Annotated in this window: 36 protein-coding genes, 1 tRNA gene and 2 pseudogenes; 32 read left to right on the forward strand and 7 right to left on the reverse strand. The window is 36.5% G+C overall.

Translation table 11 applies throughout. The annotated features are described in order from the left end of the window. A pseudogene (locus tag ACGHIN_RS10710) lies at window positions 1-1,305 on the reverse strand (sensor histidine kinase); the annotation flags it as partial. 404 nt (window positions 1,306-1,709) lie between these two features. Here ACGHIN_RS10710 and ACGHIN_RS10715 point away from each other — a divergent pair. The 7 genes from ACGHIN_RS10715 (at window position 1,710) to ACGHIN_RS10745 (ending at window position 10,164) form a co-directional block, all read left to right on the forward strand. After that, window positions 1,710-3,245: a toxin-antitoxin system YwqK family antitoxin gene (locus ACGHIN_RS10715; protein ID WP_390453253.1), complete on the forward strand. Its 1,536-nt coding sequence runs from the start codon at window positions 1,710-1,712 to the stop codon at window positions 3,243-3,245. A 792-nt stretch (window positions 3,246-4,037) separates the two neighbouring features. Next, complete coding sequence (locus tag ACGHIN_RS10720; protein WP_390453255.1) at window positions 4,038-4,958, forward strand: acetoacetate decarboxylase (ADC); 921 nt, start codon at window positions 4,038-4,040, stop codon at window positions 4,956-4,958. A 24-nt stretch (window positions 4,959-4,982) separates the two neighbouring features. Next, window positions 4,983-6,344 (forward strand): aldehyde dehydrogenase family protein, encoded by a 1,362-nt coding sequence (locus tag ACGHIN_RS10725; RefSeq protein WP_390453257.1) that lies wholly within the window; start codon window positions 4,983-4,985, stop codon window positions 6,342-6,344. Between the two features lie 86 nt (window positions 6,345-6,430). Continuing rightward, window positions 6,431-7,378, forward strand: a complete 948-nt coding sequence (locus tag ACGHIN_RS10730) for an NAD-dependent epimerase/dehydratase family protein (RefSeq protein ID WP_390453258.1) — start codon at window positions 6,431-6,433, stop codon at window positions 7,376-7,378. A gap of 31 nt (window positions 7,379-7,409) precedes the next feature. Further along, window positions 7,410-8,321: a helix-turn-helix domain-containing protein gene (locus tag ACGHIN_RS10735; RefSeq protein WP_390453260.1), complete on the forward strand. Its 912-nt coding sequence runs from the start codon at window positions 7,410-7,412 to the stop codon at window positions 8,319-8,321. A 117-nt stretch (window positions 8,322-8,438) separates the two neighbouring features. After that, window positions 8,439-9,125 (forward strand): type 1 glutamine amidotransferase domain-containing protein, encoded by a 687-nt coding sequence (locus ACGHIN_RS10740; RefSeq protein ID WP_390453261.1) that lies wholly within the window; start codon window positions 8,439-8,441, stop codon window positions 9,123-9,125. Window positions 9,126-9,180: 55 nt separating this feature from the next. Next, window positions 9,181-10,164 (forward strand): alpha/beta hydrolase, encoded by a 984-nt coding sequence (locus ACGHIN_RS10745; protein WP_390453263.1) that lies wholly within the window; start codon window positions 9,181-9,183, stop codon window positions 10,162-10,164. Between the two features lie 227 nt (window positions 10,165-10,391). Here the strand turns inward: ACGHIN_RS10745 and ACGHIN_RS10750 are convergent. Further along, window positions 10,392-10,468: transfer RNA gene (locus ACGHIN_RS10750), tRNA-Arg, on the reverse strand. Window positions 10,469-10,513: 45 nt separating this feature from the next. On the opposite strand from ACGHIN_RS10750, the gene ACGHIN_RS10755 reads away from it, so the two are divergent. Genes ACGHIN_RS10755 through ACGHIN_RS10765 form a run of 3 tightly spaced genes read left to right on the forward strand, consistent with a single transcriptional unit; the run spans window position 10,514 to window position 14,294 of the window. After that, window positions 10,514-11,560 carry an ABC transporter substrate-binding protein gene (locus tag ACGHIN_RS10755; RefSeq protein WP_390453264.1) on the forward strand — a complete coding sequence of 349 codons (1,047 nt, stop codon included), beginning with the start codon at window positions 10,514-10,516 and terminating at the stop codon, window positions 11,558-11,560. A gap of 42 nt (window positions 11,561-11,602) precedes the next feature. Then, window positions 11,603-12,247 carry a monofunctional biosynthetic peptidoglycan transglycosylase gene (mtgA, locus tag ACGHIN_RS10760; RefSeq protein WP_390453266.1) on the forward strand — a complete coding sequence of 215 codons (645 nt, stop codon included), beginning with the start codon at window positions 11,603-11,605 and terminating at the stop codon, window positions 12,245-12,247. Window positions 12,248-12,260: 13 nt separating this feature from the next. Next, window positions 12,261-14,294 carry a recombinase gene (locus tag ACGHIN_RS10765; protein WP_390453267.1) on the forward strand — a complete coding sequence of 678 codons (2,034 nt, stop codon included), beginning with the start codon at window positions 12,261-12,263 and terminating at the stop codon, window positions 14,292-14,294. Here ACGHIN_RS10765 and ACGHIN_RS10770 read toward each other — a convergent pair. From ACGHIN_RS10770 to ACGHIN_RS10780, 3 genes are read right to left on the reverse strand one after another with little or no spacing between them, the layout of a single operon-like run. Next, window positions 14,272-14,568, reverse strand: coding sequence for a hypothetical protein (locus ACGHIN_RS10770; protein ID WP_390453269.1), 297 nt, complete (start codon window positions 14,566-14,568; stop codon window positions 14,272-14,274). The genes ACGHIN_RS10765 and ACGHIN_RS10770 overlap by 23 nt on opposite strands. Next, on the reverse strand, window positions 14,565-15,644 hold the full coding sequence (gene recF, locus ACGHIN_RS10775) for a DNA replication/repair protein RecF (RefSeq protein ID WP_390453271.1): 1,080 nt from the start codon (window positions 15,642-15,644) through the stop codon (window positions 14,565-14,567). Before recF ends, ACGHIN_RS10770 begins: the two co-directional genes overlap by 4 nt. A gap of 3 nt (window positions 15,645-15,647) precedes the next feature. Continuing rightward, on the reverse strand, window positions 15,648-16,403 hold the full coding sequence (locus ACGHIN_RS10780; RefSeq protein WP_390453272.1) for a UbiA prenyltransferase family protein: 756 nt from the start codon (window positions 16,401-16,403) through the stop codon (window positions 15,648-15,650). A gap of 18 nt (window positions 16,404-16,421) precedes the next feature. Between ACGHIN_RS10780 and ACGHIN_RS10785 the strand changes: the two genes are divergently transcribed. The 19 genes from ACGHIN_RS10785 to ACGHIN_RS10875 all read left to right on the forward strand — a co-directional run bounded on the left by ACGHIN_RS10785 (window position 16,422) and on the right by ACGHIN_RS10875 (window position 35,229). Next, window positions 16,422-22,271 carry an alpha-2-macroglobulin family protein gene (locus ACGHIN_RS10785; RefSeq protein WP_390453274.1) on the forward strand — a complete coding sequence of 1,950 codons (5,850 nt, stop codon included), beginning with the start codon at window positions 16,422-16,424 and terminating at the stop codon, window positions 22,269-22,271. 188 nt (window positions 22,272-22,459) lie between these two features. Continuing rightward, window positions 22,460-22,945, forward strand: a complete 486-nt coding sequence (locus ACGHIN_RS10790; RefSeq protein ID WP_390453276.1) for an ecotin — start codon at window positions 22,460-22,462, stop codon at window positions 22,943-22,945. 170 nt (window positions 22,946-23,115) lie between these two features. Further along, window positions 23,116-23,571 carry a DUF1569 domain-containing protein gene (locus ACGHIN_RS10795; protein ID WP_390453278.1) on the forward strand — a complete coding sequence of 152 codons (456 nt, stop codon included), beginning with the start codon at window positions 23,116-23,118 and terminating at the stop codon, window positions 23,569-23,571. Window positions 23,572-23,584: 13 nt separating this feature from the next. Continuing rightward, the gene (locus ACGHIN_RS10800; protein WP_390453280.1) at window positions 23,585-24,055 is read left to right on the forward strand and encodes a hypothetical protein; all 471 of its coding nucleotides are present in this window, start codon (window positions 23,585-23,587) and stop codon (window positions 24,053-24,055) included. A 12-nt stretch (window positions 24,056-24,067) separates the two neighbouring features. Next, on the forward strand, window positions 24,068-24,472 hold the full coding sequence (locus tag ACGHIN_RS10805) for a hypothetical protein (RefSeq protein ID WP_390453282.1): 405 nt from the start codon (window positions 24,068-24,070) through the stop codon (window positions 24,470-24,472). After that, window positions 24,469-24,840, forward strand: coding sequence for a VOC family protein (locus ACGHIN_RS10810; RefSeq protein ID WP_390453284.1), 372 nt, complete (start codon window positions 24,469-24,471; stop codon window positions 24,838-24,840). Before ACGHIN_RS10805 ends, ACGHIN_RS10810 begins: the two co-directional genes overlap by 4 nt. Before the next feature lie 19 nt (window positions 24,841-24,859). After that, window positions 24,860-25,402, forward strand: coding sequence for an SRPBCC family protein (locus ACGHIN_RS10815; RefSeq protein ID WP_390453286.1), 543 nt, complete (start codon window positions 24,860-24,862; stop codon window positions 25,400-25,402). A gap of 39 nt (window positions 25,403-25,441) precedes the next feature. Next, window positions 25,442-25,894 carry a VOC family protein gene (locus tag ACGHIN_RS10820; protein ID WP_390453288.1) on the forward strand — a complete coding sequence of 151 codons (453 nt, stop codon included), beginning with the start codon at window positions 25,442-25,444 and terminating at the stop codon, window positions 25,892-25,894. Window positions 25,895-25,998: 104 nt separating this feature from the next. Further along, window positions 25,999-26,394 carry a DUF1398 domain-containing protein gene (locus tag ACGHIN_RS10825; protein WP_390453290.1) on the forward strand — a complete coding sequence of 132 codons (396 nt, stop codon included), beginning with the start codon at window positions 25,999-26,001 and terminating at the stop codon, window positions 26,392-26,394. A 137-nt stretch (window positions 26,395-26,531) separates the two neighbouring features. After that, window positions 26,532-27,209: a DUF2490 domain-containing protein gene (locus ACGHIN_RS10830; RefSeq protein WP_390453292.1), complete on the forward strand. Its 678-nt coding sequence runs from the start codon at window positions 26,532-26,534 to the stop codon at window positions 27,207-27,209. Window positions 27,210-27,295: 86 nt separating this feature from the next. Further along, entirely contained in the window at window positions 27,296-28,300 is a 1,005-nt protein-coding gene (locus ACGHIN_RS10835) for a bestrophin family protein (protein WP_390453294.1), read from the forward strand. A 90-nt stretch (window positions 28,301-28,390) separates the two neighbouring features. Continuing rightward, window positions 28,391-30,004 carry a Na+/H+ antiporter gene (locus ACGHIN_RS10840; RefSeq protein WP_390453295.1) on the forward strand — a complete coding sequence of 538 codons (1,614 nt, stop codon included), beginning with the start codon at window positions 28,391-28,393 and terminating at the stop codon, window positions 30,002-30,004. A gap of 21 nt (window positions 30,005-30,025) precedes the next feature. Continuing rightward, window positions 30,026-30,451: an SRPBCC family protein gene (locus ACGHIN_RS10845; protein ID WP_390453296.1), complete on the forward strand. Its 426-nt coding sequence runs from the start codon at window positions 30,026-30,028 to the stop codon at window positions 30,449-30,451. A 60-nt stretch (window positions 30,452-30,511) separates the two neighbouring features. Beyond that, entirely contained in the window at window positions 30,512-30,895 is a 384-nt protein-coding gene (locus ACGHIN_RS10850) for a VOC family protein (protein ID WP_390453297.1), read from the forward strand. 35 nt (window positions 30,896-30,930) lie between these two features. Beyond that, window positions 30,931-31,956 carry a glutaminyl-peptide cyclotransferase gene (locus ACGHIN_RS10855; protein WP_390453299.1) on the forward strand — a complete coding sequence of 342 codons (1,026 nt, stop codon included), beginning with the start codon at window positions 30,931-30,933 and terminating at the stop codon, window positions 31,954-31,956. Window positions 31,957-32,064: 108 nt separating this feature from the next. Continuing rightward, entirely contained in the window at window positions 32,065-33,087 is a 1,023-nt protein-coding gene (locus tag ACGHIN_RS10860; RefSeq protein WP_390453311.1) for a glutaminyl-peptide cyclotransferase, read from the forward strand. Window positions 33,088-33,171: 84 nt separating this feature from the next. Beyond that, window positions 33,172-34,140, forward strand: a complete 969-nt coding sequence (locus ACGHIN_RS10865) for a hypothetical protein (protein WP_390453301.1) — start codon at window positions 33,172-33,174, stop codon at window positions 34,138-34,140. A 35-nt stretch (window positions 34,141-34,175) separates the two neighbouring features. Further along, a complete protein-coding gene (locus ACGHIN_RS10870) occupies window positions 34,176-34,790 on the forward strand; it encodes a deoxynucleoside kinase (RefSeq protein ID WP_121460718.1) in 615 nt (204 codons plus the stop codon). An 88-nt stretch (window positions 34,791-34,878) separates the two neighbouring features. After that, window positions 34,879-35,229, forward strand: coding sequence for an ArsC/Spx/MgsR family protein (locus tag ACGHIN_RS10875; RefSeq protein WP_390453302.1), 351 nt, complete (start codon window positions 34,879-34,881; stop codon window positions 35,227-35,229). 62 nt (window positions 35,230-35,291) lie between these two features. Here the strand turns inward: ACGHIN_RS10875 and ACGHIN_RS10880 are convergent, their stop codons facing one another. Both ACGHIN_RS10880 and ACGHIN_RS10885 read right to left on the reverse strand, forming a co-directional pair. Further along, a complete protein-coding gene (locus ACGHIN_RS10880; protein ID WP_390453304.1) occupies window positions 35,292-35,597 on the reverse strand; it encodes a DUF493 family protein in 306 nt (101 codons plus the stop codon). Window positions 35,598-35,636: 39 nt separating this feature from the next. Further along, window positions 35,637-36,308 (reverse strand): DUF4197 family protein, encoded by a 672-nt coding sequence (locus ACGHIN_RS10885; protein ID WP_390453305.1) that lies wholly within the window; start codon window positions 36,306-36,308, stop codon window positions 35,637-35,639. A 326-nt stretch (window positions 36,309-36,634) separates the two neighbouring features. On the opposite strand from ACGHIN_RS10885, the gene ACGHIN_RS10890 reads away from it, so the two are divergent. The 3 genes and pseudogenes from ACGHIN_RS10890 to ACGHIN_RS10900 form a co-directional block, all read left to right on the forward strand. Then, on the forward strand, window positions 36,635-39,454 hold the full coding sequence (locus ACGHIN_RS10890) for a SusC/RagA family TonB-linked outer membrane protein (protein ID WP_390453307.1): 2,820 nt from the start codon (window positions 36,635-36,637) through the stop codon (window positions 39,452-39,454). Window positions 39,455-39,465: 11 nt separating this feature from the next. After that, a complete protein-coding gene (locus tag ACGHIN_RS10895) occupies window positions 39,466-40,884 on the forward strand; it encodes a RagB/SusD family nutrient uptake outer membrane protein (RefSeq protein WP_390453309.1) in 1,419 nt (472 codons plus the stop codon). A 67-nt stretch (window positions 40,885-40,951) separates the two neighbouring features. Next, window positions 40,952-41,178: pseudogene (locus tag ACGHIN_RS10900) on the forward strand (glucoamylase family protein); the annotation flags it as partial.

Consider the following 41,178-nt stretch of genomic DNA (forward strand, 5'->3'; position numbering starts at 1 on the left):
CAATTGCTGAGCCTGTTGTAGACTTTGCCAGCTCATTTCCTTAAGCTGCTGTTCCTGCTTTTGAGATGCTAACTGTAAGCGGAGTAATTGCTGCTTTTGCTTTTCCCTTTCATATTGAACCTCCAGTTTTTTACCCAGGGCTGCATTTTTTTGATCATAAATGTCTTTAAAAGTTTCTATATATTTTTTTTGATAAAATATGGCGTCTTTAAAGTTATTTTCATTTTGAAAGAGTTGGGAAAGATTTTCAAAAATTGACAGCTTAATCTGCGGATCGGTAACATCATCATATTCTGATTCCGAAAGTGCTGTTATCAGATGTTTTTTCGCTTCTTCATTATTTCCATTCTGTAAAGCTATTTCAGCCAGGAGGCCGTTTGCGGAGGCTACATGGTTGTGATTTTCTGTAGCAATAGCCTGGTTTTTAGCTAAATTGGCATAATACAGCGCTTTATCTTTGTAGGATTCAGGAAAATAATTTAAATACAAATTAGCCAGATTTATGGCCACAAAAGAAAGATTGGAAGGAATCGGCATACGTGACTTATTAGCCTTATAAGTATCCACCGCTTTGATGTAGTATGATTCTGCATTGCGGATAAAGTTTTTATTATCAGTAGATTCAAAACGTTTTTCATACATATATCCCATGGCCATATAAGCTTCAAATAAATTCATCGGATCGTTTTGCCGCAAAGCAATGTCCAATGATAACTTGCTGTATTTTTCCTGTAGCTCATATTCATTCCAATCCGCATAAATACTGTTGAGCTCACGGTATACGGATGCTTTCCTGTTATTTAAACTTTCAGAATGGGCCGCTTTTTCATAGAACGATAAGGCTTTTAAAAAATAACGAACTGCTTCGGCTTCTTTATTATTACGGGCATAGATCCAGCCCAGTCCATAGGCTACATACCCTTTGGTTTCCTGATCTTTTGTTTTTAATTCGTAGAATTGGGCAAGTCTGGAAGCATTTTCACAGCCTTTAATATTGCCCAACAGTCTGTAATTGATGGCCGCAATAGTATACAAATAAGCAGCATATTTTCCGTCCGTTTCTTTCTTGGCGTAAGCAATGTTTTCATTTAAAATGGCAAAAGCTTTATTCTCATGTTTATTAGAGAAAAGGGCTTGTGCGTACTTTCCGGTTATCAGCATTCGCTGGGTGCTTCCCGGTTTGTATTTTTTGTATTGCTGTTCCAGGCTGTTGGCGAGTTGCTGAGCCGATGCACCAGGACCTGCTAAGACAAGGCATAGAAAGATAATGGTAAAACGAAAAAAAGAAAAAAAATTAATCAACATTTTTTAGGCGATAAAAGCAGGCAAATTTATTACTTTGCGATTTCTCCCGGGTTATATTTCGTATTCAATTTTAAATAATGTGACAATATATACCGCCAAGATGAGCTTCTCCAAAAATCGTTATTCTCATTAGATTTTTCAATCCCTGGTTTCAGCCAAATTGCATTTCTCCTTCAATCAGCAAAATTAGCTGAAATCAGGGATTTTCTAAAAGAGCGGTTTTCCTCAAATTTGCCTCATATATTTCTTTAAAAAACACAAATGACGAAGAAATATATAATACAAGAAATACCAATAATTAAATTGTATGAAGTGCATGAAAAGAATCTAAGCATGAAAGCGCACTAAAACAACACAGATAAGCCTTTCTTAATGGCCTTTTCGTAAACCTAAACTTTAAAAACATGAAAAAATTATTTACATCAGCGATTCTCGCCCTGATCATAAGTATTCACGCGGGTGCACAGGAAAAAATCTATTTTGATGAAAATTGGGAAAAAACAACCCAGAGCAAAATGGAATATTATCGTGAAACAGAGAACAAAGGAAAACTCACATTAATCAGAGACTTTTATAAAAACGGAACGCTTCAAATGGAAGGTCTCGCTTCAGATGCTACGCCGGGCAGTGAGATTTTTGAAGGTAAGGTTACATGGTACAATCCTGAAGGCAAAGTATTGACGATGGGAACATTCTCCGGAGGCAATCAGGTTGGACCGGCTAAGACCTTTGATGAACAGGGAAGAGTTTTAGAGGATCTGGTTTATAAATCGGACGGCACTTTTACAGGAAAAACTTACAACTATAAGGATCCGGAAGAAATGTCTTATAATAACACGGTTACCACCCATGAAACTCCCGATATTTTTAAATCGGTGATTTATGACGAAGATATAAAAGGGATACGCTATGAAATTGTAGTTGACAACACCAAAGGGTCATATGAAACTAAATTTTATGGTGAAAAAGGAAAATATCTTGGAGCAAACAGTTCCGGCAGTTCAGACCATATAACAGTAGAATATTATCAGAATCCGATGAAGGTTGCCAGAATTGAAAAGCAAAATAAAGACGGAATAGTGGCAGAAAGTATAATTTACTCCAAAAAAGGCGGAATTCTGCAGGAAGAAAAGAAAAACAAAAAAGACGGCTACAAAAGAACCTATGACGAAACGGGCAAGCAAATAGGCAACCTTACCTACACTTATGATAAAGACACTGATTTTTACAAGCCGATAGACGGTGAAGATTATCAATTCAATTATGATTTTTCTGGTTTTAGCGCTATTAATACTTATAAAAATGGATATGCAGTTTTGAAGAAGTATTTTGATGAAGATGGGAATTTATCTTCCGAACAGGTATTAAAAGATGAAATGACCCAGGAGATCAGATATTACTATCCGGATGGAAAACCCAAAGGAGCAGTGACTTATAAAGATGATATGCCATATAATGGGACGCTTTACGAGGGGCTTATTGAACAGCATTATAAAGACGGTGTTCTGGCGCATTCCAAATCTTTCAGGGAGGATGAAAAATTAAAGACAGAAACAAAGATCAATGCAGACCAGACTATATATAATTCTACTGTTTATGATGAAAATGGAGCTGTTGCATATACCTATAGCCAACCAGTAGACCAGGCAAGTGGTTTCACGGCACAGATTGTACAGTATGCTAAAGGAAAAGCTGTCAATAAAGCAGTTGTAAAAGAGGGCGTTCTTCAAAGCGGAAAAATTAAATATAAATCTGAACATGGTATAAAGGAACTTGAGCGCAGCGGAAAATGGGTGCTGATAAAACTTTTTAGTCCTGAAGGAAAATTAATTCAGGAATCTAAAGTCCTTGCAGAAGTAGGAGAACAAGACCCTTACGGCACATTAAATACGATTATTACGGAGGATGATCTTCAGTACGAATTTGATGAATCTGAATAAATGAATCACAGATTTTAGCTAGCCGGTGAGCTTTAGTTGACAGAATAAAAAAACACAAAAAATAATCTGTCATACATAGACCAGCCAACCGCAGGAAAGTATTTCACCAAATCAGATTAAATAAAGGACATTATAGTTTTTATCCTAAAACATGGTCCAAATTCAATTTCCTGCGATTTGGGTGGTGTATTTAAACACTTAAATTGGCATTGATTATATTGTACAAAAGAACAATTGAACAGATCGAAGAGCTCTTGTATGAAATAGGTAAATAAATCTATTAATAGCTGTTAGCTGTTATGAAACGAATATAAACAAAAAACTCACAATTATTTGTGAGTTTTTTTGTGAACCTCCTGGTACAAAACTCGAACCTTTTGTTATCAGATTTAAGGAGATTTTCTTCAATTAGGAGAGCATCCAATCATATTTAAAGCCCCATTCTAGATTGGAGTTGATTTATTCCGAATTTCAGCTTAGCATATAAAAAGAAATGTGCTTTTGATTCTTTGTATTTTCTTTTTTCCGAACCTTTCGAGTTGAGTCCATACTTGTTAAAGAAAAACAGAGATTCTGTTACAACTTACCCTAATCTAGTTACTCCTGTTGTGTTCATAGTTCGGAACTTTGTCATAGAAAATAAAAAGTATGAACATTTTTAAAATATTGACAACAGCAGGGCTGGTTGGAATTTATTCACAAGTAATAGCAGGCACCTTTGGGAGCGATGCTGCATACCAAAAATATTTTGATTCAAATACGATAATTGTAAACCAAAAAAATCAAATCATTATGGACACTATCAAACCTGAACAGACAATAATTGATCTTGCAGGCCATCAGGTTCCTGTGCTAAAGGGTGGACTTTATGATCGTTTCCGTTCAAATCCACCATTATCTGTTATTGAAAAAGAAAGACCGGAGATCGATCTCAGCTGGTTTAAAACTATCCAGAAAGAAAAAAAGGACGTTGGATTTACAACTTATTCTCCGAATTTTTATTACAGCAACAGCAGTATCACGGCAATCTATACCGCCGATATGAAAACTTTGAAAAAGCTGATTCCGGAAGAAGTTCGTGATATTGTAAAACCGATTTCAATTACCCCGGGACGAGGACTGATTGCCATAACAGCTTATGCCTATCATTATTGTGATAATGATTCATATAATGAGTTATCGATTTCTATTGTTACGACCAAACCCGATGCGGGAAACTGGGGCGTCTTTTCTTTGCTCCGGGAAGTAAAAAACAAAAGCCTGTGGGGATATGTTTTAAAACTTCCTGTAGATACAGAGCTGGCTAGAGTCCGGGGAGTAGTTGGTTACAACCTACCGAAATGGTTGATCCCAATTGATTATAGTGACAAAGGAGATTCTATGATCTTTACTTTTTATGATGGATCAGGTAAACCGGATTTTTCGATGGAAGGAAAGAAATTAGATATAGAGACCATAGAACCTGAAATCGTTCGTTCCAATTTTATCAACCTGGATAAAAGCAGAAAATTAACCCATGGCTATACTGATGTGCGAGCGCTGAAAAAAGCCAGTAGTAAAAATAAAGAAGACATTGAACTTAAGCTTACCGATGGTCCATTATCTGCATTCATCAAATCATTGGATTTAGGGAAATTAATGCGCTATGATTATCAACCTGAATTTCAGGCCGCATTATACACTCCTGAACCAACTGATAACACAAAGAAATAGGTTTAAAATTAAAAGGCAATTACCATGGATTTTGCAAGAATATTTCAGTCACAAAAAGAGTTTTTTAATTCACACCAAACAAAAAACATTGCATTTCGTAAGGAAAACCTCTTAAAGCTAAAGAATCTTTTGAAAGCAAAGGAAGATCAACTTTATGAAGCGATCTATAAAGATTTTCGTAAGGGAAAATTTGATACCTTTCTTACAGAACTCAATCTGGTGTATAATGAAATAGATTTTTTCCTGAAAAACTTAAACAAGCTGAGTAAACCTAAAAAAGTCAAAACAGCACTCAGTTTACAGCCCGGAAAGAGTTATATCCATTATGACCCCTTAGGCGTTACACTAGTCATTGGGGCATGGAATTATCCTTATCAGCTGACTTTAAGCCCTATGGTGAGTGCCATTGCAGCCGGAAACACGTGCATCATAAAACCCAGCGAACTTCCGGAAAATACAATGCATGTGTTAGCGGATGTTATCAATGAGAATTTCCCTTCAAACTACCTACATGTCATAAAAGGAGGCATTCTGGAAACAACAGAACTTTTGAAGCTTCGGTTTGATAAAATATTTTTCACAGGAAGTCCAAAAGTGGGACAGATTGTTTACGAGGCCGCAGCAAAAAATCTGGTTCCTGTTACGTTAGAGCTTGGTGGAAAATCACCCGCCATAGTAACTAAAAGTGCAGACCTTGAAGTTGCTGCCAAAAGGCTGGTCTGGGGAAAATTCCTAAATGGAGGACAAACCTGTATTGCGCCCGATTATCTATTGGTAGAAGAATCCGTAAAACCCAAATTTCTTAGTTTGATCAAAGAAAAACTCCAGGAAATTAATTATTCTGATGGTGCGGAGCATTATACCAGTATAATCAATAAACGTAATTTTGATCGTATCCTTGGCCTAGTTGATCATTCAAAAGTGGTTTATGGAGGGAAATTTAATGCTGATTCTCTTTACATTGAACCTACCATCATGGATAATGTAACCTGGGAAGATCCGGTAATGCAGGAAGAAATATTTGGTCCTGTTTTACCTGTTATATCCTACAGCCATTATGATGATGTTCTTCATAAAATTATAGAAGGTGAAAAACCATTGGCTGCTTATTTATTTAGTCATAATGGAGAAGAAAAAGATAAGCTTTTAAAACTCGTTTCTTTTGGTGGTGGATGCATCAATGACACACTGATGCACATTACCAGTGATTATCTCCCTTTTGGAGGTATCGGGAATTCCGGAATTGGAAACTACCACGGTGAGTTCGGCTTTCTTACATTCTCCCACCAGAAATCAGTCATTGAAAAAACAACCTGGGGTGAACCGGACTGGAAATACCCTCCTTATACAGATAAAAAAATGCATTGGCTGAAAAAGGTAATGTAACAGAGATTATGTTACAACTTTCGTTAATTCAGATACTCTGCTTTTAGGATGATTACTGAACTTTGTAATTTAAAACAGCAAAAGATATGCAAACGATATTAGGAGCTAACGGCCAGATTGGCGAAGAGCTCGCAAGAGAACTTAAAAGAAATTTTACTTCATCTATACGAATTGTCAGCAGGGATGCGAAAAAAGTAAATGATACGGACGAGGTTTTTTCTGCGGATCTATCCATTCGTGAAAAAGCAATTGAAGCTATAAAAGGCAGTGAAATTGCCTATTTCACATTGGGCCTTCCGATCAGTTCTGATCTCTGGGAGAAACAGTTTCCGCTGATCCTTCGTAATGTAATTGAAGCCTGTAAGATCAACCATACAAAACTCGTGTTTTTTGACAACACTTATATGTATCCTCAAGATGATCGCATATTGACAGAAGAAACTGCATTTTCACCCGTAGGAAGAAAAGGAAGAGTCAGAAGAAAAATGGCTGAAATGGTGTTGAAGGAAATTGAATCCGGTGAACTTGAAGCGGTGATCTGCCGTGCCCCGGAATTTTACGGTCCCGGCAAAACGCAGAGTATTACCAATACCTTGATTTTTAACAATATAAAAGAAGGTAAAAAGCTGAAGGTTCCCTTGAGCGCAAATGAAAAAAGAAGCCTGATCTGGACTCCTGATGCAAGCCGAGCTACTGCTTTGATTGGGAATACCCCTGACGCATTTGGTCAGACATGGCATCTGCCGGTAGATAAGAGCCATCCTACCTATAAAGAGTTTATCCGAATGGCATCGGGAATTTACAGCAGAGACTTAAAATATTCTGTTGTCCCAAAATTGATGTTCAAAATAGGCTCATTTTTCAACAAAAGTGTAAAGGAATTACTGGAGCTTCTTCCCAGGTATGAACATGACAATATATTTGACGATTCAAAATTCAGAAAGAAATTTCCGGATTTTCAGGTCACATCATATAAGCAGGGAATCAGTATCATTAAAGATGAACAGCTTTCAGGAAACAAAATAATTAAGTAAATTAGTCATGTATAAATCTGAAAATCAGCATATGAAAACTCCGGAAAAAGTATCATCAATAAGTACACTTCATCAGTTCTTGGGGTTAAAGAAACCCGCTAATCCGCTGATCAGTGTATTTAATTTTGATGATGTTAAACTGGAACCGGAGACTATACTTAGTGCGATAACTACCGATTTTTATGTTATTGCTTTAAAAAAAGACTGTGCAGGCGGAAAATGCAGATATGGCCAGCAATATTATGATTTTGATGAAGGTGTTATGTACTTTATTGCCCCACATCAGGTTCTACAGTTTGATGATATACTGCTTAATAAAGTAAGAGGGTTTGTCCTGGTGGTACATCCGGATTTCCTCCATGGTTATGGTCTGGCATCCGACATTAAAGAATACGGTTATTTTTCCTATACAGCTAATGAAGCTTTGCATCTTTCTGAAAAAGAAGAGAAAACCATTTTTGATATCATAGCGAATGTTGAACAGGAAATTGATATCAACATGGATTCCTTTACACAAGATCTACTTGTTTCTAACCTTGATCTCCTGTTAAAATATTGTGACCGTTATTACAACCGCCAATTTTTGACCAGAAAGAAAGTGAATAGTGACCTTCTTTCCAAGTTGGAGCTATTATTGGATGATTATTTCAAAAATGATAAGTTAGCCATTAACGGTATCCCCTCAGTTCACTTCATTGCTGATCAATTACACTTAAGTGCAAATTATTTGAGCGATATGTTAAGAGTGCAAACAGGACAGACCACGCAGCAGCATATCCAGAACAGGTTGATCGAAAAAGCAAAAGAGTTTCTCTCTACTACTTCAATGTCAGTCTCTGAAATTGCCTATCAGCTGGGATTTGAACATCCGCAATCATTTCATCGTCTTTTTAAAAGCCGAACATCACTTTCTCCAATGGAATTCAGATCATCATTAAATTAATCATGTCGCTTTTAACATAAAAGTTGAAATACAGAGATTCGGTTACTAATTCCTGTAATTAAGCTACTTCCAAATCATCCAATATTGCGAATTTTATGGTAGTCAAATAAGTGATCCATGAAAAAGCTTTTATTAATAGTTACCAATGTCGATAAATATGCAAGCGGTCTGCCAACTGGATTATGGCTCAGTGAGCTGACCCATATTTACCATAAGGCCAAGGAGAAAAAATGGAATATAACAATAGCGAGTCCAAAGGGCGGTCATGTACCTATTGATCCTGAAAGTCTGAAACCGCTTGTTCTTGATAAAATATCAAAAGAATATTATGAAGATCCATTATTTATGGAAGAACTGAACCATTCAAAAAATCTCAATGAAGTAAGTAATGAATCTTTTGATTGTGTATATCTTGCCGGAGGACATGCTACCATGTATGATTTTCCAGAAGATGAAAATATTAAAGAAATCATCAGCCAACAATACGAACACGGGAAAATGGTCGCTGCAATCTGTCATGGAGTAGGTGGATTGCTAAATGTGAGGCTTAGCAATGGTGAGTATATGATTGAAAATAAATCAATGACCGGATTTGACTGGTTTGAGGAAACTATTGCCAGAAGAAAACGGGAAGTACCGTTCAATCTTGAAGCTGCCATTAAAGAGCGGGGTGCCAATTTAAAAAAAGCTTTTATCCCTATGACCTCCAATGTAGTTGTTGATGGAAATTTGATAACGGGCCAAAATCCGTTCAGCTCAAAAGAAATGGCAAAAGTAGTTGTTGAGCAGCTGGAAAAAATATAAATTTTGATAACCTAATAAGGTTATTACTCATACATTAATCATTAAAATTTCAATTATGGCAAACAACATTAAAGCTGAAAACGATCCACAAATACTTTCAGGGATTAGAGAATTTTTGAAGGGTTTGAATAATAGTGGTGGCAAACCATTGGAAACACTAACTCCACAGGAAGCCAGGCAGGTTTTGGTTGATGCACAAAATTCTGTTGAAGTAGATTATTCAGGAATTATTGAAGAAGAAAGAGAGATTACCCAGGATGGGATCACGGTCAATATTCATATCATAAAACCTGCTAATGCCTCTACTGAAAACCTTCCGGTATTTATGTTTACACATGGTGGTGGATGGGTATTGGGTGATTACCCAACCCATAGACGATTGGTACGTGATTTAGTGGTCCATAGCGGAGCGGCAGCTGTTTTTACCGATTACACCCCCTCGCCGGAAGCGCAGTACCCTGTAGCGATTAATCAAATTTATGCAGCTACTAAATGGGTCTCAGAAAATGGAACTGAAATTGGCGTCGATGGCAAAAATATGGCAGCTGCCGGAAACAGTGTCGGGGGAAATATGACGGCGGTTCTTTGTCTGATGGCTAAAGATAAAGGTGGCCCGGAAATAAAATTTCAGTTATTACTGTGGCCTGTTACTGATGCGGATTTTACGCGTGAATCCTGGCAAAAATATGCGGAAGAACGATTCCTTACAGCTCCGTTAATGAAATGGATGTGGAATAATTATCTTCCTGATACCGAAAAACGTAAGGAATATTATGCTACCCCATTCAATGCACCCTTAGAAAAACTTAAAGGCCTTCCTCCAGCACTGGTTCAGTTGGCTGAAAACGATATCCTATTCGATGAAGGCTTGGCATATGCAAGAAAGTTAGATGAAGCGGGTGTTCCGACTACTATCGAGACCTATAATGGATTTATTCATGATTATAGCTTGTTGAATCCTCTTGATCATATTGAAGCGGTGAAGTTTTCCTCTCAGCAAGGTGCGCTCGCACTTAAAAAAGCTTTGTTTAAAAAATAGTTACTTAAGCTTTCAGTAAGAAAAAATTGGCTTTATTACATCTTAAAGGTGGATGATTTTAGAATATCCATCTTTTTGTTTTATATTATATTAATATTTGAATTTCACATAAATGTATTTGTTTTATGGAATAGAATAAAATAAATAAAATTGCAAAAATACCGGTAAGCCCAGTGTTATAAAGAAAAATGACGCCATTAGGCACTATTTGACCTATAATGGCGTCATGGTGAGCGCAGGAGGAGTCGAACCCCCAACCTTCAGAGCCGTAATCTGACGCTCTATCCAATTGAGCTATGCACCCTGTTTTAGGTTTGCAAATATAGCACTTTTTTACTTTCTTTGAAAGATGAAATCAAGAATTTTACTATTATTTACCTTTTTAGTCTTAATCTCCTGTAAAAGAGAACAAAAAATATCATCATCAGATTGGACTTTAATTTCCACACGACTGCAATACAAAGAAGAAAGGGGGGCTCTGCAACTGAAATCAGGGAATTTCACGTATGATTTTAAATCAGATCAGGTTCCTTTCAAAAAAATTATCCTTCTCAATGCAAGTATGGCGGGCTATATTACCGAATTGGGTGCAGAAAATCTGATTGCCGGAGTTTCAAGTCCGGAATATATCTATTCTGATAAAATTCAGAATTTACTAAAGCAGGGTAAAATTCAGAATGTAGGAAATGAGCAGAAATATGAGGTGGAAAAAATTATCTCCCTGAAACCCGATGCCGTTTTTACCAATTATGTTGCCAGCTTCGACAATACCTACCAGTTATTGAAAAACAATGGGATCAAAGTGATTTTCCTGGACGAATATATGGAGCAGAATCCTCTTGAAAGAACAGCCTATATCCGACTTTTTGGAAAGTTATTGGGAAAAAATAAGGAAGCGGAAACAAAGTATGACGAAGTTGAAAAGAATTATAAAGAGTTGAAGCAGTTGGCTTTAAAGGCCAAAGCCAGACCTGTTGTACTGGCCAATATCATGTATGGAGATATATGGTATCTTCCGGGGGGTAGAACCACTACAGCCCACTATATTTCAGATGCCAATGCCGAATATATTCTGAAAAACAATACTGAAGAAAAAGCCATGACCATGAATTTTGAAGAAGTGTACGCTAAATCTGCAGGAGTACAATATTGGGTAAATGCAGGAAACCATGTTTCCAAAAAAGAAATGTTGAGCATGAATCCGCTTTACAGTAAGCTGGATGTTTTCAATAACGGGAAAATATATGTGATCACCGGAAGGGAAATTCAAAAAGCCAATGATTTCTTTGAAAGCGGAGTAGTGAGATCAGATCTTATTCTTAAAGATTATATTAAGATTTTCCATCCGGAATTACTGCCCGATTACCAGCTGACTTACATGAAAGAATTGCAATAACTCAGAGGATTTGTTTATTTTTGCAGTGCCTATTAAAAAGTTATGTGGAAAAAAATCAAGCAAATTCTGTTGATCGTTCTGATACTGAATGTCGTATTTATCATCTGGGGAAGATTCTTCAATCCGCCCATCACGATTACACAGATCGGAGGCCTTTTCAAATACGGAAAATTACACCGTGATTATATTTCCTATGACGAAATGGGAGATAATGTGAAAAAAGCAGTCATTGCTTCCGAAGATCAGAAATTTTTCATTCACGACGGGTTCGATTATACCGCCATTGAAAAAGCGATGAAGCATAACGAAAAAGGCAAAAAAATCCGTGGCGGAAGTACCATTTCCCAGCAGACCGCCAAAAATGTTTTCCTTTGGCAGGGCAGAAGCTGGTTCCGTAAAGGTCTGGAAGCCGTTTATACCTTCATCATAGAAAAAATCTGGGGGAAAGATATCATCCTTGAAAGATATCTGAATTCCATTGAAATGGGGCAGGGCGTCTTCGGAGTGGAAGCAGCAGCTCAATATTATTTCGGAAAATCTTCCAATAATCTTTCCCGTTCAGAAGCAGCCTGGATTGCCGCTGTATTGCCCAATCCTAAAAAATATGATCCTAAAAACCCATCGGCTTACTTAAACAGAAAACACAACTGGATCATGAGACAAATGAGGAATGTAAGTTTGAAATAGTATCTTTGTACCAATGAAATTTCTAAATTCCGGTACAAAAGACTATCAGGCTGTTCTTAAAAAATACTTTTCTTTTAAGAACGAAACCCTTTCTTTAGAACCGTTTGCCGAATTTTTGGAGGCTGTAAAGAGAACTGATTTTACAGATGTTCTTAATTTCTTCAAAAGCAATCCGGTTTTTCAGGAACATTTTAAGTATTATATCCATAATATTTTTAATGGAAAACCTTTCAATTTGTCTTTAACGGAGGCCAATATCCTTTCAGAAAACGCCTTTATTCCCGAACTTAAAAAAAGAATTCTTAATACGGTTTTACCTCCTGTGGAAAATGAAAACACAGTCTGGTATATGATTGATAATGTCAGTCTTCGGCCTAAAAAAGATCTGAAATTCCTTCATAATCTTCCTGAAAACGAAATCGACGAATTCTTAAGAATGCTCGATGCTGCTGATTTCATCAAAGAAACCAGGGTGAAAAAAGAAATGCTGTTTGCCATGAACATTCTCTCCTGGCGGGTTACAGGAATGGCTATGGAAGTGGAAGTTGTGAGGATGGCTCCGGAATACAGAAACTTTGATAATCCTTTCATAGCCCTGCAAAATGAACTGGAGGCGCTCACAGAGGAGCTGGAAAATGATCCCGATCTTCAGCTACACTCTAAAGATAGCCGATATAAGCAGATTAAGATCTATATCGAGCAATGTCTGGAATTCGTTAATATAGCATTTAAAAATTCATCCCAATATGGGATTTCAGGGAAGATTAATCAATCGCTTCTCAAAATCCAGCAACAGATCCAAAGGATTTATGACATTGTAAATCTTTTGGTGATTGATCGTGAAGAGGATTTGATGATTAATTCCAAGCAGTTGATTTTTAATGTGCTGAGCTATAAATCGCATAAAAATAACATTTCAGAGCTCGTTAATGACAGTACAAGACTGATTTCCCATCTCATCACCAATCATACGGCTGAAACAGGAACGCATTACATCACCTCTACGAGAAAAGAATATCTGAAAATGTTCTATAAAGCAAGTGGTGGAGGAATCATTGTTGGAGCATTATGTGTATTGAAGATGCTTTACGGATATGTTCCGGGGAGTGACTTTTCTCACGCGTTTATGTATTCCATGAACTATGCAATGGGATTTATCATGATTTACCTGATGGGATTCACGCTGGCGACAAAACAGCCCGCCATGACGGCAGCGACAATGACTAAAGTATTGTCCGAAGGTGAAAATAATATAAGAAATAATACAGAATTTGCCCACCTTGTTTCAAAACTTTTCAGAAGCCAGTTTATTGCCTTTGTCGGAAACGTATTGCTTTCTTTTCCGGTCGCATTGGCGATCATTTACGGACTCGATGTTTTTTTCTCACAAAATCTTGCGGTAGACAAAGCGGATAAGCTGCTTAAAGATCTTGATCCTTTCAGATCTAAAGCAATTCTGCATGCCAGTATTGCCGGATTTTATTTATTTATTTCCGGGATTATTTCCGGAAACATAGGAAACAATTCAGTGTTCTATCAAATTCCTGAAAGAATAGCCAAAAACCTTTCCATCAGAAAGTTTTTCGGAATCAGATTTGCCAAAGGTCTCTCAAAATACTATGCTAAGAACTGGCCTGGAATTGTGTCCAACTTCTGGTTTGGGGTTTTTCTGGGTGCTACCGCTCCCGTAGGTCTGTTTTTGGGACTTGACCTGGATATTCGTCATATCACCTTTGCGGCAGGAAACTTTGCATTGGGATTGTATGGGAAAGACTTTACGGTAGATGCTTATACCTTCTGGTTATCTTTTATTACGGTTTTTGTAATCGGTTTTTTCAATTTTTTAGTCAGTTTTACCCTGTCAATGTTCTTGGCATTCAGATCAAGAAAGCTGAACTTTGGACAGGTAAGTGAGATTTATAAAGAAATTTTCAGGTATTTCATTAAACATCCTCTGAAGTTCTTCCTTCCGATTCGTTCAAGATTGGATAAAAAGGCAGATGATTTGATGAATAGTACGTTACCTACAAAATCTGAAGATCAATAAACTTCTCAATGCCGAATTTGTCCTGGAATTTTTTCAGATAAAAGCTTTTGCGCATTTTAAAATCGTTTTTTAGCAAAGGAGAGCCAATGCTAATAAAGATTATCTTATTTTGGATATTAACGCTTTTAATCTCGTTAAAAAGACTTTCATCAAGATACTCTTCCAGAAAATCTTTAATTTCGAAGGCCACAAGCTTATCTTCAAAGCCATAGATTTTGGCAAAAGACTTCACCAATTCTGAGGATTGATATTCGCGTTTTTTCTTCTGTTTCATATCTCAAAAATGATGCTTTCTTCATTGATTTTCTTCACCACACTCTCCGTACGCTCTTTATGTGTGTCTGTAATAAAGATCTGTCCGAAATTTTCCTGATTCACCAGTTCGATCAGTTGGGAAACCCTGTAGTCGTCGAGCTTATCAAAAATATCATCTAATAAAAGAATAGGCGTTTTTCCGGTTAATTCTTTTACCAGGCTCATCTGAGCGAGCTTCAGGGAAATCAGAAATGATTTCTGCTGTCCTTGGGAACCCACTTTCTTGATTAAAATATGATCCATTTCAAAAAGCAGATCATCTTTATGAATTCCTTTGGAAGTGTAAGTCAGCATTCGGTCTCTCTCCAAGCTTTCCATCAATAAATTTCCAAAAGAATTTTCAAGCAAATGCGATTCATAGATCACGGAAACCGTTTCTTTTCCGCCTGAAATAATATGATAAAAGTTTTGTACAATCGGATTAAGCTGAGTGACAAAATCCTTTCTTTTTTCAAAAATTTTAGTCCCAAATTTAATAATAGGGTCGTCATAAATTTCTAAAGAATCTTTATCAAAGACACGGTTTTTGGCAAAATATTTTAATAAGGCATTTCTTTGCTGGATTGTTTTTTGGTATTGGATCAGGTCAAAAAGGTATTCAGAGTCAGTTTGGGAAATCATGGAATCCAGAAACTTTCTCCGGCTTTCTCCAGAATCGGAAATCAGATTGGAGTCATAAGGAGAGATCATCACACTCGGCAGATAACCGATATGATCCGCTATCCTGTCATAGTTCTTATCATTTTTTTTAATGATCTTCTTTGCTTCTTTGGGTTGAGAAATTTTGATGATGTCTTCGCTTTCTTCATTCAGAATTTCAGCATCAATGGTGAAGAAATCTTCATCTTTCTTGATGTTATTAAAATCGGTATTTCCTAAAAAGCTTTTTCCAACAGATAAGTAGTGCAGTGCATCCAGAATATTCGTCTTTCCGGCACCGTTATTCCCCACAAAACAATTGATCTGCGGAGAAAACTCAAACTTTTTCTCAGAGTGGTTCTTGAAATTGTACAGGGAAAGCTTCTTGATAATCATTCGTCAAAAATACTTCATTATTCCTAAAAATAAAAAAGGAAGTGCGGAACAGCTTTCAACTCCGAAAGAAAAATAAGCATCATCCCTTTCATTTTCGGAGAAATAAATGAGGATATAAGTAACGATACTGGTTAGAAAAAAAGCAAGAGCATAATCATATTTCAGGTAAAAAATGGCCAGGATATTACTGATAAAAACAAGAATATAAGCAATGTGTTTTGTATTCTGAATACCGATCATCCGGGGAAAAGTCTGTACTGTATCCTTTTTCATATCCCGGATGTCAAAAGGAAGAACCAAAGCGGTGATGAAAAAAAAGCTGATGAAAAAAATAGGAAGATTGAATTGAGGCAGAGTAAGCCAGGAATTGACCAGTCCCCAAACTAGTCCTACATAGAATACTTTTAATAAAGGAATTTTCCGGATATAAACATCAAGGAAAAAGCTATTATAGAGAAGTCCCAAGACGACAATAATAAACCATTTGATCAGCCGGATTTCATTATGATTGTAAATAATCAGCAGCGCACAGGTTAATCCGGCAACCACATTAAGGATAAAAATTTTGAAAAAATGCTTCGTGTGCTGATACTTTGTATAGAGATAACCGCTGAAATAAGTGATCAAAATCAAAAATACCGTAGGGAAACGGAACGTGTTTTGCTCTTCCATGAAAAAAACTGAAAAAAGAGTTCCCATTACAGAGACATAAAGTTGGCTGTCTATAACGGATTTTTTCAGTATTTTTAAAAAGTTCATTGATCAAAAATAACATTTATGAAAAGATTTTCCAAGATTTTTATCCTTTTACTGTTCCTACTGGGTTTTTCTGCTGTTTTCGGGCAGAAGTATTATGACGATCAGTGGAAAAAAATAACAGAGAATAGTAAAAAAGGAGCGTATAAATCTAACCTTCCCCTTGTTTTAGACATACAAAACCATGCCATGAAAGACAATAATTCACTTCAGCTCATCCGTTCTCTGAAAGCAGAATTCAGTATTGTGAACCGGACTTCGGATGATGATCAGAATGATTCGGCTTCAAAATTCTTCGGTAAGCTTCAAAATGTGGAAAAACAATTGAAGGGAGAAGAAAAGTTAGCATATAGTGCACTACTGAACAGCTTTTTCATGGATTATTATCAGCAGAACTCCTGGAGAATCAATGGAAGAACTAATCTGAATTCACAGGATCTTTCACAGATTGAAACCTGGAGCAAGCTCGATTTTAAAAATTACCTGTCTAAAAGCTTCAAAGAACTTGATCAGCAGAAACAGGAAATGAAAAAGATTCCTTTAAAGAAATATGAAGACGTTTTTTCCAATACAAAAGATATAGAATATTTCCCGACTTTATGGGAATGGTACTCGTTGAAAAAGATCAGCTTCCTTTCAGATAACCAATTATTCACAAAAAATGAACTGACAGAAAACAGGAATGAGATCAACACGACCTTTGATGAACTGATTGCTCAGAACAATGGGAATTCCAAGCTGTATTTTATGCATCAGAAATTGCAGGAGAGCTGTAGTTTCAACCAATGCAAAGATAGATTGGAACAGCTGCAGAATCTTGAGAAATCTAATGTAGAGGGGGATTATAAAGTGGTGATCATAGAAGAGATTATGAACGAGCTGATTGTAAAGAAAAAGGAAAAAGAAGCTTTGGCACTGGCTGCACAAACAAAAAGCCAGTATCCCAAATCCCCTTTCATCGAAAACATCAAAAATAAAGAAAGCCAGATTACGAATCCGACCCTTAATATCAGATACGAACAGCAAACCCAAAGTAATCTGCCGATACATCTGGTAGCTGAATATAAGAATACTTCTCAATTTTCTCTGAATATTTATGAGGTAAAAGATGATATTGCTTCATTTTTACAATATATACAGAATTCTTACAGAGAAACTTATACCAAGATCAAAAAGAACCTTATAAGAAAAGAAGAATTCCAATTGCCTGATCCTAAAGATTACCAGGTTCATAAGACTTCTTTGGAAATGAAACCACTTCCGTCGGGAATTTATCTTGCTGAATATACCGTTGGAACAGAAAAGAATGAAGATATTACCAGCCAGAATTTTTATTTCCTGGTTTCCAATAACAAGGTTATTTATCAGATCAAATCAGACAGAAAACCTCTTTCCAATGAATTAAAACTGGTCAACAGTGAAAACGGAAAGCCTGTTGCCAATGGAAATCTTATTTTTCACGAATTCGTCAATGGTCGGTCCATCAATAAAGTCAATGGTAAAACAGATGCTAAAGGCGTTTTTAAATTCCCGCAAACAGCTAATAAAACTTATTACAGAACTTTCCTGATCCAACAGTCTGAAACCAATGATTTCCAGATCATGCAGATGTATGGCGACAATGATTATGAGAACCACGATCCGAATAAGCAATCCCGAACAAAAGCTCAGGTTTTTACGGACAGAGCAATTTACAGACCCGGCCAAACCGTTTATTTTAAAGTCATCAATACCAAAATAGATAAAGAGATTGAATCCGTGGTGTCCGGGGTACAACAGAAAATTACTTTATTAGATGCGAATAGTGAAGAGGTATCTTCTCAAAGTTTTACGACTAATGAATTCGGTTCTTATCATGGAAGCTTCACCCTTCCGAAAGGAAAGCTGAACGGAGTATATTATTTGAGAACAGATGGAACAGAACAGGGGTATAAAGACATCAGAGTCGAAGAATACAAAAGGCCGAAATTTGAAGTCACTTTTGAACCCGTAAAAGAGGAATACAAATACGGACAGGTCATTGAATTAAAAGGGAAAGCCATGATGTTTTCCGGAGTTGCATTAAGCAATACAACGGTACACTATGAAATCAAAAAACGTAATATCCGTTGGAGATATTTCTGGTGGTACCCTCAGGAAAATGATAATGAAAATTCCATTCTTGGTGAGGCAAAAACCAATGATAAAGGAGAATTTGTGATCCGTCTGGATCTTAAAAAAGATGAAAAGCTTGACGGGATCCAGATTGATAATTATGAAATTAATGCTTCAGTAACGGATATCAACGGTGAAACCCAATCTGCGGATACTCAGTTAAAAGTGGCATCGGTTTCTCATTATATTAAAGCAGAAGAAATCAAAAATGTATTTGCCGAGGACAATGTAAAACTGAAAGTTGAAACCAAAAACTATAACGAGCAAAACCTGAAAAAATCCTACCAGGTTAAATTATCCAAACTGGAAACGCCAAACAGGATTTTCAGAGAGAACTTCCAATCTGCAGTTCAGGACCTGCCGAAATTTTCAAAAGATGAGTTCATCAGTAAGTTTCCACATGACCGGTTTGATAAAAACGATGAGTTGAAAAATTGGAAAGCTTCATCTGTTATTCTGAACGGAGAGAAGCGAAGTGAAGAGACTCTGGATCTTGGAAAGCTGGAAGCGGGAGATTATCAGCTGGAATTATATAACATAGAAGGAAAAGACACGATAAAATCTTCTCAAACCTTTAGTGTTTGGGATAAAAAAGCTTTAAAACCTGTTCAGAAAACATTCTTAACAGTATTGGAGCCTAAAGAAGAGTTTTCAAGAGGCGGAAAAGCTAAAGTATTTGTGTATTCTGGCATTCCGGGGGCTTTGGTAAATGTTTTTGTGCAGGATGGTTCCGGAAAAACCATTTCAGAAGTACATCCGTTCAAAAACGGAATATTGGAATATACCGTGGATGTTCCTAAAGATAAAGCGGTAGAATATCTGAACCTTCAATTTCAATTGGTGGCATATAATGATGTTCAGACACAATCTGTTAATCTAAAAATTAAAGATGCAGAAAAACCATTGAAAATTGAAACCGTGACTTTCCGGGATAAGCTGGAACCAAATTCTAAGGAAAAATGGTCGGTAAAAATCTCTGGAAACGACAAAGAGAAAATCAATGCCGAAGTGTTGGCCAATATGTATGATATGTCTTTGGATCAGTTTGCCGTGAATACTTTTGACTGGCAGAAGCTGTATGCTCCTTATTCGATCATTACCTCGTATGACATTAGAGAATATCTGGCGCAGAAATATTACCAGAAAAGACAGCGGTATTACCCTAGAAAATATCTTGAAGTACCTTATTTTAATTGGTTTGATGGGAATATTTTGAATCAGGCTTTAGTAGGAAATGCAGCTGGCATACAGGTTGAATCCATGCCTGCACCTGTGGCTGAAAAAAGTGTTGATAGTGTAGTGATAAGAGGCTATGCTACAGCCAAAGCAAAGAAAGTAGCTGCAGAAGATGTAAACGACGCAGCAAGTGATAAAGAAGAATCTCAGGAGGCTTTAGAAAAAGTTCCCGTTCGTCAGAACCTGAATGAAACCGCATTCTTCTATCCCGATCTGAAAACAGATGCTGAAGGAAATGTGAATTTTGAATTTACTTCTCCGGAAGCGTTAACGAAATGGAAGCTGATGTTCCTTGCGCACACAAAAGACGCAAGAGCCGCTACCTTGGAAAAAGAGGTAGTAACCCAGAAAGAATTTTCCGTTACCCCGAATTATCCAAGATTCCTGAGAGAAGGTGACGAGCTGAATTTACAATCAAAACTGTCCAATTTAAGCAGTAAAAAGCTTAACGGTTCAGCGAATTTACAAATCCTGGATGCCTTTACGAATGAAGATATTTCCTCAAAGTTCGGGATCAATGCCGGAACTCAGAATTTTGATTTGAATGAAAACGGGAATACAGCTTTAACATGGAAACTGAAAGTTCCGAATAATGTTTCCTCCATTATCATCAAAGTGGTTGCTAAAGCCGGAACTTTCTCTGATGGTGAACAACAGGCCATTGCCGTATTACCCAACAGGATGCTGGTTACGGATGCCGTTCCTGTATTCGTAAAAGAAGGAGAAACTAAGACGTTTGTATTGGATAACCTTGCTAATGCCAATTCATCAACCATTTCGAATGTTGCCAATACATTAGAGCTTACTACCAATCCGATCTGGGAGATCATGTTTGCCCTTCCAAGCTTGAAAAATGACCAGAACAACTCAGCGGATGTGATGTTCAATAAATGGTTTGCAAACGTTCTGGCTTCGGAAATATTCAAAGCCAATCCAAAAATGAAAACGGTTTTTGAAGAATACCAAAGCAAAGGATTATTGAATTCCAATCTTGAGAAAAATCAGGAATTGAAACAATTGTTACTGGAAGAAACACCTTGGGTACTGGAAAGTAAGAATGAAGAAGAGCAGATGCAGAAACTGGCAAGGCTTTTTGATGCCAATACAATGAGAAATTCAATCAATCAGGATTGGGATGATTTTGTTAAGCTTCAGAATCCGGACGGAGGTTTCTCGTGGTATTCCGGATATCCAAGCTCTTATGGAGTATCGTTGTATATTCTTAAAAATCTTGGGAAAATCAATACTTGGTTAAAAGATAATGTGAAAGACTATCAGACTTCGGCTCAGAATGAAATGATAGGAAAGCTTATTAAATACGTGGATAATGAAATCGATAAATATTGGGATGTGAAGAAAGAAAATGTTTGGAATAACTGGACATTGGAATATCTTGACACCCGAAATTATTGGGAAAAACAATATCCGTTGAAAGGAAAAGGAGCAACCCTGAAATCTTTGGTAAAACAAAAAGCAAAAGGAGCAAAATTAACTGATTTCACATTCTTCGGATTGCACCGCGCCGCTTTGCTGATGAGTGATTATGGATTGAAAGAAACCTCTGATAAACTGATGAACTACTTGAAAGAAACTTCTACAGATACCAAAACCCAGGGAGTGTACTGGAAGCAGAACTTTAATGACTGGGGCTGGTTCAGCTCAAAAGTGGTGAATCATGCAGGAGCTTTGGAAGCCTTCAATAAATTGAAACCCAACGATCAGAAATTCATTGAAGAGATGAAGATCTGGCTGATTACCCAGAAAGAAGTGAATTCATGGGGAAGTTCAAGAGGAACTTCGGAAGTGATCTTCACGATCTTAAATTCAGGAAAATCATGGACGAGTGCAGAAAGTGATAAAGCAGCAATTGTTTGGGGTGGAAAAGAATTAAAACCACAGACTCAGGCAACGGGTTACGTAAAATCCGCTGTAAAAACTGATGTACTAGATAAAAATTTAGCCACGGTTACGGTTACAAAACCAGGCCCAGGAATCGTTCAGGGTGGATTGTTCTGGCAATATTATGAAGATCTGGATAAAATAAAATCATCAGAAAATTATATCTCCATTACCAAAGAACTGTACAAAAAAGTAAAAACAGTAAACGGAGAAGAATTGCAAAAGATTTCACCGCAGACCCCTTTAAAAATCGGAGATAAAGTAACCGTAAGAATGATCCTGAACACCGACCGTCCTATGGAGTTTATTCACATTAAAGATATGCGTGCTGCCGGATTTGAGCCTGTAGATGTGCTGTCTGGTTACCAATGGAAAAACAATTTGGGGTATTATCAGTCTACAAAAGATGCTTCAACCAATTTCTATATAGAATATATGCCGAAAGGAAAATATGTATTCGAATATGACTTTGTAGCGAATGCAGCCGGAAAATTCTCCAACGGAATTACTACGATGCAGAATTATTATGCACCGCAGATGAATGCTCATACCAAAGGAAACAATGTGACAATTTCGGAGTAAATCTAAAATATGCCATGAAAAACTGCAGTAAGATTACTGCAGTTTTTTATGATGTATAAATGGTTAGCAATATTCATCCTCAAACTTAAATTTTTATAATAAAAGATAATCTAATTAATTAAACAAATGTTTAGTTTGGAATGATTTTTGGCTATAGGGAAGTAGTGAAATTTTTAAAACAAAACAAAATGAAATTTTCAAAAACGGTAATTACAGGATTAGTAATGTTGATGGGTGTCAATGCATTTGCCCAAAAGAAAGGAGAAAAATTTGAAAAGTTACAGATTGAGATGTTCCCAAAAGCAAAGGAAGGATACAAACAAGTTTATATTCAGCTTCCGGTGGCTAAGAACGAAAACGATTTAAAAGTTGAATTTTTTGTAGGAGCTGAGAAAATGTTGGACTGTAATAAACACTTTTTAATGGGAGAGGTAAAAACCCAGGACCTGCAGGGATGGGGATATACTTATTATGACGTGGAATCCAAAGGAGAAACAGGGGGAACCCTGATGGCTTGTCCGGACCAGAAGCTGACGAAAAAATTTGTAACGCTTCAGCCGCAGGTAGTAAGATACAACAGTAAATTACCTTTGGTTTTCTATGTTCCTAAAGACCTGGAAGTACGATACAGGGTTTTACGTCCTGATACTATGAAAAAAGCAGTTCAGAAGTAATTTGAATGATCATAAGAAACCCGCCTCGCTAATTTGCGAGGCGGGTTTCTTTGTATTGATGCCGAAACTCACCCCGCATCTCGCTCCACAGGGTTTTCACGGTTTTTTCAAAAGAATATAAATTGATTCAAAAAAACTGATATATTTGTTCTTTAACAAACGAACAAAGTATGGAAAACGTATTTGACGCAAAAGATGCACAGAATTACATTGATAGAATCAATAAGCTTGCTCCGGATACTCACGGTCTGTGGGGAAAAATGACGGTTGATCAGATGTTGGCTCACTGTAACGTTTCTTATGAAATGGTGTATGAGCCGGAAAAACACAAAAAACCGGGTTCTATTGCCAAATTTATCCTTAAAACCTTTGTGAAACCCAAGGTGGTAGGAGATAAAGCGTACTCGAAAGATAATCCTACGGCACCACAGTTTATTATTGTAGGCAGAAAAGACTTTGATGAGGAAAAGAAAAGACTCATCGGCTTTATTCAGAAAACACAGCAATTGGGAGCTTCCGCATTTGATGGTAAAGAATCCTTCTCATTTGGGAAACTGAACGCTCAGGAGTGGAATAATATGTTTGCCAAACACCTGAACCATCATTTAGCACAATTTGGAGTTTAATATCAAAAAAAACATGAAAAAACTTTTATTATTTCTCATTCTTGTTTCCAACTTCGCTCTGGCTCAAATGCCGAACATTTCCAATGTATGGCGGAATAACAGTAAGCCTTATACGGGAACCATAGGAGATCGTAACCAGGAGATCAAACTAAAGATTAATATTTCTGAACAAAACAAAAAAAATGATCAGGAATATTTTGTTTCCGGATATTCACTCGTAGATACTTCATATGCAAAATTTGAAGGTAAATTTATCATTACCAAATATAAAGATACCAAAAATAAAGGGATTGTATTTGGGGAATATGAACTAGCGGAAGAAAGCAAGGGGAAGCATTCGGGTATCTTCAAAGGAAAATTCATTTATACCTTTAAATGGAATAAAAAAACCGAGAAAATTGAAGCCCAGTATATAGAGCTCATCGGAAACTGGAAAAGCTATGATGGGACACTGGATTTTAAGACTCGATTGAAAAATCAATAAAAACTATACACTATGCTAAGAAGAATACTATCAGTCGTAGCCGGTATCATTACGGGCTCGCTTGCTATTGCAGCCATTGAAATGCTCGGTCATTACCTGTATCCGTTACCGGCAGGAATGAAAAGCGATGATATGGAAGCCATGAAAGAATACATTCCCAATGCTCCCTTTATGGCTTTGTTTTTCGTTATTATCGCCTATGCTTTAGGAGCTTTGATCGCCGGATTTGTTTCAACAAAAGTGGCGAATGATGGTAAAAACAGATACGCCATTATTTGTGGAGTTATCTTCGTGATCATTACCATTATTAATTTGGCCATGTTGCCTACGCCTGTTTGGTTCTGGGTTCTAGGAATCCTGGTTTGGGGATTGGTTTTAGTAGGATACAGATTAGCCGTAAATAAAAGAACAATATGAAATTAGGCGCATTTTCAGTAAGTTTAAGCGTAAAAGACCTCCAGAAATCAAAAGAATTCTATGAAAAATTAGGATTCAGCTCAATGGGAGGAAGCATGGAACATAATTATCTTATCATGAAAAACGGAACTACCTTAATCGGTCTTTTCCAAGCGATGTTCCAGGGAAATATGCTGACATTTAATCCGGGATGGGACGAAAATGCCGCCAATCTGGAATCCTTTGATGATGTTCGCAATATCCAGAAACATTTAAAGGAAAATAACGTTGAGATTGATAGAAAAGCGGATGAATCTACTTCCGGCCCGGAACATATTTTCTTGAAAGATCCGGATGGAAACGTAATATTGATAGATCAGCACAGATAACAATTAAAACATAAATAAGATGAGAATACTTAAAGGAATTATCATTGTTTTGGCAACCATCCTGATTCTTTGGCTGGTAATTGCGGCTTTTATTTCAGGAGACTGCCAATATGAAAAATCAATCTCCATTAATGCTCCCGTAGAGAAGGTATGGCAGAACACCAATACCTTGAAAGCCATGGATCAGTGGAGTCCCTGGAATGACCTTGATCCCGGAATGAAAAAAGACTGGACAGGATCTACAGGACAGCCGGGAGAAAAAGTTTGCTGGGAAAGCCAGAAAGAAGAAGCCGGGAAAGGCTGTCAGGAAGTGACCAAAGTAGATGCTGCTGGAAAAAGAATAGACACGACTATCCAGTTTCTAACTCCTTATAAAAGTGAAGCTAACGCTTATGTAACGGTGGTTCCGGAAGGAAATGGAAGTAAAGCAACATGGGGATTTACCTCACAGATTCCGTATCCGTTTACCATTATGAAATTATTCATGAATATGGAAGAAGCTATTGGAGAAGATTATCAGAAAGGGCTTTCAAGGCTGAAGGCTATGGCTGAAAAACCTTAGTAAATATAACTTATAAACTAAACTTTAAAAAGAATTATTATGGCATCAGTAAACGTTTACTTAACATTTGACGGGAATTGCAGAGAAGCATTCGACTTTTACAAATCAGTTTTCGGAGGAGAATATCCTTACATCGGAACTTTCGGGGAAATGCCACCGTCTGAAGATGGTAAAACAATGTCTGAAGAAGATAAAAATAAGATTATGCATGTTTCACTTCCTATCTCTAAAGAAACGATATTAATGGGAAGCGATACAGGAGGAGAGTGGGCTTCTCATTACAAAGTTGGAAACAATTTCTCGATTTCTGTCAATGCAGAATCTAAAGAAGAGGCAGATAAATTATTCGGAGGTTTATCAGCAGGAGGAATGGTAACAATGCCTATGGCAGATACATTCTGGGGAGCTTATTTCGGAATGTTTACGGATAAATTCGGGATCAACTGGATGGTAAACTATGACGATCCTGCAAAAATGCAGCAACACCCTTAATACTTACGGTATATAAGGATATAACTAAAAATAACTGACGAGATTTCCCGTCAGTTTTCTTTTTATAATACCTTTGCACAAGTAAAATTAATTAAAAATACAAGATGAAATTTACCATTGATGAAATTAAAGCTGCGCATCAGAAAGTGAAAAGCGGTGCGGATTTTCCACAATATATTCATGCTCTTAAAAAATTGGGTGTTTCCCATTATATCACTTATGTTTCAGACGGAAATACACAATATGTTGATACAGAAAATCAGTCAGTATCTACAGGGAGCAAATATGAAACTCTGATTGTCTCACAAAGTGTAAACAAAGAAAACTTCAAATCCAGATTAAAACTGCATCAGCAAGGCGGAACAGATTACCCGACTTTCTGTAAAGATTGTGCAGGGAATGGTATTAAAGGTTGGAAAATGGATTTGCATACAATGATGTGCACCTATTTCGATGTCTCCGGAAGTGAAATTTTCATAGAACAAGTACCTTCATTATAAAGTATTATTAAAGATTATTAATTCAGTGACCAATGGATAAGAAAAATTTTCATAAAAAATATTTTTTCCTTATTATTGATAATTCGTATTGATTTTGGTAGATGCGATAGATAAGACTAATAGATTAAAAATAAATTATGAAGATTGTAAAGTCATTGGTTTTGATTATTTTTAGCTTGGCAACCCCATTATCCTATGCACAAAAAAATGATCTGGGAGCTTGGTATATGTATTTTGGGAACAATAAGATCAGTAAAAAACTAAACTGGCATAATGAAATCCAGTATCGTAATTTTGATGCGATAGGCGATCTGGAACAGCTGTTGATCCGTACCGGAATAGGGTATGACCTGACTGAAAATAACAACAATGTTTTGCTTGGTTATGGTTTTATTTTAAGCCAGCCTTATAATGTCAATGGTGAGAAAACGGAAAATATTGAACACAGGATTTTCCAGCAGTACATTACAAAGCAGAAATTCGGGCGTTTCAACCTGCAGCACAGATATCGTTTGGAAGAACGTTTCTTGGAAGAAGATTTCAGAATGAGGTTCCGGTATTTGTTAGGAGTGAATATTCCGATCAATAATAAAGAAATGCTTCCAAAAACCTTTTATGCTTCGGCCTATAATGAGATCTTCCTGCATTTTGACAGTCCGGTTTTCGACAGGAACAGGGTGTATGGAGCCTTAGGATATGTGATCAATAAAAATATGAGAATTGAAGCAGGATATATGAATCAGATTCAGGAAAATAAAAACCGGGGCCAGATTCAGATCGGGTTTTACAACAATATCCCTTTTACCAAAAATTAGAAAAGAATTTCCCTTCTTTTGGAGGAGTGGCAAAAATTGAAAGTTTTTGATGAGGTGGTTCAAAAATATAACAAACAAAAACTAATATGCATTCAGGAAAAAGATTTGGAGCTCTGGAGTTCATCATGTGGACAAGGAGAAGTATTTATATCTTAACAATTTTGGCGGCAGTTCCAACGGTTCTTTACTTCTGCGGATGGAAATTTCTTGCCTTTCCATGGCAGCCTATAGCGATTATGGGAACGGCAGTGGCATTCATTGTAGGATTCAAAAATAATGCGAGCTACAGCAGGCTTTGGGAAGCAAGACAGATTTACGGTGCTATCATCAATGACAGCAGGAGTTTCGGCTATATTCTGAGAGATGCATTAGCGGAAAAAGATCGCAGTAAAGTAAAAGAAATGTTCAGCCGTCATTATGCATGGCTGACTGCGCTTCGCTTCCAGCTACGGGAATCCAGAGCATGGGAGAATATGAATACGGCGCAATTTGACGAATATGCTCAGAAATATGAAATTCCTGAACGAACTTCCAAGTTAGACGAAGAACTGAAAAACTATCTTTCGGAAACGGAACTTCAATATATTCTAACTAAGAAGAACAGAGCAACACAGCTGATGGCGAGCCAGAGTAAAGAATTGTCAGAAGTGTATGCAAAAGGAGAGATCAATGATTTTCAGTGGACACAGATCAATCAGCAGTTGGTGAAATTTACGGATAACCAAGGAAAAGCGGAACGCATTAAAAACTTTCCTTATCCAAGAAATTTTTCTTCCATTACCACTTATTTGCTATTGCTTTTTATTGTTTTTGTGCCTTTCGGATTGCTGAAAGAATTTGATAAGCTGGGAGAAGGAACTTTTTTTGAGGGGATTACCTTATGGTTTAATATTCCGTTTTCATTATTGGTAACATGGTGTTTCCATACTTTGGATAATGTAGGGGAAGCCTCTGTAAATCCATTTGAGGGAAGTGCCAATGACGTTCCCATCACTCAGATTAGCCGTACAATAGAAATTGATATGAGAGACATGCTGGATGAAGAGAACCTTCCGCCAGCGATTACTCCGAAAAATAATATTGTATTGTAAATATAAATTTAAATCTTTCCCGTATTTAGAAAACGACGCATTACATTTTGCGTAATCTGCTAAATCAGCGAAAAATAATACCATAAAGCAATGATTCATAATTATGTCATAATATCAATCGCGGTGTTATTGTCTGTGATGATATTAGTAATGATCGGGCAAAAACTAAAGGTAGCTTATCCCATATTCCTGGTTATTGCAGGTTTATTGATAAGCCTTATTCCGGGAATGCCCCATATTGAAATAGAGCCTGATCTCGTGTTCCTGATATTCCTGCCTCCGATTTTATTTGAAGCCGCCTGGTTTACTTCGTGGCAGGATTTTCATAAATGGAGAAAGCAGATCTTTTCCATGGCGTTCGGACTAGTATTTCTTACCTCAATTGTAGTGGCTTATCTTTCATCTTCTATTATTCCGGGACTTACAGTAGCAATGGGATTCTTGTTGGGAGGCGTCAATTCTCCGCCGGATGCTGTAGCTGCAACTTCCGTGTTAAAGCATATGAAGATCCCTAAAAAGATTACCTCAATTCTGGAAGGAGAAAGCCTGATTAATGATGCATCCAGCTTAATTGTCTTTAAATTCGCCTTAGCAGCAGTTATTTCCGGACAATTTATTTTTGGAGAAGCTGTGAAAGACTTTTTTACGATGGCTGTCGGTGGAATTGCTGTAGGTGTAGGATCAGGTTTACTTTTCGGAGCATTACTAAGAATTATTCCTTCCAACTCCAATATAGATACGGTGATCACCCTTATTGTTCCATATATTATGTATATAGGAGCTGAGCATTTTCATTTTTCAGGAGTATTATCTGTAGTTGCAGGAGGACTTCTGATGTCTTATAATTCTCACTGTTATTTAAGTCATACTTCAAGAATTCAATCCGGAAATGTATGGAGTGTTCTGATATTTTTAATGAATACGTTGATCTTCATTCTGATCGGCCTTGAGCTTCCTGTTGTAGTGGCTGCTATGAAGGATTATACTATTTCAGAAGGAATCTTCTATAGTGTGGTGATCGGTGGAGCCATTATTTTCACGAGGATATTATACAGCTATGCCTTGATGTACTTTCCACGGATCTGTTCAAAAGAGTTAAGAATGAAAGTTCCCAAACCGGATTGGAGGGAGCCATTCATTATCAGCTTTGCGGCTATGAGGGGAGTAGTTTCCCTCGCGGCGGCATTGTCTATCCCCGCGTTTTTACCTAATGGGGAAGCATTTCCGCATCGTAATATCATTTTATTCGTAACTTTCGTTATTATTTTGATTACTTTAGTAGGACAGGGATTATTATTGACCCCAATTCTGAAACTATTAAAGATCAGTGATGCGGGAAGTGAACTCCCGGAAGAAAAACAAGAGGTCATTTTAATGAGGAAGTTAAAGGAAACCGCCTTGCATAAGCTGAATAATGATTTTTCCGAACTTGCAGATAAAAACAGCCTGGTTCGTCACCAAAAACATAAACTCGAAAACGAGATGATGCTGATGGCGGATAAAGCCCAATGCATGGCTTCCACCGGTGATTATGTAACAGCGATTAATGAAAATAAAGATGTTCTCCGGCAGATTATCCAGGCCCAGAGAAATGAACTGCACCGTATGAAACGTGAAAAAATATTTGATGACCACGTCATGAGAACCATTGAAATGCAGCTGGATTTTGAAGAAGCCAAGATCACCGGGTTTTCACACAGTTAATTCAGACATAAATTGATAGATATGAGTGTCCCAATTATTGTAGAATATAAAGTAAATGCTCCCATAGAAAAAGTATGGAAAGCATTAACGGATAAAAAAGAAATGCAATCCTGGTATTTTGATATTCCGGATTTTGAGCTTCGGGAAGGAAATGAATTCAATTTTTATGAGACGGGAGAGGAGAAAAAATACCATCACCGGTGTGAAATTTTAGAAATTATTCCAGAACAAACACTGAAACATTCATGGGCATATCCTGAATTTTCCAAAGAAAAAACCATTGTGACCTGGGAAATCATACCTGAAGACGATGGTACTCTGATCAGGCTGATTCATGAAGGAATTGAGAAATTCCGGGAACTGGGCGAAACCTTTTCAAGAAACAGCTTCACGGCAGGCTGGAACGAAATTATAGGAAAAAGCCTGAAAACATATTTAGAAAAATAACGAAAGGGCGCAAAGCGAAGCTTTGCGCCCTTTCGTTTTACCATTTATCATTTACAAATCATGACAAAATACACTGCACTCCGCCCCATTCTCTGGACAGAAAATCTGGATGATACCATTGGATTTTACATGCACATATTAGGCTTTACCCTTTTGGAAAGAAACGATGAATGGCAGTGGGCTTCCCTTCAGAAAGATGATATTCAACTCATGCTTTCAAAACCCAATGAACATGAAAATTTTAAAGGAACAGGCTTTACAGGCTCATTGTATTTCAATGTAGATCAGGTGGATGAGCTTTGGGAGGATCTGAAAACAAAAGCTAAAATCTGCTATGAAATTGAAACCTTTGCATGGGATATGAGAGAATTTGCCATTTATGATAATAATGGTTACATCTTACAATTTGGACAGCCAGCAAATGAAATTGGTAAAGCGGAATAAAATTTGCTATTTTTGGGGAAATATTTAGAAATTCAATGAAAAGAAATATTATAGCAGGTTTTGCAGCAATCGTATTATTACTAATGTCCTGTAATAAGGATGAAAAAATACTGAATAGCCTGAGTGATTATAACAATTCTATGGAAGGCAAAGGCTATCATTTTGGAGACAAGCTTACCCTTCCGAAAGAGGTTACAGATAATGCGGAAAGCATCACAATCAGTTTCGGGGATAAGGAAACTTCCGATTTGACAATTGATCCTAAATTTTTCACTCTTGGAGATAATGCAGTCACATTCAATATTAAGTCTAAAGGCGGCGAAATGTTAAACCAGGATGCCACCATCAATGTTTTTGCCAAAAGCCCTGAAAAAAATATGTCTTATCAGATTGTAGCGGAGTATCCTCACGATCCTAAAAATTTTGTACAGGGTTTCCAAATTGAGGGAAATACCATTTATGAAAGTGACGGACAAAACGGTTCTTCACAAATCTTAAAATATACATTGGGAACTACCACTCCTTTGGCCTCCACTAAGCAAGCCCAGGAAGATTTCTCGGAAGGAAGTACTATTGTGGGCGATAAAGTATATCAGTTAACGTGGCAAAGCAAAAAAGGATATGTGTATGATAAGAACTCTCTGAAGTTATTATCTGAATTCGCCTATCCTAATGTATTGGGAGAAGGTTGGGGACTAACATATGACGGTAAAAACCTGATTGCATCAGACGGCAGCAAATTGTTGTATTTTCTTGATGTTAAAGATCCTTCCAAACTTGTAAAACACATTGCCGTGGCCGGAAGCTCACAGGCTTATGACCAATTGAATGAGCTGGAATACCATAATGGTTTCATTTATGCTAATGTTTGGCAAAAACCGATTGTTTTGAAAATTAATCCGGCAAACGGAGAAGTCGTAGGGAAATTTGATTTTACAGAAATTGCCAAGCAAAATACCAAAGGAAGTGATGATGTGTTGAACGGAATTGCTTTTAAAGGCGAGAATATGTTGATCACAGGAAAAAACTGGTCAAAAATTTACGAAGTAGCAGTAAAATAGCCATAAATTATAAAAGGAATAATAGAGTAGCGTTCTGATAGAGAACGCTATTTTATTTTTCAGTAAACAGGAATAAATTTGTTAATTTTGAAGCATATTTTTGAATCGGTGAAGAAAAAATTAATAGCAGGCTTTACAGCAGTTATAGTATTGACATCTTGTCATAAGGATAAAGAAATTCTTGATGTTTTAAGTGATTATAATACTTCCATGGAGCGCAAAGGATATCATTTTGGTGATGAGCTGGAGCTTCCCGAAGAAGTAAAGCAGAATATTAACGCTATTTCCATGACTCTCGGAAATAAAGAAACTTCAGATCTGATTATTGATCCTGCTTTTTTTACCCTTGGAGATAATAAAACGGTTTTCAATATCCAAACAAAAAATGGAAAAACCCTGAGTCAGGAGGCAACCATTAATGTTTTCACAAAAATTCCTGAAAAAACAATTTCTTATCAGATTGTAGCAGAATATCCCCACGATCCTGAAAACTTTGTCCAGGGATTCCAGCTTGAGGGGAATACTGTTTATGAAAGCGATGGCGGAAAAGGAGAATCAAAACTCTTAAAATATATGCTGGGAACCACAACACCTTTGGCGGTGACTCAGCAGTCTGAAAATGATTTTTCGGAAGGTTGCACTATAGTAGGCAACAAAATTATCCAACTAACCTGGAAAAGCAAGAAAGGATTTATTTATGATAAGAATTCCCTGAAATTACTCTCGGAATTTAAATATCCTAATGAGTTGGGAGAAGGATGGGGGCTAACCTATGACGGAAAAAATCTGATTGTGTCAGATGGAAGCAAGCAGTTGTATTTTCTTGAACCCGATACTCCTTCCCGCCTGATTAAAACGATTGCTGTTGCCGGAAATTCCCGTACCTATACACAGTTGAATGAGCTTGAATATCATAATGGCTTTATTTATGCTAATGTATGGGGTAAGCATGTTATTTTAAAAATCAATCCGGATAATGGAGAAGTGGTTGGTAAACTGGACGTCAGGGGAATTGCTAAAAAAAATACAAAAGGAGAGAATGATGTTTTAAACGGCATTGCCTTTAAAGGAGAAAATATGTTGATTACAGGGAAAAACTGGACGAAAATTTATGAAATTGCCATAAAGTAATTAAAAAATTTAATCAACTGTCGTCTATACAAATAAAAGTATTAAATTGGCAGTTGCCATGATGGAGGCGCAATAAAAAAGATATTGAAACTACTATACGTAATATTAATCTGTTTTTTCTGTTCATTGTCTGCACAGAAAATTCTTCCTTTAGACACCTTAAAGCTCAAGGAAGCTAAAGATATGCTTGCCGACGATTATGGCAACCTGTATATCTATAAAAACAAGGATTTCAGCCTTACAAAATATGATTCCTTAGGAAAACAAATCGGGAAAATGATGCTTACCGTTCCTTTTAAGATTCAAAGTGTACAAAACCCTTTGAGCGTTCCATTGTTTTCCGAAAATGCCCAGGAATTAAAACTTGTTGATCAGAATCTGAATGAGATCCAGAGAATAGATTTCAAGCAGAAGTTCGGATTTATCAGAATGGCTTATGCAGAAGACCTTCAACAGCTGTGGCTTCTGGACGACAGCATGAAACGCCTCATCCAGTATAACTTCAGAAATGAAACCACCATCAATTCTTATCCTTTTGATGCAAGCTTTGATGATCTGGTAGATCTTCTTGTATTTGAAAACAAGGTATATATCCTCACCAGAAAAAGTCTGAAAGTATATACTCTGAAATTTGAAAAGCTATTTGAAGCTCCTTTGGAGAATGGAAAGCGTTTCCGAAGAGAGAATGAATTTATTTTAATCATTACTCATAATTCTATATTAAAATACGTTCCGGAAAAAGAATTAGTGAAAATTTTTGAAGATCCCGATGCGCAAATTGTGGATAAAAACACGCTTTCTTTTTTTGAAATCAAAGCCAACAACCTTTATCTTTACAACCTGGGAAATAATAAAGAAAAGAAACAGCAGACAGAGCCTGAATCTGAACAGCAATCTACAGAGATGAAACCGGAACAATCAACAGAAAAACCTGTTGATACTTTGGAAAAGGCAGTAGAGGAAACTAAAGAAGAATCCGTAGAAAAGCAGGCAGATCATACGTTAGAAAAGCTGATTCAGGAGACTTCGGAAGTCCAGGCTTCCGGAATTTAATTGTTGAGTTAATATCAAAAACAGTAAGGAGAAATATGCATATTGCGGTTACAGGAAATATTGGAGCGGGAAAAACCACTTTAACAACCATGCTTGCTAAACATTACGGATGGGATGCCCAGTTTGAGGATGTAGATCATAACCCGTATCTGGAAGATTTTTATGCGGATATGAGTAAATGGAGCTTCGCCCTTCAGATTTACTTTTTGGGAAGCAGGTTCCGCCAGGTAAAAGAAATCAGGGAGAGTGGTAAAAATATCATCCAGGACCGTACGATCTACGAAGATGCCCATATTTTTGCGGAAAACCTTAATGATATGGGATTGCTTTCCGACAGGGACTTCAATAATTATGCTTCTGTGTTCAGCCTGATGAAATCCTTTGTTTCCGCTCCGGATTTATTGATCTATCTAAAATCAGATGTACCCAATCTGGTTAAAAAAATCTATAAGAGAGGAAGAGAATATGAAGCGTCCATCAGTATTGAATACCTTTCCAAGCTGAATCAGAAATATGAAAAATGGATCTCCAACTACACTGAAGGAAAGCTTCTGATTATAGAAGTGGATGATCTGGATTTTGTAGAGAAGCCTGAAGACTTCGGATTTATCCTTGAAAAGATTGAAGCAGAGCTTAATGGTCTCTTTTAACAATTAATTATCATAAATTAAAGTTTCTGTAACTTTATTTCTTTCTAAATTTGTTAGAGAGAAGTCTGAATTTTAAAAAGCAATAAAGATGTTAGTGAAAGTCCTGCATAATGGAAGCTGTTCGAAATCCAATGCTGTTTTAGAGTATTTGGACGAAAACGGAGTGTCATTTGAAATCATTAATATAGTAGAAGATCCATTAAGCGTTTTGGAGATCAGAACGGTGTTAAAGAAATTGAATCAAAGTGTTTTCCATATCATCCGCAAAACGGAAAAGCTATATATGGAAAAATTTGCGGCCCATAATTATTCCGAAGAGGAATGGATTAAGATTCTGGCTGAAAATCCGTCACTAATTCAAAGACCTATTTTAATCAAAGGTTCCGTAGCCATGTTAGGAAGACCTATTGAGAATGTTAAGTTTTTTATTGAAAAATAATAGGAATAACATTAAAAAATATAAATCAAAAAAAGTCAGCTTTTAAGCTGACTTTTTTTGATTTAAAGAAGAATGACGCCTTCTATTTTGGCTACTTCTTTATAAATCTTCACTACCTGATCTGCGTCCAGTACAAATGCATTGATGTTGCAGGCCGTATATTTTCCGTTTTTACTTTCTCGGTTTCCCAAGGTAAACTTAATGCCGTCAAAAACCCTGTAAATCTCTGTAAGTTTAGCCTGATCGGTCGGGATAATAAATTTAAATAAATAATCTTCCGGAAAATCATGATGATCTTCCAGTTTAGCCTTTAAAGAATTGTAAAAATCTTCAGGGCTTGCATGTTGATTTCCTTGTAATATATCCATCTACAAATATTAATATATATAAATATAATGAAATTTTCTCTATTTTCCAAGTGGTCCCAGAAGGGATTTGGAGTTCTGATGCTCATAATCTTCAATGATATTGAACATTCCGTTGACCAGTTGTTCAGAAGCAAGTTGGCTTAATCCTCCCGCATTTACCGAATTATTATTCCCCCCGAAAAGACTTCCTAACAAATTGCTTCCAGAAAGGGCAGTATTGATTGTTTTTACGATACCGTATTGATTGAGCTTTTCATCCACTTTCGGAGCAATAGCTGCAACAAGTTGCTGCGATGTTTTTTCCTTAAGAATTTGTGTGGCAGTTGTACCCTGTATAATTCTGGTGACATCCTGCGCATTTAAACTGTTAACAGCTCCCTCAAGAATTGGTCTTGAAATATTCACTGTGTATGAAGCGGCCTGCGCTATATAATCCCGTTCTTTAGCAACTAATGAAGGCGCTATTTTTTCAAGAGCGGAATTAATGTCTCTTAATTGTTTCGGTAATGCCTTATCCACAAGATTATTTTGCAGGAAAGCCTCTTTATTGCTATAAATTCCCATCCCTTTATCTATTCCGTTCAGTAATAGTCTTTTGATCAACGATAATCCCAAGTCGGTAGTTGCGAGGGTAGTGCAGGACTGCATTGTGGTATTGATGACTGTTCCGGTTCCTATCACCAAAACAGCTGCTATTATATATTTTTTCATTTTAAATGGTCTATTGCTTAGTATTTCCAAATTTTGAGCCAAAGGTAATGAGTATTATCCATCTTGTCAAAATATAAGTCTGCAAAGATAGAAAGGTTTTATTTGATAATTTCATTGAAATTTCATTAAAATATTGATAAAAATTCATATATTTTAATATTGAATCTAACATAATATAATTGTTGTAAATTGTTTAAGATAATTTAACATTGTTAGAGATATTTTTATAATTTTGATTAATGTCTTTTTTTGAGAATTAAAAGATATTGAGCTGAATAAGCTCGAACACTAAGTTTTTTGATTGTACAAAATAAAAATGAAACTATATGAAACAACGTGATTTAAAGTATTCATGCCTCATTGCTGTTTTATACTTCGGTATGAACGTCAATGCACAGGTTACGCCTCAGGATACTGTTGCTAAGGAACAGAAAATTGAGGAGATAGTACTAATTGGATATGGATCTCAGAAAAAAGTAAATGTTACAGGAAGTATTGCCACAATAAGTGCTAAAGATTTAGCAGACAAACCCAATGCAAACCCGATCAGCTCAGTACAAGGTAAAGTGGCGGGAGTTCAGATTCTTAATTCCGGAGCTCCTGGAGGTTCCCCCAGAGTAGACATCAGAGGAATTGGTTCTTTAACAGGGAAAACTGTTTTTATTGTTGACGGAATGATTACAGATGATATTTCCTTTCTAAGTCCTCAGGATATTGAATCAATGAGTATTCTTAAAGATCCATCAAGTTTGGCAATTTATGGAGCACGAGCATCCAATGGGGCCGTAATTATTAAAACTAAAACAGGAAAAGGTAAAAAACCAGTATTTAATTTTAATTCCTATTTAGGAATCAAAACGGTTACTAATGTCCCGGATATGGTTAACTCTGATCAGTATATCGAGTTATATAATGAAAAATTAACTAACGAAGGCGTAACTGATCCTACAAAATTTCTAAGCAGAACTAATTTTCCTGCTGATACTAAATGGTTCAAGGAAATTCTCAGAAACAGCATTATCAATTCCAATGATCTTTCTGCATCAGGAAATTTGGGGAAACTTAATTATTATCTAAGTGTTGGATTTTTACAAGATGAAGGAAATTTAGCAGCGGGAAGCGGTATTAACTCGGGAAGCGGCTTTAATAGATTTAATTCTAAAGTTAATTTGAGCTATAAAATTACAAAAAATTTAACGATCGGTGATAATTTTACGTTCTCAAAAATGCGTACTGATGTAGCACAAAATCCTTTATTGGATGCATATAGTTCACCTCCTGTTTATGCCCCGATCAATCCAAGTACAGGAAATTATCAATATTTTACATTAGTTAACATAACAAATCCAAGAGCAAAATTAGATTTGTTTAGATCCCAGATCAGAGAAGAAAGACTTTTAAATAATGTGTGGGCTGAGTATAATTTTTTGAAGGATTTTACTCTTAGGATCAGTTATACATCAGACAATATTAATACAAATCAGTATGAATATACACCTGTGAGTACTTATGTACCAAATCCTGGAAAATCTAAATTAATTACCAGAGATTCCAGAACCAGAAATTATGTATGGGACAATACTCTTGGTTGGAAAAAAGATTTTGGTAAACATAATCTAGAGTTATTGGCAGGTTTCTCACGTACAAGAAATTCTTATGCTCAGGCTTATGCTGAAGCTTTGAATGTTTATTATAATGGAGATAATTCTTCTTTGGAAATTGCTAACGGGACTGATATTTATATGACAACCTATGACAAAGGTTCTCGAAATGTTATTCCTTATCATGATAGAATAGAATCTTTCTTCGGAAGATTAAATTATGATTATGGAGGAAAATATCTTATCAATGCATCTATTCGTAGAGACGGGACTTCAAAATATTCTGAGAATGACAGATATCGTACATTTCCAGCTATTAGTGCAGGATGGGTGATATCAAAAGAAAACTTTATGAATGATCAGAATATTTTTAATCTATTAAAGTTGCGGGCAAGTTGGGGTAAATTAGGAAATCCTGATGTACAAAGAGCCTATACACTTAATACCTCAATAATTAATGCGGGTGCTTATTATGGAAGTAATGGTTCACCGGCCCAAACGATAGACCAAATTATAGATCCAAACATAGGCTGGGAAACTACTACCGGTAGGGATATAGGTTTAGAGATGGCATTACTCAATAATAAATTGAAAATTGAAGCTACTTATTTTGATAAAGATACTAAAGATGTTGTCTATGGTATAGTACAAGGTACAGTATCTGGGGCTACAAACTGGAATAATTATATTACCAATGCTTACTCTTTTAATAATAAAGGGTTTGAAACTTCTGTAAGCTATGATACTAAAATTAATGAAAACATAAGACTCGGAGTTTATGGAAATCTTACCACATTAAAGAATGAAATTACATCAGTATATGGAGGTTCATATCTTGAGACGGGAGTTAGCTTATTTGGAAATTCAATTATAAGGTTAGAAGAAGGCCAGTCAGTGGGTTCATATTACGGATATCAGGTGGTAGGAGTATTCCAAAATCCGGCAGAGGTAAGTGGATGGGCGACACAAAACGGAGCAAAGCCGGGTGGATTTAAATTTGCAGATATTGATGGAAACGGAATTATTGATGCTAGAGACAAAACATTTTTAGGCAGTCCGGTTCCAAAAGGAACTTATGGATTTGGTTTCAATATGAATCTCTATGATTTTGATTTTGCCATAGATTTCCAAGGAGTTTTCGGAAACAAAATTTATAATTATAACAGAGAGCAACGTTTTGGAAATGAAAGTTGGGATCTGGATTTTTATAATAATAGATGGCACGGTGCCGGTACATCCAACACTTATGCAATGGCAACTAATGACCAATCTATTATTTTACCCAATAGTTTTTATGTAGAAGACGGAAGTTATTTTAGGATCAGAAATATCCAGGTTGGTTATAACTTGCCAAAAGCTTTTGCTAATTCATTATCTATAACAAGGCTAAGGCTATATGTAAGCGCGCAAAACCCTTGGACAAGCTTCAAGTATAATGGTTTTTCACCGGAAATTTTAAATACGGATAGAGTACAGATGGGTATTGATAATAATATCTATCCAATTTCAGCAATCTATACCTTTGGTATGAATCTAACATTTTAATTAAGGAAATTATGAAAAAAATATTTTTATCAATCGCATTGTTAGCACTTGTGACGAGCTGTAAAGATGATTATTTAGATATAAAGCAGGAAGGAGTAGTAGAAGCTTCAGCATTTTTTAAAACACAAGAGGATGCTATACAGGCAACTAGTGCAATCTATAGCTTTCTGAGAAGCTGGGAAAATTCTGCTTTTCCTTATCAGTATGTATTTGGTGTACCGGCAGATGATGTAGTAAAAGGGTCAAACCCTGGTGATGCATCTTTTATTAATGTTTATGATAACTTTACATATACGCAGAGTGATGGTGGAGTAGAAGGGTATTGGATTGGGCAGTGGCAGGCTGTAAACAGATGTAACCAGGTCATTACCAATGTACCTAATATAGAAATGGATACAACACTAAAAAATAGATTAATTGCTGAAGCCAAAATGCTAAGAGCTTATTTCTATTTTAATTTGGTGAGGATTTATGGAGGAGTTCCTATTTATGATGGTCTTCAAGCTAATTATAATATTCCAAGAAACAGTATTAATGAAGTTTATGATTTTATAATTGCAGACCTCACAGCAGCTGCGGCAGTTTTACCTCAAACCTATCCTGCGAGTGATCTTGGAAGAGTTACAAAAGGTGGAGCTTTAGGACTATTATCAAAAGTATATCTATACAAAAAAGATTGGCAAAAAGCTTATGATACCTCTAATCAGGTTATTTCCATGGGATACTCCTTGGACCCGGATTTCAACCATTTGTTTAGGCCGGCTGGAGAATTTGGGACGGAATCAATATTTGAAGTAAACTGCCAGTGTTCATCTCAATATGGAGGTAGTCAATATGCCGAAGTTCAGGGAGTTAGAAATCAGTTTGGTTGGGGATTCTTCACACCATCCCAAGCTTTGGAAAATGCATTTGAAGCAGGAGATATCAGAAAAGAACTTACAATACTTAGAAATGGAGAAACTACTCCTGAAGGAGACCTTATTCAGAAAGGTGATCCATTATCTGTGGATACTTATAACCAGAAAGTATATGTTCCTAAAGCTTTAAATAATAATGCTTGTGGGTATGGCTCTATTCAGAATATCAGAATATTGCGTTTTGCTGAAATATTACTGATCAATGCTGAAGCGGCTAATGAACTCGGTAATACTGCTACAGCTATTACAAATCTTAATAAAGTCAGAACCAGAGCTCAATTAGCAAATACTACTGCTACTACTCAGGCTGCTTTGAGAACTGCAATCTGGAATGAAAGAAGAGTAGAACTTGCTTTGGAAGGAGATCGTTTTGTAGATTTAGTGAGAACCGGACAGGCGGCAACAGTATTGGCGTCTTATGGATTTAAGCCAGGAAGAAATGAACTATTCCCGATCCCATTAAATTCTATTAATCAAAGTAACGGTATTTTAACGCAAAACCCGGGATATTAAAATAACTTAAACTTAGAGGAGAATGAAAGTTCTCCTCTTCTTTTAGGATTTTTAAAATAATGATATAATGAAAAGGATACTATTATCAGTAAGTACGACAGCATTGTTTTTGGCATATTCCTGCAAGAATTCTCAAAATTCAAAACAGGATACAGTTCAGCATCAGGTTGTAAAAAGCAATATGACAGATGAACAGTTAATGGATAAAGTGCAAAAAGATGCACTGAAGTACTTCTGGGATTATGCAGAACCGAATTCGATGCTGGGAAGAGAACGTTATCATGAAGATAATAT

Source organism: Chryseobacterium barbadense (assembly GCF_042849955.1).
In the GTDB taxonomy this organism is placed as follows: Bacteria; Bacteroidota; Bacteroidia; order Flavobacteriales; family Weeksellaceae; genus Chryseobacterium.

Excerpts from the sequence above, each read along its gene's own strand:
- ACGHIN_RS10715 (WP_390453253.1), top strand. The coding sequence starts at position 1,710 with ATGAAAAAATTATTTACATCAGCGATTCTCGCCCTGATCATAAGTATT.
- ACGHIN_RS10720 (WP_390453255.1), top strand. The coding sequence starts at position 4,038 with ATGGACACTATCAAACCTGAACAGACAATAATTGATCTTGCAGGCCAT.
- ACGHIN_RS10725 (WP_390453257.1), top strand. The coding sequence starts at position 4,983 with ATGGATTTTGCAAGAATATTTCAGTCACAAAAAGAGTTTTTTAATTCA.
- ACGHIN_RS10730 (WP_390453258.1), top strand. The coding sequence starts at position 6,431 with ATGCAAACGATATTAGGAGCTAACGGCCAGATTGGCGAAGAGCTCGCA.
- ACGHIN_RS10735 (WP_390453260.1), top strand. The coding sequence starts at position 7,410 with ATGAAAACTCCGGAAAAAGTATCATCAATAAGTACACTTCATCAGTTC.
- ACGHIN_RS10740 (WP_390453261.1), top strand. The coding sequence starts at position 8,439 with ATGAAAAAGCTTTTATTAATAGTTACCAATGTCGATAAATATGCAAGC.
- ACGHIN_RS10745 (WP_390453263.1), top strand. The coding sequence starts at position 9,181 with ATGGCAAACAACATTAAAGCTGAAAACGATCCACAAATACTTTCAGGG.
- ACGHIN_RS10755 (WP_390453264.1), top strand. The coding sequence starts at position 10,514 with ATGAAATCAAGAATTTTACTATTATTTACCTTTTTAGTCTTAATCTCC.
- mtgA (WP_390453266.1), top strand. The coding sequence starts at position 11,603 with ATGTGGAAAAAAATCAAGCAAATTCTGTTGATCGTTCTGATACTGAAT.
- ACGHIN_RS10765 (WP_390453267.1), top strand. The coding sequence starts at position 12,261 with ATGAAATTTCTAAATTCCGGTACAAAAGACTATCAGGCTGTTCTTAAA.
- ACGHIN_RS10770 (WP_390453269.1), bottom strand. The coding sequence starts at position 14,568 with ATGAAACAGAAGAAAAAACGCGAATATCAATCCTCAGAATTGGTGAAG.
- recF (WP_390453271.1), bottom strand. The coding sequence starts at position 15,644 with ATGATTATCAAGAAGCTTTCCCTGTACAATTTCAAGAACCACTCTGAG.
- ACGHIN_RS10780 (WP_390453272.1), bottom strand. The coding sequence starts at position 16,403 with ATGAACTTTTTAAAAATACTGAAAAAATCCGTTATAGACAGCCAACTT.
- ACGHIN_RS10785 (WP_390453274.1), top strand. The coding sequence starts at position 16,422 with ATGAAAAGATTTTCCAAGATTTTTATCCTTTTACTGTTCCTACTGGGT.
- ACGHIN_RS10790 (WP_390453276.1), top strand. The coding sequence starts at position 22,460 with ATGAAATTTTCAAAAACGGTAATTACAGGATTAGTAATGTTGATGGGT.
- ACGHIN_RS10795 (WP_390453278.1), top strand. The coding sequence starts at position 23,116 with ATGGAAAACGTATTTGACGCAAAAGATGCACAGAATTACATTGATAGA.
- ACGHIN_RS10800 (WP_390453280.1), top strand. The coding sequence starts at position 23,585 with ATGAAAAAACTTTTATTATTTCTCATTCTTGTTTCCAACTTCGCTCTG.
- ACGHIN_RS10805 (WP_390453282.1), top strand. The coding sequence starts at position 24,068 with ATGCTAAGAAGAATACTATCAGTCGTAGCCGGTATCATTACGGGCTCG.
- ACGHIN_RS10810 (WP_390453284.1), top strand. The coding sequence starts at position 24,469 with ATGAAATTAGGCGCATTTTCAGTAAGTTTAAGCGTAAAAGACCTCCAG.
- ACGHIN_RS10815 (WP_390453286.1), top strand. The coding sequence starts at position 24,860 with ATGAGAATACTTAAAGGAATTATCATTGTTTTGGCAACCATCCTGATT.
- ACGHIN_RS10820 (WP_390453288.1), top strand. The coding sequence starts at position 25,442 with ATGGCATCAGTAAACGTTTACTTAACATTTGACGGGAATTGCAGAGAA.
- ACGHIN_RS10825 (WP_390453290.1), top strand. The coding sequence starts at position 25,999 with ATGAAATTTACCATTGATGAAATTAAAGCTGCGCATCAGAAAGTGAAA.
- ACGHIN_RS10830 (WP_390453292.1), top strand. The coding sequence starts at position 26,532 with ATGAAGATTGTAAAGTCATTGGTTTTGATTATTTTTAGCTTGGCAACC.
- ACGHIN_RS10835 (WP_390453294.1), top strand. The coding sequence starts at position 27,296 with ATGCATTCAGGAAAAAGATTTGGAGCTCTGGAGTTCATCATGTGGACA.
- ACGHIN_RS10840 (WP_390453295.1), top strand. The coding sequence starts at position 28,391 with ATGATTCATAATTATGTCATAATATCAATCGCGGTGTTATTGTCTGTG.
- ACGHIN_RS10845 (WP_390453296.1), top strand. The coding sequence starts at position 30,026 with ATGAGTGTCCCAATTATTGTAGAATATAAAGTAAATGCTCCCATAGAA.
- ACGHIN_RS10850 (WP_390453297.1), top strand. The coding sequence starts at position 30,512 with ATGACAAAATACACTGCACTCCGCCCCATTCTCTGGACAGAAAATCTG.
- ACGHIN_RS10855 (WP_390453299.1), top strand. The coding sequence starts at position 30,931 with ATGAAAAGAAATATTATAGCAGGTTTTGCAGCAATCGTATTATTACTA.
- ACGHIN_RS10870 (WP_121460718.1), top strand. The coding sequence starts at position 34,176 with ATGCATATTGCGGTTACAGGAAATATTGGAGCGGGAAAAACCACTTTA.
- ACGHIN_RS10875 (WP_390453302.1), top strand. The coding sequence starts at position 34,879 with ATGTTAGTGAAAGTCCTGCATAATGGAAGCTGTTCGAAATCCAATGCT.
- ACGHIN_RS10880 (WP_390453304.1), bottom strand. The coding sequence starts at position 35,597 with ATGGATATATTACAAGGAAATCAACATGCAAGCCCTGAAGATTTTTAC.
- ACGHIN_RS10885 (WP_390453305.1), bottom strand. The coding sequence starts at position 36,308 with ATGAAAAAATATATAATAGCAGCTGTTTTGGTGATAGGAACCGGAACA.
- ACGHIN_RS10890 (WP_390453307.1), top strand. The coding sequence starts at position 36,635 with ATGAAACAACGTGATTTAAAGTATTCATGCCTCATTGCTGTTTTATAC.
- ACGHIN_RS10895 (WP_390453309.1), top strand. The coding sequence starts at position 39,466 with ATGAAAAAAATATTTTTATCAATCGCATTGTTAGCACTTGTGACGAGC.